52 protein-coding genes, 4 tRNA genes and 1 rRNA gene (1 of these 57 running past the window's edge) are annotated in these 57671 nt (G+C 37.2%); 42 read left to right on the forward strand and 15 right to left on the reverse strand.

The genetic code is table 11. The features are described from left to right. From Q1B07_RS06480 to dnaA, 9 genes are all read right to left on the reverse strand, one after another. A 16S ribosomal RNA gene (locus Q1B07_RS06480) occupies nucleotides 1–1048 on the reverse strand; the annotation flags it as partial. Between the two features lie 334 nt (nucleotides 1049–1382). Beyond that, nucleotides 1383–2405: an HD-GYP domain-containing protein gene (locus tag Q1B07_RS06485; protein ID WP_299095184.1), complete on the reverse strand. Its 1023-nt coding sequence runs from the start codon at nucleotides 2403–2405 to the stop codon at nucleotides 1383–1385. A gap of 158 nt (nucleotides 2406–2563) precedes the next feature. Next, nucleotides 2564–5050 carry a DNA gyrase subunit A gene (gyrA, locus tag Q1B07_RS06490; protein WP_299095186.1) on the reverse strand — a complete coding sequence of 829 codons (2487 nt, stop codon included), beginning with the start codon at nucleotides 5048–5050 and terminating at the stop codon, nucleotides 2564–2566. Between the two features lie 220 nt (nucleotides 5051–5270). Beyond that, nucleotides 5271–7193 carry a DNA topoisomerase (ATP-hydrolyzing) subunit B gene (gyrB, locus tag Q1B07_RS06495; protein WP_299095203.1) on the reverse strand — a complete coding sequence of 641 codons (1923 nt, stop codon included), beginning with the start codon at nucleotides 7191–7193 and terminating at the stop codon, nucleotides 5271–5273. Between the two features lie 56 nt (nucleotides 7194–7249). Further along, entirely contained in the window at nucleotides 7250–7498 is a 249-nt protein-coding gene (remB, locus tag Q1B07_RS06500; RefSeq protein ID WP_299095189.1) for an extracellular matrix regulator RemB, read from the reverse strand. A gap of 13 nt (nucleotides 7499–7511) precedes the next feature. Then, complete coding sequence (gene recF / locus Q1B07_RS06505; protein ID WP_299095192.1) at nucleotides 7512–8627, reverse strand: DNA replication/repair protein RecF; 1116 nt, start codon at nucleotides 8625–8627, stop codon at nucleotides 7512–7514. Nucleotides 8628–8642: 15 nt separating this feature from the next. Beyond that, nucleotides 8643–8858 (reverse strand): S4 domain-containing protein YaaA, encoded by a 216-nt coding sequence (gene yaaA, locus Q1B07_RS06510; RefSeq protein WP_299095197.1) that lies wholly within the window; start codon nucleotides 8856–8858, stop codon nucleotides 8643–8645. Between the two features lie 222 nt (nucleotides 8859–9080). Further along, nucleotides 9081–10217 (reverse strand): DNA polymerase III subunit beta, encoded by a 1137-nt coding sequence (dnaN, locus tag Q1B07_RS06515; protein ID WP_299095200.1) that lies wholly within the window; start codon nucleotides 10215–10217, stop codon nucleotides 9081–9083. Nucleotides 10218–10656: 439 nt separating this feature from the next. Next, on the reverse strand, nucleotides 10657–12009 hold the full coding sequence (gene dnaA, locus Q1B07_RS06520) for a chromosomal replication initiator protein DnaA (protein ID WP_299089848.1): 1353 nt from the start codon (nucleotides 12007–12009) through the stop codon (nucleotides 10657–10659). Between the two features lie 537 nt (nucleotides 12010–12546). On the opposite strand from dnaA, the gene rpmH reads away from it, so the two are divergent. The 11 genes from rpmH (at nucleotide 12547) to Q1B07_RS06575 (ending at nucleotide 23255) form a co-directional block, all read left to right on the forward strand. After that, complete coding sequence (gene rpmH / locus Q1B07_RS06525) at nucleotides 12547–12681, forward strand: 50S ribosomal protein L34 (RefSeq protein WP_026561635.1); 135 nt, start codon at nucleotides 12547–12549, stop codon at nucleotides 12679–12681. Nucleotides 12682–12900: 219 nt separating this feature from the next. Further along, entirely contained in the window at nucleotides 12901–13245 is a 345-nt protein-coding gene (gene rnpA / locus Q1B07_RS06530; protein WP_299089843.1) for a ribonuclease P protein component, read from the forward strand. Nucleotides 13246–13440: 195 nt separating this feature from the next. Then, nucleotides 13441–14208, forward strand: a complete 768-nt coding sequence (spoIIIJ, locus tag Q1B07_RS06535; RefSeq protein WP_299089842.1) for a YidC family membrane integrase SpoIIIJ — start codon at nucleotides 13441–13443, stop codon at nucleotides 14206–14208. Continuing rightward, nucleotides 14205–14840 carry an RNA-binding cell elongation regulator Jag/EloR gene (gene jag / locus Q1B07_RS06540; RefSeq protein WP_299089840.1) on the forward strand — a complete coding sequence of 212 codons (636 nt, stop codon included), beginning with the start codon at nucleotides 14205–14207 and terminating at the stop codon, nucleotides 14838–14840. Before spoIIIJ ends, jag begins: the two co-directional genes overlap by 4 nt. Nucleotides 14841–15177: 337 nt before the next feature. After that, entirely contained in the window at nucleotides 15178–16563 is a 1386-nt protein-coding gene (mnmE, locus tag Q1B07_RS06545; RefSeq protein ID WP_299089837.1) for a tRNA uridine-5-carboxymethylaminomethyl(34) synthesis GTPase MnmE, read from the forward strand. A 43-nt stretch (nucleotides 16564–16606) separates the two neighbouring features. After that, nucleotides 16607–18496 (forward strand): tRNA uridine-5-carboxymethylaminomethyl(34) synthesis enzyme MnmG, encoded by a 1890-nt coding sequence (gene mnmG, locus Q1B07_RS06550; RefSeq protein ID WP_299089836.1) that lies wholly within the window; start codon nucleotides 16607–16609, stop codon nucleotides 18494–18496. A 314-nt stretch (nucleotides 18497–18810) separates the two neighbouring features. Continuing rightward, nucleotides 18811–19527, forward strand: a complete 717-nt coding sequence (gene rsmG, locus Q1B07_RS06555) for a 16S rRNA (guanine(527)-N(7))-methyltransferase RsmG (protein WP_299089835.1) — start codon at nucleotides 18811–18813, stop codon at nucleotides 19525–19527. A gap of 105 nt (nucleotides 19528–19632) precedes the next feature. After that, entirely contained in the window at nucleotides 19633–20514 is an 882-nt protein-coding gene (gene noc, locus Q1B07_RS06560) for a nucleoid occlusion protein (RefSeq protein WP_299089834.1), read from the forward strand. Nucleotides 20515–20795: 281 nt separating this feature from the next. Continuing rightward, complete coding sequence (locus tag Q1B07_RS06565; RefSeq protein ID WP_299089833.1) at nucleotides 20796–21557, forward strand: AAA family ATPase; 762 nt, start codon at nucleotides 20796–20798, stop codon at nucleotides 21555–21557. After that, the gene (locus Q1B07_RS06570; protein ID WP_299089832.1) at nucleotides 21550–22401 is read left to right on the forward strand and encodes a ParB/RepB/Spo0J family partition protein; all 852 of its coding nucleotides are present in this window, start codon (nucleotides 21550–21552) and stop codon (nucleotides 22399–22401) included. Before Q1B07_RS06565 ends, Q1B07_RS06570 begins: the two co-directional genes overlap by 8 nt. A gap of 152 nt (nucleotides 22402–22553) precedes the next feature. Then, a complete protein-coding gene (locus Q1B07_RS06575; protein ID WP_299089831.1) occupies nucleotides 22554–23255 on the forward strand; it encodes a DUF554 domain-containing protein in 702 nt (233 codons plus the stop codon). A gap of 345 nt (nucleotides 23256–23600) precedes the next feature. Here the strand turns inward: Q1B07_RS06575 and yyaC are convergent, their stop codons facing one another. After that, entirely contained in the window at nucleotides 23601–24224 is a 624-nt protein-coding gene (yyaC, locus tag Q1B07_RS06580) for a spore protease YyaC (protein ID WP_299089830.1), read from the reverse strand. A gap of 99 nt (nucleotides 24225–24323) precedes the next feature. Between yyaC and Q1B07_RS06585 the strand changes: the two genes are divergently transcribed. From Q1B07_RS06585 to rlmH, 26 genes are all read left to right on the forward strand, one after another. Then, nucleotides 24324–25337, forward strand: coding sequence for a hypothetical protein (locus tag Q1B07_RS06585; protein ID WP_299089827.1), 1014 nt, complete (start codon nucleotides 24324–24326; stop codon nucleotides 25335–25337). Nucleotides 25338–25587: 250 nt separating this feature from the next. Beyond that, the gene (locus tag Q1B07_RS06590; RefSeq protein ID WP_299832269.1) at nucleotides 25588–26457 is read left to right on the forward strand and encodes a mechanosensitive ion channel family protein; all 870 of its coding nucleotides are present in this window, start codon (nucleotides 25588–25590) and stop codon (nucleotides 26455–26457) included. 16 nt (nucleotides 26458–26473) lie between these two features. Next, a complete protein-coding gene (locus tag Q1B07_RS06595; protein ID WP_299089825.1) occupies nucleotides 26474–26680 on the forward strand; it encodes a DUF951 domain-containing protein in 207 nt (68 codons plus the stop codon). 18 nt (nucleotides 26681–26698) lie between these two features. Then, entirely contained in the window at nucleotides 26699–28708 is a 2010-nt protein-coding gene (locus Q1B07_RS06600; protein ID WP_299089824.1) for a molybdopterin-dependent oxidoreductase, read from the forward strand. A gap of 146 nt (nucleotides 28709–28854) precedes the next feature. After that, a complete protein-coding gene (gene ychF, locus Q1B07_RS06605) occupies nucleotides 28855–29955 on the forward strand; it encodes a redox-regulated ATPase YchF (protein WP_299089823.1) in 1101 nt (366 codons plus the stop codon). A gap of 275 nt (nucleotides 29956–30230) precedes the next feature. Next, nucleotides 30231–30518, forward strand: coding sequence for a 30S ribosomal protein S6 (gene rpsF, locus Q1B07_RS06610; protein WP_299089822.1), 288 nt, complete (start codon nucleotides 30231–30233; stop codon nucleotides 30516–30518). 42 nt (nucleotides 30519–30560) lie between these two features. Continuing rightward, nucleotides 30561–31079, forward strand: a complete 519-nt coding sequence (gene ssb / locus Q1B07_RS06615) for a single-stranded DNA-binding protein (protein ID WP_299089821.1) — start codon at nucleotides 30561–30563, stop codon at nucleotides 31077–31079. Nucleotides 31080–31125: 46 nt separating this feature from the next. Beyond that, complete coding sequence (rpsR, locus tag Q1B07_RS06620; protein WP_046588211.1) at nucleotides 31126–31365, forward strand: 30S ribosomal protein S18; 240 nt, start codon at nucleotides 31126–31128, stop codon at nucleotides 31363–31365. 230 nt (nucleotides 31366–31595) lie between these two features. Next, nucleotides 31596–32540 carry a YybS family protein gene (locus Q1B07_RS06625; RefSeq protein ID WP_299832275.1) on the forward strand — a complete coding sequence of 315 codons (945 nt, stop codon included), beginning with the start codon at nucleotides 31596–31598 and terminating at the stop codon, nucleotides 32538–32540. Between the two features lie 34 nt (nucleotides 32541–32574). Beyond that, a complete protein-coding gene (locus tag Q1B07_RS06630) occupies nucleotides 32575–34548 on the forward strand; it encodes a DHH family phosphoesterase (RefSeq protein WP_299089817.1) in 1974 nt (657 codons plus the stop codon). Next, a complete protein-coding gene (gene rplI / locus Q1B07_RS06635; protein ID WP_299089815.1) occupies nucleotides 34545–34991 on the forward strand; it encodes a 50S ribosomal protein L9 in 447 nt (148 codons plus the stop codon). The genes Q1B07_RS06630 and rplI overlap by 4 nt, the downstream gene beginning before the upstream one ends. Before the next feature lie 135 nt (nucleotides 34992–35126). Further along, entirely contained in the window at nucleotides 35127–36488 is a 1362-nt protein-coding gene (dnaB, locus tag Q1B07_RS06640) for a replicative DNA helicase (RefSeq protein WP_299089853.1), read from the forward strand. Nucleotides 36489–36873: 385 nt separating this feature from the next. After that, the gene (locus Q1B07_RS06645; protein WP_299089814.1) at nucleotides 36874–38160 is read left to right on the forward strand and encodes an adenylosuccinate synthase; all 1287 of its coding nucleotides are present in this window, start codon (nucleotides 36874–36876) and stop codon (nucleotides 38158–38160) included. 318 nt (nucleotides 38161–38478) lie between these two features. Further along, nucleotides 38479–38554 (forward strand) — tRNA-Lys (locus Q1B07_RS06650). 22 nt (nucleotides 38555–38576) lie between these two features. Next, a tRNA-Glu gene (locus tag Q1B07_RS06655) sits at nucleotides 38577–38648 on the forward strand. Nucleotides 38649–38678: 30 nt separating this feature from the next. Continuing rightward, nucleotides 38679–38755 (forward strand) — tRNA-Asp (locus Q1B07_RS06660). A gap of 69 nt (nucleotides 38756–38824) precedes the next feature. Beyond that, a tRNA-Phe gene (locus tag Q1B07_RS06665) sits at nucleotides 38825–38897 on the forward strand. Between the two features lie 286 nt (nucleotides 38898–39183). Continuing rightward, nucleotides 39184–40632 (forward strand): peptidoglycan DD-metalloendopeptidase family protein, encoded by a 1449-nt coding sequence (locus Q1B07_RS06670; protein WP_299089813.1) that lies wholly within the window; start codon nucleotides 39184–39186, stop codon nucleotides 40630–40632. Nucleotides 40633–40961: 329 nt separating this feature from the next. Continuing rightward, a complete protein-coding gene (gene yycF, locus Q1B07_RS06675) occupies nucleotides 40962–41669 on the forward strand; it encodes a response regulator YycF (protein ID WP_299089812.1) in 708 nt (235 codons plus the stop codon). Nucleotides 41670–41673: 4 nt separating this feature from the next. Then, the gene (walK, locus tag Q1B07_RS06680; RefSeq protein WP_299089809.1) at nucleotides 41674–43521 is read left to right on the forward strand and encodes a cell wall metabolism sensor histidine kinase WalK; all 1848 of its coding nucleotides are present in this window, start codon (nucleotides 41674–41676) and stop codon (nucleotides 43519–43521) included. Beyond that, nucleotides 43514–44851 (forward strand): two-component system activity regulator YycH, encoded by a 1338-nt coding sequence (gene yycH, locus Q1B07_RS06685; RefSeq protein WP_299089806.1) that lies wholly within the window; start codon nucleotides 43514–43516, stop codon nucleotides 44849–44851. Before walK ends, yycH begins: the two co-directional genes overlap by 8 nt. Next, entirely contained in the window at nucleotides 44838–45653 is an 816-nt protein-coding gene (gene yycI / locus Q1B07_RS06690) for a two-component system regulatory protein YycI (protein ID WP_299089804.1), read from the forward strand. Before yycH ends, yycI begins: the two co-directional genes overlap by 14 nt. 22 nt (nucleotides 45654–45675) lie before the next feature. Next, nucleotides 45676–46470, forward strand: coding sequence for an MBL fold metallo-hydrolase (locus tag Q1B07_RS06695; RefSeq protein WP_299089802.1), 795 nt, complete (start codon nucleotides 45676–45678; stop codon nucleotides 46468–46470). A 181-nt stretch (nucleotides 46471–46651) separates the two neighbouring features. Next, nucleotides 46652–47884 (forward strand): S1C family serine protease, encoded by a 1233-nt coding sequence (locus tag Q1B07_RS06700; protein ID WP_299089800.1) that lies wholly within the window; start codon nucleotides 46652–46654, stop codon nucleotides 47882–47884. Nucleotides 47885–48022: 138 nt separating this feature from the next. Further along, complete coding sequence (locus tag Q1B07_RS06705) at nucleotides 48023–48178, forward strand: CxxH/CxxC protein (RefSeq protein ID WP_299089798.1); 156 nt, start codon at nucleotides 48023–48025, stop codon at nucleotides 48176–48178. Nucleotides 48179–48247: 69 nt separating this feature from the next. Beyond that, complete coding sequence (rlmH, locus tag Q1B07_RS06710) at nucleotides 48248–48727, forward strand: 23S rRNA (pseudouridine(1915)-N(3))-methyltransferase RlmH (RefSeq protein ID WP_299089797.1); 480 nt, start codon at nucleotides 48248–48250, stop codon at nucleotides 48725–48727. On the opposite strand, the gene Q1B07_RS06715 is transcribed toward rlmH, so the two are convergent. The 3 genes from Q1B07_RS06715 to Q1B07_RS06725 are packed head-to-tail and all read right to left on the reverse strand — an operon-like array spanning nucleotide 48668 to nucleotide 51141. Beyond that, nucleotides 48668–50383 carry a recombinase family protein gene (locus tag Q1B07_RS06715; protein ID WP_299089795.1) on the reverse strand — a complete coding sequence of 572 codons (1716 nt, stop codon included), beginning with the start codon at nucleotides 50381–50383 and terminating at the stop codon, nucleotides 48668–48670. The genes rlmH and Q1B07_RS06715 overlap by 60 nt on opposite strands. Then, a complete protein-coding gene (locus tag Q1B07_RS06720; RefSeq protein WP_299089793.1) occupies nucleotides 50380–50553 on the reverse strand; it encodes a hypothetical protein in 174 nt (57 codons plus the stop codon). The genes Q1B07_RS06715 and Q1B07_RS06720 overlap by 4 nt, the downstream gene beginning before the upstream one ends. 30 nt (nucleotides 50554–50583) lie before the next feature. After that, nucleotides 50584–51141 carry a helix-turn-helix transcriptional regulator gene (locus Q1B07_RS06725; RefSeq protein ID WP_299089792.1) on the reverse strand — a complete coding sequence of 186 codons (558 nt, stop codon included), beginning with the start codon at nucleotides 51139–51141 and terminating at the stop codon, nucleotides 50584–50586. A 336-nt stretch (nucleotides 51142–51477) separates the two neighbouring features. Here Q1B07_RS06725 and Q1B07_RS06730 point away from each other — a divergent pair, with 336 nt between their 5' ends. From Q1B07_RS06730 to Q1B07_RS06740, 3 genes are all read left to right on the forward strand, one after another. Next, entirely contained in the window at nucleotides 51478–51924 is a 447-nt protein-coding gene (locus tag Q1B07_RS06730) for a hypothetical protein (RefSeq protein WP_299089789.1), read from the forward strand. Between the two features lie 174 nt (nucleotides 51925–52098). Continuing rightward, nucleotides 52099–52389 carry a hypothetical protein gene (locus Q1B07_RS06735; RefSeq protein WP_299089787.1) on the forward strand — a complete coding sequence of 97 codons (291 nt, stop codon included), beginning with the start codon at nucleotides 52099–52101 and terminating at the stop codon, nucleotides 52387–52389. Between the two features lie 264 nt (nucleotides 52390–52653). Beyond that, on the forward strand, nucleotides 52654–52875 hold the full coding sequence (locus Q1B07_RS06740) for a hypothetical protein (protein WP_299089785.1): 222 nt from the start codon (nucleotides 52654–52656) through the stop codon (nucleotides 52873–52875). Nucleotides 52876–52947: 72 nt separating this feature from the next. On the opposite strand, the gene radC is transcribed toward Q1B07_RS06740, so the two are convergent. Continuing rightward, complete coding sequence (gene radC, locus Q1B07_RS06745; protein WP_299089782.1) at nucleotides 52948–53553, reverse strand: DNA repair protein RadC; 606 nt, start codon at nucleotides 53551–53553, stop codon at nucleotides 52948–52950. Nucleotides 53554–53774: 221 nt separating this feature from the next. Continuing rightward, nucleotides 53775–54500: a hypothetical protein gene (locus Q1B07_RS06750; RefSeq protein WP_299089781.1), complete on the reverse strand. Its 726-nt coding sequence runs from the start codon at nucleotides 54498–54500 to the stop codon at nucleotides 53775–53777. Between the two features lie 643 nt (nucleotides 54501–55143). Between Q1B07_RS06750 and Q1B07_RS06755 the strand changes: the two genes are divergently transcribed. Then, the gene (locus tag Q1B07_RS06755; RefSeq protein ID WP_299089779.1) at nucleotides 55144–57072 is read left to right on the forward strand and encodes an AAA family ATPase; all 1929 of its coding nucleotides are present in this window, start codon (nucleotides 55144–55146) and stop codon (nucleotides 57070–57072) included. Further along, nucleotides 57065–57671, forward strand: partial view of an ATP-dependent helicase gene (locus Q1B07_RS06760; protein WP_299089778.1) — the start only. The gene runs 1313 nt beyond the window's last position; the window shows 607 of its 1920 coding nt (coding positions 1–607); it begins with the start codon at nucleotides 57065–57067; the stop codon falls past the right edge of the window. Before Q1B07_RS06755 ends, Q1B07_RS06760 begins: the two co-directional genes overlap by 8 nt.

Raw genomic sequence — 57671 nt, forward strand, 5'->3', positions numbered from 1 at the left:
CGTCCCCCGAAGGGGAACCTTCTATCTCTAGAAGTAGCGAAGGATGTCAAGACCTGGTAAGGTTCTTCGCGTTGCTTCGAATTAAACCACATGCTCCACCGCTTGTGCGGGCCCCCGTCAATTCCTTTGAGTTTCAGTCTTGCGACCGTACTCCCCAGGCGGAGTGCTTAATGCGTTTGCTGCAGCACTAAAGGGCGGAAACCCTCTAACACTTAGCACTCATCGTTTACGGCGTGGACTACCAGGGTATCTAATCCTGTTCGCTCCCCACGCTTTCGCGCCTCAGCGTCAGTTACAGACCAGAGAGTCGCCTTCGCCACTGGTGTTCCTCCACATCTCTACGCATTTCACCGCTACACGTGGAATTCCACTCTCCTCTTCTGCACTCAAGTTCCCCAGTTTCCAATGACCCTCCACGGTTGAGCCGTGGGCTTTCACATCAGACTTAAGAAACCGCCTGCGCGCGCTTTACGCCCAATAATTCCGGACAACGCTTGCCACCTACGTATTACCGCGGCTGCTGGCACGTAGTTAGCCGTGGCTTTCTGGTTAGGTACCGTCAAGGTACCGCCCTATTTGAACGGTACTTGTTCTTCCCTAACAACAGAGCTTTACGACCCGAAGGCCTTCTTCGCTCACGCGGCGTTGCTCCGTCAGACTTTCGTCCATTGCGGAAGATTCCCTACTGCTGCCTCCCGTAGGAGTCTGGGCCGTGTCTCAGTCCCAGTGTGGCCGATCACCCTCTCAGGTCGGCTACGCATCGTTGCCTTGGTGAGCCGTTACCTCACCAACTAGCTAATGCGCCGCGGGTCCATCTGTAAGTGGTAGCAAAAGCCACCTTTCAACTTCGAACCATGCGGTTCGAAATGTTATCCGGTATTAGCTCCGGTTTCCCGGAGTTATCCCAATCTTACAGGCAGGTTACCCACGTGTTACTCACCCGTCCGCCGCTAATCATCGGGAGCAAGCTCCCTCAGATTCGCTCGACTTGCATGTATTAGGCACGCCGCCAGCGTTCGTCCTGAGCCAGGATCAAACTCTCCAATAAAGAGTTGATATAGCTCATAATAAATGTACTATTTTAGTACGTTGTTTGTTAATCGAAATTAACGTTGGCACGCTTGGTTTTGTTTAGTTTTCAAAGAACTTTTATCACTTTCTTCTAAAAGCGACTTCTTTAATATAACACATCGTGAATATTAAAGTCAACAAAAATTTTTAAAATCTTTCTTAAAGCATTCGCTCTGTTTTGCTGACTTAAAGAATTATACCAGCAACATTGTCACTAGTCAACATAATTAAAGCATTCTTTTAAAAAATTTCTTGTATATAAAGCTCCTTTTTATCCTTTAAAGAGGTAATATCCCCGTTTTTTTCAATTTTCACAATTGGTTTGTTGGAAATTGTTCATCTACAAAAACAATTTCAGCCTTTAATCCATTAGAAAGTTTGACCTTTGTACCTGCAGAGAATTTAATGACCGCTTTTTTTAACTCATTAACAGCATTAAGCTCGAATCTTCCAAAGTCATGTTGCATAATTTGCTCTAAAACTTTAAAAGGGGATTGTTTACTGCGATATGGACGTTCTGACACCATTGCTTGGTATGTATCAGCTAAAGCGACAATTTTACTGTACGGATGAGCCTGGTCTCCTTTTACACCTAAGGGATAACCGCTGCCATCCATTCTTTCGTGATGCTGAAGCACTCCCATTTTAACTCCTTCTTTTAATGACATGATCGATTTCAATAAATTATAGCTATGTACTGGGTGTTGTTTTAAATCTAGATATTCCCGCTCAGTTAATGTCACTTTTTTTGTTAAAATTACCGGGCTTATTCTCGCCATTCCACAATCACATAATAATCCCGTTATAGCAATCTGGTTGATCTCTCCTTGGTCATAGCCTAATCTTTTCGCTAAAAATGCACTTAACAAAGCAACAGAAACAGAATGATGGGATAGATAGTCTTCTTTTTTACAGTATTGATAAAGCTTTAAAATTTCCCCTTCTTGATGTTTCAACTCGGAAATTAACGGAAGAATAATTTGTCTAACTTTAGCTATTTCGATCTGTGTGCCGGATTGCCAGCCTGTAAATAATTGCTTCAGTTCCATAACAGCATGAATATAAAGTTGATGAAACGTTTTTACAGGGGTTAATTCTATCTTTTCTTTCTCCTCATTTGAAGCTTCTTTCTGAATACCTCCTGATGGCAGAAACCCCCTTCCATCTTCTAAGAGGTTTTCTACATGTACCTCATTAACTAAAAAAGCTTTTAACGCATGTTTTATATGCTCGGTAACAATTGTTTTTTTGTATGCTAATACTTTATTTGATGCAGATAAAATATCCTTAGCTAAAATACATCCTTCTTCTAACTGATCAATATGAATTTTCAACGGTATCCCCCCTCTTTCTATTATATATAAAAATAGGATAAAATGCTTATTTTTCCCTCTGAGAGTGAGGGTATTTTTCACTACCATAATCTTTTTTTGGTATTTACTCATATAAAAAAGACTAACTCACATAAAATGAGCTAGTCTATAGAAAATTTTTATTCTTCTACTTGAGCTTCTGTTATTTCTCCTTCTTCAACTGTTTCTGTTTCAGATTCCTCTTTTTCAACAAGTGCTACTGTAGATACTACTACATTTTCATCTAATTTAATTAATTTAACACCTTGTGTGTTTCTTCCCATAGTAGAAATGGTTCCGACGTCCATACGAATAATGACACCGCTCGCGGTTATAAGCATTAAATCTTCTTCTCCGGTAGCAGCTTTAACAGAAACCACACGACCATTTTTCTCAGTAATATTACATGTTTTTAAGCCTTTACCGCCACGACTTTGAATTCTGTATTCCTCAGATGGGGTCCGTTTTCCATATCCATTGCTAGTAACAATTAATACGTCAACACCTTCATCAAGGATTTCCATTCCTACTACCTCGTCGTCCTCATCTAATGAGATCCCTTTTACACCAGTGGCAGTACGTCCCATAGAACGAACATCTGACTCTGGGAAACGGATCAGCATTCCATTTTTTGTTCCAATAATAATATCCTTCGAACCATCTGTTAGTTTAACAGAAATAAGCTCATCTGCTTCACGTAAGCTAACAGCAATTAAACCATTATTTCGAATGTTGGCAAATTGTGATAATGGTGAACGTTTAGAGACCCCTTCTTTTGTTGTAAAGAATAGGAACCAATCATCTACAAATTCAGAAACAGGGATAATTGCATTGACCCATTCATCCTTTTCAACACTTAAAAGATTAATAATCGGGAGTCCTTTTGCTGTTCTGCTGAATTCAGGAATTTCGTAGCCTTTTGCGCGATATACTTTTCCCTTATTTGTAAAGAACAGAATCGTATCATGAGTCGAAGTCGTTAATAGTTGTTCAACGAAATCATCTTCATTGGTACCCATTCCTTGGATACCTCTACCACCGCGCTTTTGCGTGCGATAGGTTGATACTGGAAGACGTTTAATATATCCATTATGAGTTAATGTGATAACAATATTCTCTACTGGAATTAAATCCTCATCTTCGATATTTTCAAGCCCTCCAGCGACAATTTCAGTACGGCGTTCATCGTTGAATCGCTCTTTTAATTCAAGAAGCTCTTCACGAATAATGGCTAGTACTTTTTCTTCATCTGCTAGAATTGCTTTTAATTCTGCAATAAGTTTAATAAGTGATTGATATTCTTCTTCAATTTTTTCTCTTTCTAATCCAGTTAATCTTTGAAGCCTCATATCTAGTATCGCTTGCGCTTGTTTTTCACTTAATGAAAATTGCTCCATTAATCCATTCCGGGCAATATCAGTTGTTTGTGAATTACGAATAAGAGTTATCACTTCATCTAAGTGATCCAATGCTATTCTTAAGCCTTCAAGAATATGAGCACGTGCCTCAGCCTTTCTTAATTCAAAAGCTGTTCTGCGCTTAATAACAACCTTTTGATGCTCTAAATAATGATGGAGCATTTGCTTAATGTTTAGTACCTTTGGATGGCCGTTAACTAACGCGAGCATATTAATTCCAAAGCTTGTTTGTAATGCCGTTTGTTTATAAAGGTTGTTTAAGAGAACATTTGCGTTTGCATCCTTACGAACCTCGATCACAACCCGCATACCGGTTCGGTCAGATTCATCGCGTAAATCTGTTATTCCATCAATTTTTTTATCCCGGACAAGCTCGGCTATTTTCTCAACCAGCTTTGCTTTATTAACTTGATAAGGGATTTCTTTTACAATAATGACTTGTTTACCTGACGGCTTTTCCTCAATTTCCACCTTCGCGCGCAGTGTAATCGATCCGCGTCCAGTTTCATAAGCCTTGCGGATTCCGCTTCTTCCGATAATTTGTCCAGCAGTAGGAAAGTCTGGGCCAGGGATAATTTCCATCAATTCGGGAATGGTAATATCAGGATCTTTACTAATGGCAAGTACACCATCAATGATTTCACCTAACTGATGCGGAGGTATATTTGTAGCCATACCAACAGCAATTCCAGTAGCACCATTGACTAAAAGGTTAGGGAATCTTGCCGGAAGCACAACAGGTTCTCTTTCAGAACCATCATAGTTATCCTGATAGTCAATCGTATCCTTGTTAATATCACGGATGAGTTCCATTGAAATTTTAGACATCCGTGCCTCTGTATAACGCATTGCCGCTGCCGAATCACCATCAACAGAGCCGAAGTTTCCATGTCCGTCTACTAACATGTATCGAAAGTTGAAATCTTGAGCCATACGGACCATTGTTTCATAAACAGCAGAGTCGCCATGAGGGTGGTATTTACCTATTACTTCACCAACGATACGTGCTGATTTTTTAAATGGCTTATCCGAGGTCATCCCTAAATCATTCATCGCATATAAAATACGGCGATGTACAGGTTTCAACCCATCTCGAACATCTGGTAAAGCACGTGAAACAATAACACTCATTGCATAGCCTAAAAAGGACTCACGCATTTCATTACTAATATTTCTTTCAATTACTTGCGAATTTTGATTTTCCGACATCCTAAAATAACCTCCCTTTGTTCTTTTCATATTTTAAATTGGGAGAGCCAAATAAATGTTTTAAAAAAATAATCTATACCGCCCAATTAATTGCCTATTCTCCATTATATCAATGTTAGTGAAAGATTACACATTAATTTCGTAGAATAATATTCGTTTATACAATTCTTGGGGATTTATTATCAAAAAACACCTCACCGAAAATGAGGAGTTTTTTGATTTAAATATCTAAATTCTTAACATATTGTGCATTTTCTTCAATGAAATTTCGGCGCGGCTCTACTTTATCACCCATTAACGTATCGAATGTTTCATCCGCATCAATTGCATCCTCAAGCGTTACCTGTAGCAGTGTACGTGTTTCTGGTGCCATTGTTGTTTCCCATAATTGATCAGGATTCATTTCCCCTAAACCTTTGTATCTTTGAATCCCAGGCTTAGGCTGCTGCGGCAGTTCCGCAAGAATTTTATCAAGCTGGCTATCGTTATAAGCATATTCAATTCGTTTTCCCTGTTGAATTTTATATAACGGCGGCTGTGCAATGTAAACAAACCCTTTTTCAATGATTCCCCTCATATAACGGTAGAAGAAGGTTAATAGAAGCGTACGAATATGGGCTCCATCCACATCTGCATCCGTCATAATCACAACCTTATGGTAACGTGCCTTGGACGTATCAAAATCCTCTCCAATTCCTGTTCCTAAGGCTGTAATTATGGCTCTGATTTCATTATTTGACAAAATCTTATCCAATCTGGCCTTTTCGACATTGAGAATTTTCCCTCTCAAAGGCAGAATTGCTTGGAAATGGCGGTCTCTTCCTTGTTTTGCAGATCCTCCTGCAGAGTCACCCTCAACGATATAAAGCTCGCTAATGGATGGGTCCTTTGAAGAGCAATCCGCTAGTTTCCCTGGAAGGTTTGAAATTTCAAGGGCGCTTTTTCTTCTTGTTAATTCACGAGCCTTTTTGGCTGCAAGTCGTGCTCTAGCTGCCATTAATCCTTTATCAACGATTTTCCTTGCTACAGAAGGATTTTCCAGTAAAAACTTATCAAATGCTTCTGAAAAAATAGAATCTGTTACTGTTCGCACCTCTGAATTTCCCAGCTTCGTTTTTGTTTGTCCTTCGAACTGTGGATCAGGATGTTTTATAGAGATGATTGCAGTAATCCCTTCACGAACATCTTCACCTGAAAGATTATCATCATTCTCTTTAAAGATTTTGTTTTTCCTTGCATAATCATTAATGACACGGGTTAAGGCTGTTTTGAAGCCTGCCTCATGTGTACCACCTTCATAGGTATGAATATTATTCGCAAAAGAATAGATATTACTTGTATAGCTGTCATTATACTGAATGGCAATTTCGGTTGTGATCCCGTCTTTTTCGCCCTCAATATATACAGGCTCATCATGGATTACTTCACGAGTACGGTTTAAATGCTCAACATATGATTTAATTCCACCCTCGTAGTGGTATTCATTGCTTCGTTTATTTTCACGCTTATCCTCAATGGTAATTTTCAACCCGCGATTAAGGAACGCTAATTCCCGTATACGATTAGCAAGAATTTCATAATCATAAACCGTTGTTTCTGTGAAGATTTCCGGATCAGGTTTAAAATGTGTTGTCGTTCCTGTCACATCTGTTTCGCCTATTACCTCTAAATCCGCAACCGGAACACCTTTTTGGAATTTTTGGAAATGTATTTTCCCTTCACGATGTACAGTGACGGTTAGTTCTGTTGAAAGAGCATTAACTACTGAAGCCCCTACACCATGGAGTCCGCCGGAAACTTTATAGCCTCCGCCGCCAAATTTCCCCCCTGCATGTAGAACGGTCATAATGACCTCTACGGCTGGACGCCCCATTTTTTCATGGATTCCAACTGGAATACCACGCCCATTATCCTTCACAGTAATACTATTATCTTCCTCAATGGTTACATTGATCTCATCGCAAAATCCGGCTAATGCCTCATCTATACTATTATCAACAATTTCCCATACAAGGTGATGCAGTCCCTTTCCGCTTGTGGAACCAATATACATACCAGGGCGTTTTCGTACCGCTTCTAAGCCTTCTAAAACCTGAATCTGATCTGCGTCGTATGATTGTTGTTGAACTTTATTTTCTTCCATCGTCACACTGATTCACCTACACTTTTCCTAAAGCATTCTTTGAATGAATATCTCTATTAATGATCTATGTCAAAAGCGATTTGCGCTCGTTTTTTTAATGTGCTTGACGACAACGGGGAAAAATAAATATTATCCAGCGTTATAATAATTGATTTTGCTTCACCATTTGCAAGCTGAACCATTTTATCTTTTTGTTTTTCCAAAAATTCAGCAACGATCGTAGAAGCCTTTGATGATTGACGATCTAATATCATAACAACTTCTTTGGAAGGGACAACAAAATTGTCACCTAGATGAATATACATGGTAATCACCTCGTTAATCGTCTGAAAGCTTTCCTGCATGTACATGGAAAGTAGCTGCTTCTTTTAATGTTTGGTGGTCAATGCCTTCAACACTGGTCGTTGTTACAAAAGTTTGCACCTTTCCTTGAATCGTATTTAATAAATGGGATTGCCTATAATCATCAAGCTCAGACAATACGTCATCAAGTAAAAGGATTGGATATTCTCCAATCTCATTATGAATCAAATCTATTTCTGCAAGTTTTAAGGATAGAGCAGTTGTTCGTTGTTGACCTTGAGATCCGTACGTTTGAACATCATGTCCATTCACATTAAAAATCATATCATCGCGATGAGGTCCGGCAAGTGTTGTCCCTCGTTCAATTTCTTTCTCTCTTATTTTAGCAAATTTTTGTTCATACGCATCTATCATTTTCGTCAATTCATTGTCTTCTGATACCTCTACAGACGGTTTATATTTAATATCTAACGTTTCTAACCCTCTGCTAATTCCCGAATGAATCGGCTGTGCCCATTTTTGCAACTCATTGATAAATTGCAATCGCTTATGAATAATCTTCGCAGCTGCTTCACATAATTGAGCAGTTAACACATCCAGCATGGTTTGATCTGTTTGTTTTTTTATTTGCAGCAGCTTTAAATAATGATTTCTTTGTTGCATGATTTTCTGATAACGGCTCAAATCATGAAGATAGACGGCTGACACTTGACCAATTTCCATATCTATAAATCTTCTTCTCACAGCAGGGCTGCCTTTCACTAAATTTAAATCTTCCGGTGCAAACATTATGACATTCATTGCCCCGACATATTGGCTCAATTTTTCTTGCTCAAGATGATTTAATTTAGCCTTTTTCCCTTTTTTTGAAATGATTAACTGAAGTTCTGTTGAACGATTATATTTTTCTACGCTACCTTCTATTTTAGCATACTCTTTATCCCAACGAATTAATTCTTTATCATTTGACGTTCGATGTGATTTCGCCATGGCAAGAACAAAAATAGATTCCATTACATTTGTTTTCCCTTGAGCATTTTCTCCAAGGATCACATTGACTCTATTTTCAAACTGGATTAGTAAATCTTCGTAATTTCGGTAATTTTTTAGTTTTAACTCTTTTATATACAAATTTTGTACACCAACTTAATTTTTTACAATATATGTGCCAAAATTAGGAATATAAACTACATCGCCATCTCTTAATTTTTTTCCTCGGCGATTTTCCGGTTCATTATTTACAAATATTTCATATTCCCCTAAAAACCATTTTGCCATCCCGCCCGATTGAATGACATCAGCCAGTTTTAAAAATTGTCCTAGTGTAATAAACTCTGTTTCAATATTTACTTGTTTTGCCATGTGAACCACCATCCTTCAGGAGTCTCTAACTTTATATTTTACTAAATATATAAAGAAAAATACAACCTCACTAGTACTTTCGTTCCTCGTGTCCATTCCAGATAAACAAATCAAAGGATTAAATAAAGAGGTTGGTTCTAAATACCTATACCTCTCCATTTTCAAAAAATAGAAAAGAGGCTGACACTTGAGCCAGTCCCCTTTTTTTCGTGAAATTTTCTCTTAATAAGTTCTTACCGGTAGAATTAATTGCAGCATTGAGTCATCATCTGTTGTTTTTATAACAAATGGTCTCATTGCACCAGTAAAATTAACATTTATTTCTGTGCCTTCAAGTGCTTTTAAGGCATCCATGACATATTTCGCACTAAATGAAATTTTTAATTCTTCACCTTGAATCTCGGATGTCTGAATTTCTTCACTTACTTTACCGATCTCTGGTGAATTTGAAGAGATTTCAATCATTCCATCTGTCAGTGTTGAAAGCTTAACAACATTATTTCTCGCTTCCTTTGCAAGTAATGATGCACGATCGATAGCTTGTAAAAATTCCTTTGAGTGAATTGTCATGTTTGTTTTGCTATCAGAAGGAATTAAGCGTGATGTGTCTGGGTAGTTTCCATCTAGCAATCTAGAGAAAAATAATAGGTTTTTTGCTTTAAATAAAACTTGGTTTTCTGTAATAACAATTTCGATTAAGTCACTTGTATCATCTAAAATTTTACTAAGCTCACTTAAGCTTTTACCAGGAATAACAACATTGTAGGAGCTTTGGTTTTCATTAGCGATTGCTGCTTTTCTTAAAGCAAGACGATGACTATCTGTTGCAATACAGATAAGTTCTCCATTTTCCAGCTTCCAGTTTACCCCTGTCAAAATAGGTCTGGTTTCAGATGTAGAAACAGCAAATACGGTTTGACGGATCATTGCTTTTAACAAATCAGTAGGAATTTTGAAGATATTTTCTTCTTCAACCTGTGGTAACTGAGGATATTCTTCGGCATCTAAACCATTTAAACTAAATTCTGCTTTTCCTGAACGAATAACTGTTGAATGGTGATTTCCTACTTCAATTTCGACAATATCCATTGGTAGTTTTTTAACAATTTCACTAAAAAATCTGGCTTGTAAAACAATGCTTCCGCTTTGAATAATTTCGACAATTTCCTGTCCATTTTCCTCAACAGGAATAAATGATTCTATTGAGATGTCAGAGTCGCTTCCTGTTAAAGTGACTCCTTCAGAATTTGCGACAATTTTTATACCTGTCAAAATGGGTATGGTTGTTCTTGAAGATACAGCCTTCATGACATCCTGAACACTTTGCACCAAATGGTCTCGTTGGATAATGAATTTCATGAAATAACTCCTCCTTTTTTGGGCGAAATTTAGAATTTAGGTATATATTTATTATTTAAAAATATAGTAGAAGTACTAGTAGGGACTGTGGAAATGTGGATAACTAAGGTGAACGAAAGGAAACACAGCCTATCCACATGTGGAAAGACTGTGTATATATCCGTATTAGTTATTCACAATGTTCAGATTGATTTTTTCTTTTTAATCAAGAATAATCACTTTTTTACTTAGCTTTTAATGCCAGGAAGTAAAAGGCGCTTGCGCTTTTCTTATAATATCAGAATTTATATATTTTCTTAACATAGCTTGCGTTTCTGAATCTAGCTCCAGGCGCCATCGGCTCGAGGTCATAAGTCAAACAGGAATTGAAGGTAAAGTACACCTTCTATTCCTGTTCGCCTTATGCTTGTCGCCGATAGGCAGGCGCCTTGCGCTTTTTTTATAAGCCCTTAAGAAGCCCCGTAATTTCCTTCAATTGTTTTTGGAGCTGCTCGTCATTTTGGAGCATTTTTGAAATTTTTTCGTGAGCATGGATGACGGTTGTATGGTCACGCCCTCCGAATTCTTCACCTATTTTAGGAAGAGAAGAATCTGTTAATTCCCTTGATAAATACATCGCAATTTGTCGTGGAAATGCGACAGATTTCGTTCGTTTTTTTGCTTTAAAATCCTCTAATTTAACCTGGAATTCTTGACCTACTATACGTTGAATATCACTGATCGAAATGATTTTCGGCTTGGAATTTGGAATGATATCTTTTAATGCTTCTGCTGCTAAATCAGCATTGATATCTTTATTTATAAGGGATGAATAGGCAACAACTCGAATCAGTGCCCCTTCTAATTCGCGAATGTTTGAGTCAATTTGGTTGGCAATATAAAGCATGACCTCATTCGGAATATCGAGGCCTTCTGCTTTTGCCTTTTTTCGTAAAATAGCTATTCTTGTTTCCAGATCCGGCGGGGTAATATCTGTGATTAAGCCCCATTCAAAACGCGAACGCAGCCTGTCCTCAAGAGTTGGGATCTCCTTAGGCGGACGGTCACTTGAGATAACAATTTGCTTGCTTTCTTCATGCAATGTGTTAAATGTATGGAAAAATTCCTCTTGGGTTTGTTCTTTTCCAGCAAGGAATTGAATATCATCAATTAATAAAACATCAACACTTCTGTATTTATTTCTAAAATCAACAGCTTTGTTGTCACGGATTGAATTGATAAATTCATTAGTAAATTTTTCAGAGGACAAATAAACGACCTTTGCTGAAGGTTTGTGATCAATAACATAATGTCCGATGGCATGCATCAAGTGAGTTTTACCTAATCCTACGCCTCCATAGATAAATAAAGGATTATAGGCTTTGGCGGGTGCTTCAGCAACTGCTAATGATGCGGCATGTGCAAATCGGTTACCAGATCCAATAACAAACGTATCAAAAGTATATTTCGGATTCAGCATATTTTGAGGCAGCTCAGTATGTTCTGCTTCCGCTTTATTTACTTGTTTTATAGGTGAATTAGGTAAAAATTCATCATCCATTTGGTTTTGAGGAATAATAAATTTAATAGCAAATTCTTCACCTGTTAATTGGTAGATTGTATCGGCAATTAAATGTAAGTACCTAGATTCCAGCCAATCTCTCGCAAACTCATTCGGAGCGGTTATGGTTAGCGTATCACCCTGAATCTCATGGGCCTTCGTCGATTTTAGCCATGTTTCAAAGCTAGGCTTACTTATCTTCTTTTCGATCTCACCTAAAGCTTTACTCCAAAGTTCGGATATATTCTCCAAAGTGGTTTGTCCCTCCTTTACCCAAGTATCATCTTTGTACAACCTTTGTACAATATGCGAATAGTCATGTATAAACATACAAATAAGGAAAATGTGAATAAATATATAATATAGTAGAAAAACGACTTTTCGACAAAACGACAAATTTGTGGACAACATTTTACACAAGGTGTTTAAATTTTTCCACATTTTATCCACAGACTGTGGATAAAGATAAATATAGCATTCTATATTAAGAGTGAAAACACAAATATAATATCAGAATAAAACTAGAGATGCAATGGTTTTTACAAACTTATCCACATAACTATCCGATTGTTGAGGGAATTTGTCCACATGGGTGCAAGTTGTGAAAAACTTGTCGATAACTGATGTGGATAGTGAAGAATTATGTCGGATTATTATCCACAAGAGGTGAGCGTGTCGAAGAAGATATTTCCTGATGAAATATTTGAGGGAAGGTTGACAATTTATAGGATCGGTCACTATAATTAATAAGACTGTCTTTAACTGTTATTCCTCAGGGAGGTGTCATATATGAAACGTACTTATCAACCAAATAAACGTAAACGTAGTAAAGTTCATGGTTTCCGTAGCCGCATGAGCACAGCTAATGGACGTAAAGTTCTTGCTCGCCGTCGTCGCAGAGGAAGAAAAGTATTATCAGCATAGGCCACTGAAGAATCAGTGGTCTTTTTTTGCAAGTAAGATGAGTATCAATCATTACGGATCTTTATAATGGAAATGGATCGTTGTGTAAAGAGGAAGAAGAAACGATTTTTTCGCCTGGCAAAAGATTGGTTTGTTTAAATCGTTTCTATTTCAGCTATAATGATGGTGAGAATTCTGCCTTAAGAGGATTGCAAGCAGAACATACCGGAGTGAAACAAAATGAGAAGAAAATATCGAATAAAAAAAAATGAAGATTTTCAAGCTGTTTTTAAACATGGAAAATCGATTGCAAATCGACAATTTGTTATTTACATAATGCAAAATCCTGAAGAAAAAGAGTTTCGAATTGGGTTATCTGTGAGTAAGAAAATTGGCAATGCAGTGACAAGAAATAGAATAAAGCGCTTAATTCGACAAGTTTTTTTAGAAGATAAGCATAAAATAGCAAATGGTAAGGAATACATTGTCATTGCCAGAAAGCCAGCAGCTGACATGGGGTATCATGAGGTAAAAAGCAGTTTAAACCACTTGTTTCGCAAGGCAAAAATCTATCAGTCTAAATGATTGTCGGAAAAGAAGAAAGCGGCAGTGCTCTTTGGCGCCCTAGCTTGTTAGCTAAATAGATGGAAAAATTATTTTTCTTTACTTTTTAAAAAGGAAAAATCATGATAAAAATGATAAGATATGAATGATGTGAAACTTTTTCATTTCATTAACGTACGGATAGGTATCTATTTTTTGATTAGGAGGAAATAAGGTTTGAAGAGGCGCATACTTTTAATAACTGGCTTTTTAAGTGTATTAACCCTTTTAACTGGATGTACGGAGGTAAATCAACCAATTACATCTGAAAGTGAAGGATTTTGGAATTCGTATATTGTGTATCCCTTATCACAACTTATTACATATTTTGCAGAATTAAGTGGCGATAATTATGGAATATCAATTGTTTTAGTTACCATTATCATTCGCTTAGCTATATTACCATTAATGATGAAACAGATGAAAAGCTCGAAGGCAATGCAAGCCATACAACCAGAAATGCAGAAATTAAGAGAAAAATATAGCTCAAAAGATCAACAAACACAACAAAAGCTTCAGCAGGAAACGATGGCGTTATTTCAAAAGCATGGTGTAAATCCACTTGCCGGCTGTTTCCCATTAATCATTCAAATGCCAATCTTAATTGGTTTCTATCATGCGATTATGAGAACAGAAGCAATTGCAGAACATACATTCCTATGGTTTGATCTTGGGGAAAAGGATCCGTACTTTATTCTGCCGCTAATTGCCGGGGTAACAACATTTGTTCAGCAGAAAATGATGATGGCTGGAACAGCAAATCAAAATCCGCAAATGGCGATGATGTTATGGCTGATGCCGATTATGATTGTGATCTTTGCCATCAGCTTCCCTGCAGCACTTTCCTTGTACTGGGTAGTAGGTAACTTATTTATGATTGTACAAACGTATTTTGTAAAAGGACCTGAACTTAAGGCAAGCAAAGATGGAGGAACTAAAAAGTGAAAGAGATAACTGCTAATGGACAGACCGTCAATGAAGCAGTGGAAGAAGCATTAAGCCAATTAAAAGCAACTAGAGATGAAGTCGAGATTACGATTTTAGATGAAGGTAAAAAAGGTATCTTCGGAATCTTCGGGAAAAAGCCCGCAAATGTCAGAGTAAAATTGATACAAGACCCGGTAAAAGAAGCACATGCGTTTCTTTCAAACGTGATAAAGAAAATGGGAATAGATGCCGAGATTGAAATAAAACAGTCTGGCAAGGTAGTTAATTTTCAGCTTACCGGAGATAAGATGGCTCTTTTAATTGGTAAACGGGGACAAACGTTGAATTCTCTCCAGTATTTAACACAATTAGTAGCGAATCGATATTCAACCTACTATATTCAGATTATTATTGACGCTGAGAATTATCGAGAACGCAGAAAAGAGACGTTAATTCAATTGGCGTCCCGTTTAGCGCAGCAGGTTATTCGAACATCAAAAACTGTTTCATTAGAACCGATGCCTTCATATGAACGAAAAATTATTCATGCTGCTTTATCTGAATTTCATGAAATAAAAACATATTCTGTTGGTGAAGAACCCAATCGTCATTTGGTTATTTCACTAAAAGCAAAAGCCGGCTCAAAATAGAGCCGGTTTTTGTTTTGCTAAAAGTTTAAGATTAAGAATATCAAATTTTCTATACAAATATAGAATTAGAAAAGTCGAATTTTGACGATTAAGAGAAAAGAAAGATTCTGTTGATAATGGATAAAGTATTCTGTGGTGAAGAGCAAATATTGTTATTAACATGTGGATAAGTTAAAATAAGTAGAGGAATAGTTAGAAAAGGGATAACTGTGGATAAAATAAAGAAGTATTTAGCTTTTGTATAAATGTGAAATATGCTATCTTTAAATTTTGGTCAATGCATATAAAAGGATGTCATGATATAGATGAAAGAAACTAAAGAGAGGTGATCGTAGAAATGGAGTTAGATACAATCGCTGCGATATCAACGCCTTTAGGAGAAGGGGCTATTGCCATTGTGAGATTGAGCGGTGAGGAAGCAATCGCTATTGCTGACAAACTATTCAAATCCCCGACAAATAAAAGGCTAAAAGAGGTAGACTCCCATACGATCCATTACGGGCATTTAATTGACCCGGCAACTGGCAATGTTGTTGAAGAGGTTATGGTTTCCATAATGAAGGGTCCAAAAACATTTACAAGGGAAGATGTTGTTGAAATAAATTGTCATGGCGGATTAGTGACAGTTAATCGGGTACTGCAATTGGTCGTTCAACATGGTGCACGAATAGCAGAACCAGGTGAATTTACAAAACGTGCCTTCCTAAATGGCCGAATTGATTTATCTCAGGCTGAAGCAGTAATGGATTTAATTCGAGCGAAAACAGACAGGGCAATGAATGTAGCCTTAGGTCAAATGGAAGGAAGATTATCAAGGCTGATTCAAAAGCTAAGACAAGAGATTTTAGAAACGTTGGCACATGTTGAGGTAAATATTGATTATCCTGAGTATGATGATGTAGAAGAAATGACTCATAACATGCTGGTTGAAAAAGCGACATATGTCAAAAATGAAATTAGCAAGCTTTTGCAAACATCCAGCCAAGGGAAAATATTAAGAGAGGGCTTATCAACAGTTATAATTGGAAGACCGAATGTTGGAAAGTCATCTTTGCTAAATAGTCTTGTTCATGAAAATAAAGCAATTGTCACCGATATCCCCGGAACGACGAGAGATGTCATCGAAGAATATGTAAATGTAAGAGGTGTTCCACTTCGCTTAGTGGATACAGCAGGAATTCGCGAAACGGAAGATATTGTTGAACGGATTGGTGTAGAGAAATCGAGAAAGGTCTTAAAAGAGGCAGATCTCATTCTGCTTGTCTTAAATTATCATGAAGAACTGTCACATGAAGATATCCAGCTTTTTGAAGCCGTTAAAGGGATGGATGTAATCGTAATTGTAAATAAAACAGATTTAGAACAACGGATTGACCTTCAAAAAGTAAAGGAACTGGCAGCTGGGCGCCCTGTTGTTACGACCTCTTTATTAGAGGAAAAGGGGATAGATGAATTAGAAGAAGCCATCGGTGCTTTATTCTTTCAAGGAAATGTACAGAGCCAGGATTTGACCTATGTTTCAAATTCCCGCCATATTGCCTTATTAACTGCCGCACAAACATCAATAAATGAGGCATTAAATGGGATTGAGGAAGGGATACCGATTGACATGATACAGATCGACTTAACACGGTGCTGGGAGCAGCTCGGCGAAATTATTGGTGATGCAGTCCACGAAAGTTTAATTGATCAACTCTTTTCTCAATTTTGTTTAGGAAAATAGAAAAGCGGAAATAAATTTAGATTTTAAATAAGGAGGATATTCTATGTCCTATCATGCCGGAGATTTTGATGTGATTGTCGTTGGTGCCGGTCATGCAGGTGTTGAAGCTGCACTTGCTTCAGCAAGAATCGGTGCCAAAACGCTTGTTATCACAATTAACTTAGACATGGTTGCATTTATGCCATGTAACCCATCTGTTGGCGGACCTGCAAAAGGCATTGTAGTTCGGGAAATCGATGCTTTAGGCGGAGAAATGGGTAGAAATATTGATAAAACACATATACAAATGAGAATGTTGAACACAGGTAAAGGTCCTGCTGTTAGAGCGCTACGTGCACAAGCAGATAAATTTGCTTATCAGCATGAAATGAAAAAAACATTGGAAAATGAAAAGAATATTACTTTGCTTCAAGGTATGGTTGACCGTTTAATCGTTGAAGATGGTGTTTGTAAGGGAATTGTCACCCAAACAGGTGCAGAGTATTCGGCAAAGTCTGTTGTTTTAACAACAGGTACGTTCCTAAGAGGAGAAATCATTTTAGGGGAATTAAAATACTCTAGCGGCCCGAATAATCAGCAGCCATCGATTAAGCTTTCAGAGCACTTACAGGAGCTGGGCTTTGATTTGGTACGCTTTAAAACAGGAACACCGCCACGTGTAAACAGTCATTCTATTGATTACAGCAAAACGGAAATCCAGCCAGGTGATGAAGTTCCGCGTGCCTTTTCATATGAAACAACAAAATACATTACAGATCAGCTTCCATGCTGGTTAACCTATACAAGTGAAGAGACACATAAAATCATCGATAATAACCTACATCGTTCACCTATGTATTCAGGAATGATCAAAGGAACTGGTCCTCGCTATTGTCCTTCAATTGAAGACAAGGTGGTTCGTTTTAATGACAAACCTCGCCATCAGATTTTCCTAGAACCGGAAGGGCGAAATACGCAAGAGGTATATGTACAAGGACTATCAACAAGCCTGCCAGAGGACGTTCAGCAGCAAATGTTAAAAACAATCCCTGGCCTTGAAAAGGTACAAATGATGCGTGCAGGCTATGCAATCGAATACGATGCGATTGTTCCAACTCAGCTTTGGCCGACATTAGAAACGAAAAAGATTTCTTCATTATTTACTGCCGGACAAATAAATGGTACCTCAGGCTATGAAGAAGCCGCTGGACAAGGGATTATGGCAGGAATTAATGCTGCCCAAAAAGCGTTAGGTAGAGAAGAAGTCATTTTAAGCAGATCTGAAGCTTATATTGGTGTCCTTATTGACGATTTAGTCACTAAAGGAACAAATGAGCCATATCGTTTACTTACTTCAAGAGCAGAATACCGCTTGCTGCTTCGTCATGATAATGCTGATTTGCGCTTGACAGAAATCGGGAAAAAGCTTGGACTGATTTCCGATGAACGCTTTGAAAGATTCTTAAATAAAAAGCAAGCCATCGAAGAAGAAAAGAAACGCTTAGTTTCCACTATTATTAAACCTAACGAAAAAACACAGAAACTAATTCTTTCTGTTGGAGGAAGCGAACTGAAAGATGGCATTAGAGCTTCGGATTTATTAAAACGTCCAGAAATGACGTATGACCATATTAAGCAACTTGTTCCGTCTGAAATAGATCTGGATCCAGAAGTAGAAGAACAGGTTGAAATTCAAATAAAATATGAAGGCTATATTGAGAAATCGTTGCAGCAGGTAGAAAGACTGAAAAAGATGGAAAACAAAAAAATCCCTGAAAATATTGATTATGATGCCATTAATGGCTTAGCAACCGAAGCTCGTCAAAAGCTAAAACAAGTTCGACCATTATCCGTTGCTCAGGCATCACGTATATCAGGAGTAAATCCAGCAGATATTTCCATTCTATTGATATACCTTGAACAAGGCCGTATTGCAAGAGTTTCAAATCAATAAAGCGAGACTACCATCAGTTGGAGGTTTTTCCAACTGATGGTTAGCGAGACTTATCGGATCTTTACGGACAGTTTCCCTAGCTATCTAAATTACATGCAAAGTACGGTAGTGGGAATTACTGACCGTTAAGATGGGATAAAGCGAGACTACCATCAGTTGGAGGTTTTTCCAACTGATGGTTAGCGAGACTTATCGGATCTTTACGGACAGTTTCCCTAGCTATCTAAATTACATGCAAAGTACGGTAGTGGGAATTACTGACCGTTAAGATGGGATAAAGCGAGACTTATGGGATAAACAGAAAGGGTTTGGGTATGGATACAGAATTATTTCAGTCAAGTCTAGCGGAGAAGGGAATTGTCCTTTCTCCGCAGCAATTAGAACAATTTGAGTTATACTTCAACTTATTGGTTGAGTGGAACGAGAAGATGAACTTGACATCAATCACAGACAAAAAAGAGGTCTATTTAAAGCATTTTTATGATTCAATATCGGCTGCATTTTACTTTGATTTCTCAAAGCCGCTTTCTATTTGTGACGTTGGTGCAGGTGCGGGCTTTCCGAGTTTACCGATTAAGATTTGTTTTCCTGATCTTCAAGTTTCGATTGTGGATTCCTTGCAAAAAAGAATTAATTTCTTAACACACCTGACAAATGAATTGGGCTTAAAAAATGTTCAATTGTTCCATGATCGTGCGGAAACATTTGGTCAAGATAAAAGCAAAAGAGAATCGTTTGACGTTGTGACAGCCAGGGCTGTTGCAAGACTTTCGGTTCTAAGTGAACTATGTCTGCCCTTAGTAAAAAAGAACGGTAACTTTATTGCAATGAAGGCGGCAGCCGCAAAAGAAGAACTTGATGCTGGTAAAAAAGCACTAAATGTACTAGGCGGTAAGGTAAAAGACATTCACTCATTTGATCTCCCTTTAGAAAAAAGTGAGAGAACAATCTTATTGATTGAAAAAATAAAAGAAACACCTAAAAAATATCCTAGAAAACCTGGAACGCCAAATAAGCTTCCAATTGAGTAAGTGTTTCATTTGAAACACTTACTGGAACTTTTAAATATTTTGCAGGAAATAATTAAAGAAAAAGAGAATATTAAAAATGGTAGTTTTTAAAGGTGGTGTAGGTTCATGAAGCATCCATTTTCTCGTTTTTTCGGTTTGGGAGAAAAAGAGGCAGAACAAGTCGTCGTTGATGAAATAGAACAAGAACAAGAACAAGAAGCAACAGAGGAAGAACAACACAAGGAAGAGGTTAAGAAAATCCTTATTCAGGATATTGTTCCTAATCGCTTCCAGCCACGTACCGTTTTTTCAGATGAAAAGATTGAAGAATTAGCGTTAACCATTCGTACACATGGAATTATACAGCCAATCGTTGTTCGTGAAATAGATGGGAAATATGAAATTATTGCTGGTGAGAGACGCTGGCGTGCTGTGCAAACCCTTGGTTGGGAAGAGATTCCCGCAATTGTAAAAGATTTTAATGATACCGAAACAGCAAGCGTAGCCTTAATTGAAAACCTGCAAAGGGAAGAATTATCTTCAATTGAGGAAGCAGTTGCTTATGCAAAGCTGCTTGAATTGCATAATCTTACCCAAGAGGCATTAGCGCAACGTCTTGGAAAAGGCCAATCGACAATTGCGAATAAGCTTCGCTTGTTAAAGCTACCGCAGGATGTACAGGATGCCCTTTTACAAAAGCTTATCACTGAGCGGCATGCACGAGCGCTTATTCCTTTAAAAGATCCGGAAGCGCAAACGAAGCTATTAACGGAAATCATCGATAAGCAGCTAAATGTAAAACAAACAGAAGATCGAGTAGTTAGGCTACTAGAAAAAAAGAATGTAAAACCAAAACCGAAACGAAAAGCATTTAGTAGAGATACTAGAATTGCCATGAATACAATACGCCAGTCGCTAACAATGGTAGCTGATAGTGGTGTAAAGCTGAATACGGAAGAAGAAGAGTTTGATGAGTATATTCAGTTTACGATAAAAATTCCTAAATAACCTTTTGTTATTTTTATAGATAAATAGAAACGAAAAATTTCAATATAACACACGAGGACTGGTTGCCTGACCAGCCCTTTTTTCTCGTGTAGGAAACAATCTTTTTAATAAGGAAAATCATCAAAAAGTAGTGTTGAAAACGTGATTTTCTCTATGTAGAAAATACTATTATCGAAGAAATCCAAAAAAAGACAGACCTTTCGATAAATTTCATGATAAAATAATAAAATGGTAACTAAAAGCTATTCTATTGTTTATTCGTGATGAAAGCAGGTGACATCGTGGGAAAAATTATTGCCATTGCAAACCAAAAAGGGGGAGTCGGAAAGACAACGACTTCTGTAAATTTAGGTGCTTGCTTAGCATACATCGGTAAACGAGTGCTTCTCGTCGATGTTGACCCACAAGGTAATGCAACAAGCGGTATAGGGATTGAAAAAGCCGATGTTGAACATTGCATTTATGATATTTTAGTAGATGACGTAGATGTAAAAGATGTTATTAAACAAACAGCAGTAGAAAACTTAGATATTATTCCAGCTACTATACAATTAGCAGGAGCAGAAATAGAGCTTGTGCCAACTATTTCCCGAGAAGTGAGATTAAAGAGGGCAATTGAATCAGTTAAACACCATTATGATTATATGATCATTGATTGCCCACCTTCATTAGGATTGCTAACAATTAATGCACTGACCGCATCAGATGCCGTTTTAATACCGGTTCAATGTGAATATTACGCATTAGAAGGATTAAGCCAGTTATTGAATACTGTTCGACTCGTCCAGAAGCATTTAAATACAGAGTTAATGATTGAAGGTGTTCTATTAACCATGCTTGACGCAAGAACGAATTTAGGTATTCAGGTCATCGAAGAAGTGAAAAAGTATTTCCAAGATAAGGTTTACAAGACGATTATTCCTAGAAATATTCGTTTAAGTGAAGCACCAAGTCATGGTCAACCAATTATCATTTATGACCCAAGATCCAGAGGAGCAGAAGTTTACTTAGATTTGGCAAAGGAAGTGGTTGTTAGTGGCTAAAGGCTTAGGTAAAGGGATAAATGCTTTATTTACTCATATTGAGGCTGGACAAGATGAAACAGTGCAAGATTTAAAGTTAAAAGAAATTCGCCCAAATCCTTATCAACCACGTAAGGTTTTTGATCAGGAAGCAATCAACGAGTTAAAAGAATCAATTTTGCAGCATGGCATCTTACAGCCGATTGTTGTTCGCAGGAGCATTAAAGGGTTTGAAATTGTCGTTGGAGAAAGACGCTTTCGTGCAGCAAAAGAAGCTAAGCTGACGGTCATACCAGCTGTAATTAGAGACTTTTCAGAACAGCAAATGATGGAATTGGCTCTATTAGAGAACTTGCAGCGTGAAGACTTAACACCAATTGAAGAAGCTCAGGCTTACCAAGCGTTAATGGAAAAGCTTAATCTTACACAAGAGGTGCTCGCAAAACGTCTAGGGAAAAGTAGACCTCATATTGCCAACCATATTCGCTTACTATCCTTGCCTGAGAAGATTCAACAGCTTATTTCAGAAGGAAAACTGTCAATGGGACATGGTCGTACACTTCTTGGTTTGAAGAATAAAGAAAAGCTGAATCTATTAGTAGAAAAAATAATTCGAGAACAGTTAAATGTTCGTCAAGTGGAATTGCTTGTCCAACAGTTAAATAATGTTCCACGTGAAACTAAGAAGAAAAAGCCTGAAAAGGATGTTTTTATTAGAGAGCGTGAAACGTACTTACAGGAGTATTTTGGGACATCTGTTACAATTAAAAAGCAAAAGAAAAAAGGGAAAATAGAAATTGAGTTCTTTTCTCAAGATGATTTAGAACGTATCTTAGAATTATTGCAATCACAACAATCATCCTAAGCTTAATAACTAGTTCAGAAACTGCTGGCTCTTCGTCGAGTCAGTATTTTTTATGCAAGAAATGTTTAATAAGCAAAGTATGATACTTTTTCTGCCAATTTTAGAAAGACAATCACAAAATATATAGCAGTCATCAGAAAGGTGGAAAATAATTGGTTTTATTTGGAAGTATTATGAACGCAATAGGCATAATCGCTGGAACCATGCTTGGTTTATTCCTTAGAAGAATACCAGAGCAAATGAAACAAACGGTCATGATAGCAATTGGCCTTTCGGTTGTTATTCTTGGAATTGATATGGCATTAAAAAGTGATAATTTTTTTATAGTCATTGTTAGTTTAGTAGTAGGTACAGTAATCGGCGAATGGCTGCGAATAGAAGATCATTTGCACCATGTTGGAAATGTCCTTGAACGTAAATTAGGGAAATCAGAAAGCGGTAATATTGCTCAAGGGTTTGTAACGGCAACCTTAATTTTTGTTGTTGGAGCAATGGCAATAGTTGGAGCACTTGATAGTGGTCTTAGACAGGACCATGCCGTGCTTTTAACAAAATCAATGATCGACAGCTTTACAAGTATTGTATTAGCAAGCACTCTTGGGATAGGAGTCTTATTTTCAGCGATTCCAGTCTTTATTTATCAGGGTGGCATTTCATTATTTGCAAATGTGATTCATCAGTTTCTATCAGATTCACTCTTAAATATTTTAATAGCTGAGCTAACAGCAACTGGAGGAGTACTTATCTTTGCAATTGGCATTAATATGCTTGGAATTAAACAAATCAGAGTTGCAAATCTTCTGCCGAGTATTTTAATTGTCACGATAATAGTTTTATTACAATATTATTATTGACATCTACACTGTATATAAAATGCAGTGTTTTTTTATACGTTAAGAAAGCATAAATTTGCAGCGCAGGAGAAAATTCGACGCAGTGGCAAATTTTAAGAATTAAGTATAAGTGCAACTAGGCAGTCGCACTGCGCCAAAGGCTTGGCGCCAGCAAAGTTTTCTTTATAATATCAGAATATATATTTTCTTAACATAGCTTGCGTTTCTGAATCTAGCTCCAGGCGCCATCGGCTCGAGGTCATAAGTCAAACAGGAATTGAAGGTAAAGTACACCTTCTATTCCTGTTCGCCTTATGCTTGTCGCCGATAGGCAGGCGCCTTGCGCTTTTTTTATGTTGGTTTGAATTAGTTAATAATAGAATTTTGTTCAGTAAACAGGCTGTCCTGGATTGTACGCCGTTTTTCTACATATCTTTTTTCAGCTTCAATTAAGCCTTTAGAAATGACCTTAGCCATGCTCATAACAAGATGTAATCGTGTGTTTTGTAAGACGAAAAATTCCATAAATCCGCTGACATTTACAATGCCTGTGATATGCATATTTCCAACAGCTGGAAGATCTTTATTTACTCCAGCACCAGGTTTAATTGAGCCTTCAGCAACTTGAACGAAGCCAACACTGCTTAAGCGACCCAAACATGCATCAATTGCAATGATAAATGGATTTTTATGTTTATCTTTAATAAATTCCAATGTTTCTTTTAAATTAACAGCATGTACAGGATCCTTCAGGGTACCGTAGACATGGAAATGTGATAATGCTTGTTGAATGTTATAGCCTATTAACGGACCTAAACAATCTCCAGTTGACCGATCTGTTCCAATACAGACGATCACTATGGGCTTTATTGTGAGCTTTGGCAAATGCTCATTAATATGATTTGATATGAGTTCGATCGCGTGCTGATCTTCATAATAAATTCGATCTTGTTTTTTTTCAGATTGAAAAAGTCCGGTTTTTAGATTCATAGAATTCACTCCCACATCATAGTAGTAACAGTATACGGAAGAATGTTCATTTCTATACATCTTCGTTTCAATTTGGACAGCCTTAAGAGGTGAGAGAAAATGAAGTCAGGGTTTAAATGGATGTTTTTAATTTTAGGAACGATTATTGGCGCAGGGTATGCCTCTGGCCGGGAAATATGGCAGTTTTTTGGGTTTGAAAGCGGACTTGCCATTTGTATTTTTACTGTTATTTTCATCATCGCTGTGTATGTCATTATGAAAATAAGTTATGAAGAGAGATCCAATCACTTTTTTCCGGTATTAGAAAGATTAGTAGGTAGAAAGCTTTCCTATGTTTATGATGTCTTGATTGTGGTGTATCTTTTTAGTACGACCATTGTTATGATCGCTGGAGGCGGTGCTACACTTGAAGCCTTTTTTGTTCCCTATTGGGGGGGAATCCTGTTTTTTTCAGTCTTATTAGTCCTTCTCTTCCTAAGTAATATAAATGGGATTATTCGACTCAATGTTTTCATTATTCCAATGCTGGTACTGGGATTGATTTATGCATTACTAACATTCAATTTTTCAAACCACCATTCTTGGATGCTGGATTTAACAAAACAATATAATTGGCCTTCAGCCTTTACGTTTACCTCACTTAACATATTGCCATTAATTGCCGTATTATCTGCAATCGGCAAGGAAATGAAAGACCTTAAGGAAGCGAAAATAGCGAGTATCGGGAGCGGTATTGTCTTAGGTGTGATTTCATTTATTTACAATGAAACATTGGTGCAAATGGCGGATTATTTAGCAGAATATGAAATTCCTTTATTTGCTATTTTAAATGGTTCGCCATTTGCTGTGTTTCTCTTTATGTCGATTATGCTTTGGCTTGCCATTTATACAACAGCAGTTTCAGGTATTTTTGGACTTGCTTCGAGATTTAAGGAGATCTCTAATTTGCCATATTGGGTAATGGCTTTTGTCTTTGTCTTGCTGATGATTCCATTTACCAGCTTTGGATTTTCCAATCTTGTTGCTATTTTATACCCGTTATACGGGTTAATTAATCTTTATCTCCTTGTATCCATCTTACTATATCCAATCATGGGCCGCTATCGTACGTGAAGAAGTTTAAAAAATAGGAAAGACTGACTCATAGATTATCAATTTTGGATGGATAATCTTTGCCTGAGTCAGTCTTTTTTTGGTATAAAATAAGCAAGTACATGAATGTAATGGTAATATTTTTCGTGCTGCTTTATGAAAGTTCCTTTTTTAAACGAGTGTTATGATAGAGTATAATAAGCTATGAAAATAATGTTTATTCCAGCATGGCAGCCATTTTAAAAATAGATTAGTGAAAAGGGTGATAAGGTTGAATATCATTGAGGATTTGTGGAAGGACTTTTATCAATACATTACAGATGCACAACTATGGGTGAACATAGGACAAGGGTTATTAAAGATTGTTTTGGTTCTAGTCATTTCATCTGTTTTTATTCGAATCGGAAAACTTGCCATTGGCAAGATCTTTTTATTCCGCGGGAAATCACCAATCCGTATTTCTGAACGAAGAGAAAATACACTTACAAAACAATTGGAAAACATTTTGACATATGTTGTTTATTTCGTTGCCATCATTATGGTGCTGGAGACATTAACGATAAATGTTGGGGCTTTGCTTGCTGGAGCAGGTATTGTTGGACTTGCTGTAGGTTTTGGCGCACAAAGTCTTGTAAAGGATATTATTACAGGTTTCTTTATTATTTTTGAGGATCAATTTTCTGTTGGCGACCATATTCGTGTTGCAAACTTTGAGGGAACTGTAGAAGAAATTGGACTAAGAACAACAAAAATTAAAAATTGGACTGGAGAACTCCATATTTTACCAAATGGGAGTATTGTAGAGGTTACAAATTTTTCTATTCATAATAGTATGGCTGTTGTTGATGTCAGCATAGCATATGAAACGGACATACCTATGGCTGAACGTGTAATCCAGGAATTATTAGATGAAGTTCCAGAGAAATATGAAGGGGTTGTGAAACCGCCTGAACTGCTTGGTATCCAAACTTTAGGAGCTTCAGAGGTGATTATGCGCGTTGTCTGTGAAGTGGAGCCAATGCGTCATTTTGCCATCGCGAGAATGCTGCGCAAAGATATTAAATTGCGTTTAGATGAACACGGAATTGAAATTCCATATCCTAAAATGGTTATGTATAACAAAAAAGAACAAGTTGGTTAAGAGCGGAGGGGAAAATATGATGGAAAAGGAATTTGGACTAAATGATATTGTCGAAATGAAGAAGCAGCACCCATGTGGGACAAATCGCTGGAAAGTGATCCGGTTAGGGATGGATATTCGCATTAAATGCGAAGGCTGCGGCCATAGTGTCCTCATTCCTCGAAAAGAGTTCACACGAAAGATGAAAAAGGTACTTGTCAAACACGAAGAAACGAATGGGTAGGGTGAAGGGATAGAGGCAATGAAACAAGTATTTAAGTCATCCTGTCCGTTAAACTGCTGGGATAGCTGCGGCTTTGAAGTAACAGTTGAGGATGGAAAAGTAACAAAGGTTGAAGGAGATAAGGAGCATCCGATTACCCAAGGGAAAATTTGCGGCAGAGGAAGAATGCTGGAGGCGAAGACAAATTCCTCGGAACGATTAACAACCCCATTAAAAAAGGTGAATGGGAGATTTATTGAGATCTCTTGGGAACAAGCGTTGGACGAAGTTGCTGGAAAAATGAGAGAAATTAAAAAGATCCATGGTCCAACAGCGATTTTGCATAGCCATGATTATGCTAATAATGGGCTGTTAATTAACCTTGATAAGCGCTTCTTTCATTGCTTTGGCGGTGTAACGGAGTTAGTCGGCAGCATCTGCTGGGGATCGGGTATTGAAGCTCAAACATGGGATTTCGGCAGTTCATTTAGCCATGCTCCGGATGACATTTTTCATAGCAAGCATGTTGTGATTTGGGGTAGAAATGTAGCAAGAACGAATATGCATTTATTTCACTATTTACAGGAAGCGAAAAAGCGGGGAGCAAGCATTACCGTTATAGACCCGATTTTTAATGCAACGGCGAAAATCGCCGATCGTTATCTATCCATCAAACCTGGAATGGATGGATTAGCTGCAATCGGTGTTATGAAATATTTGATTGCAGAAAATAAGCAGGATCAAACATTTATTGATCACCATACCATAGGCTATCATGACCTTTTAGCATTATTAGATAGCATAAAGATGGATGACATTTTAGCTCAGGCTGAGATGACCTTTGATGATATAAAATATTTAGCCTCCTTATATGCGGATGGACCGACCTCGACATATATAGGGTTAGGTATGCAAAGATACGCAAATGGCGGCAATACAATCAGATTAATTGATGCATTAGTTGCAGTTAGCGGGAATATTGGAATTCCTGGGGGTGGTGCTAATTTTGGCAACCTGCAGGTAGGCAGAAGCTTTCAAATGGACGGGCTTACATTGCCACATAAAAAAGCAGCTTCAAGACAATTTCCTATGATGAACCAGGCAGAAGCAATTTTATCAGCCAAAAATCCAGAAATTAAAATGATCTTTGTAACATGTGGTAATCCGCTTGCCCAGGTTCCTAATTCCACTAAGGTTAAACAGGCATTTGAATCTGTTGAGACTCTTGTAGTTGTCGATCATTTTTTAACAGATACAGCCGAACTTGCTGATTATGTATTGCCAACAACAACTGTTTTTGAGGAAGAAGATATCTATTATTCTTCTATGTATCATCATTTTGTCAATTATGGGGAGAAGCTTGTGGAACCGCCTGGAGAGGCCAAATCAGATTTGTGGATTTGGACACAATTAGCGGAGCGTTTAGGGTTTGGAGAGGCGTTTCATATGTCGCGGACAGAGTTTTTAGAAATAGGACTTTTCGATTTAAACAAGCATGGCATCACATTGGAAAGGTTAAAAAAAGAAAAACGGCTGCCGCTCCCTGTTCAACACGTTCCATGGGAAACAAAAGAATTTTTAACGCCTACTGGAAAATTTGAATTCACCTCTTCCCTTGCAGAAGTAAAGGGTTATGAAGGGAAACCGGTTTATCTCCCGCCAAAGGAGTCAAGTATAACCAATTCTGCATTGGCTAGGAAGTACCCGTATCAGCTTTTATCGATCCACCCTTCACGGTCAAACCATTCACAGCACTATATCTTAATTAAGGCATTACAGATGGTTAAAATTGAAATCTCAGAGGATATTGCTAGTGAAAAGCAAATAGAAGATGGTGATTCTGTCACCATCTATAATGATCGAGGAAGGCTATCAGGGATCGCCAAGATCATGAAGCAGGCTCATCCTCGAACGATTAATGTCGATGAAGGACAATGGCATAAATTTGGCGGCTCTGTCAATTTACTTACGTCAGACGGTCTTTCAGATAATGGCTTAGGCAGTGTGTTATATGATTGTTTAGTTAATATCAAAAAATCAATTGGATAAAGAATGCTGTTTAAATAGGGTCAGTTCCCAAAACGGGGGACTGTCCCCTTTATTTGCTTGTTTTTTATCCATTTACTATCTATAATTGTTGAAGATTGATTAGAATTCGGACAAATTTTTTTGTTTCATAATAGAGGAGTGGGAATATGGCATTAACTGCTGGTATTGTAGGTCTTCCTAATGTTGGAAAATCAACATTATTTAACGCGATTACACAAGCTGGTGCTGAATCAGCAAACTATCCATTTTGTACAATAGATCCTAATGTTGGGATTGTAGAAGTGCCTGATGAGCGTCTGCAAAAGCTAACAGAGCTTGTAAACCCTAAAAAGACGGTGCCTACTGCGTTTGAATTTACTGATATTGCTGGGATTGTTAAAGGTGCCAGCAAAGGAGAAGGATTAGGGAATAAATTCCTTTCCCATATTCGCCAAGTGGATGCAATTTGTCATGTTGTACGTTGTTTTGCCGATGAAAATATCACCCATGTTTCTGGTAAGGTTGATCCAATTTCTGATATCGAAACGATTAATCTTGAGCTGATTTTAGCTGATTTAGAAACGGTTGATAAGAGAATTGACCGCGTAGCAAAACTTGCAAAGCAAAAAGAAAAAACAGCTGTTTTTGAGCATGAGATTTTAGTAAAGCTTAAAGAAGCGTTTGAAAATGAAAAGCCTGCTCGTTCTGTAGAGTTTAACGAAGAGCAATTGAAATATGTAAAGCAATTGCATTTATTAACCATTAAACCTGTATTATATGTAGCAAATGTTAGTGAGGATGAAGTAGCGGATGCTTCAGAAAATCCATATGTCAAACAGGTTCGTGAGTTTGCTGCTGGTGAAAATGCAGAAGTAATTGTTGTCTGTGCAAAAATTGAATCTGAGATTGCTGAGCTTGAAGGGGAAGAAAAGGAAATGTTCCTTGAAGAGCTTGGAATTGAAGAGTCTGGGCTTGACCAGCTAATTAAAGCTTCCTACCATCTTCTTGGATTGGCAACATACTTTACAGCAGGCGAACAAGAGGTTCGTGCTTGGACGTTTAAAAAAGGCATGAAAGCCCCGCAATGTGCAGGAATTATTCATACAGACTTTGAAAGAGGATTTATCCGTGCTGAAACAGTTTCATATAATGACCTGTTAGCTGCAAAGTCAATGGGTGCTGCGCGTGAGGCAGGTAAAGTCCGTTTAGAAGGAAAAGAATATATTGTCCAAGATGGAGATGTTATTCACTTCCGATTTAATGTGTAAGATCGGGTAAATAAGGCGCTTACGCTTGTAATGTTTGAGAATAAAACCATTCTACTTAGTTTTGGTGTCCAGCTCCAGCTCCAGCGCCTAGCCCCTCGAGGTCATAAGCCAATTTAGAATTGAAGGCAAAGAGCGCCTTCTATTATTTGCCCAAGGCTGAACGAGGCGCTTGCGCTTTTGTTCTTTTTTTGTTAAAATACCTAATTGTGAGTAATTTATTTTAATTGCTCCTTGCCCATAATTGGGCCGTTTAGTCCAGAAGGAGGTGTAAGATGATGAAAAAGTATGAAGTTATGTACATCATCCGTCCAAATATTGAAGATGAAGCTAAGAAAGCTTTAGTTGAGCGTTTCAACAACGTTTTATCTGAAAATGGTGCGGAAGTAGCTGAAGCAAAAGAGTGGGGAAAACGTCGCCTAGCATACGAAATCAATGATTTCCGTGATGGCTACTATATGCTTCTTCAAGTTAACTCTGAAGCTGCTGCGGTTCAAGAATTTGACCGTTTAGCGAAAATTAACGAAGATATCATTCGTCACATCGTTGTTAAAAAAGAAGACTAATTTATAAATAATAGAAAAGATATTCAAAAAAGGATGGTTCTGATGTTGAATCGAGTCGTACTAGTCGGAAGACTAACAAAAGATCCAGATCTGCGTTACACACCAAGCGGAGTAGCTGTTGCGACATTTACTTTAGCGGTAAACCGTACGTTTACGAACCAACAAGGTGAAAGAGAAGCTGACTTTCTTAACTGTGTGATTTGGCGCAAGCAAGCCGAAAATGTTGCAAACTTCCTTAAAAAAGGTAGTTTAGCAGGTGTTGACGGCCGGCTGCAATCACGTAGTTATGAAGATCAAACAGGCAAACGCGTTTATGTAACAGAGGTTGTTGCAGAAAGTGTCCAATTCTTGGAGCCTAGAAGTGCAAGCGGCGGAGGCGGCAACAATAACTACAACAATAATAATAATAATTTTGGTGGGTATCCTGGCAATTCTGGAAATCAAAATCCGTTCGGTTCAGATCAAAATCAACGTAATCAAGGGCGTACAAGCTTTGATGACGATCCATTTGCAAACGATGGAAAACCTATTGATATATCTGATGACGACTTACCGTTTTAAGTTTAAACATATATTCTAATCATAGTCAGAAGGGAGGAAAAAGACAATGGCAGGCGGACGTAAAGGTGGACGTGCAAAACGTCGTAAAGTGTGCTTTTTCACATCTAACGGAATCACACACATCGATTACAAAGATGTAGATTTACTAAAAAAATTCGTATCTGAGCGTGGTAAAATCTTACCTCGTCGTGTAACAGGTACAAGTGCAAAATACCAACGCAAATTGACTGTAGCTATTAAGAGAGCTCGTCAAATGGCTTTATTACCATACGTTTCTGGTGAATAAGTATAAAGCACAGATTGGACTTTTTCCGATCTGTGCTTTTTTATACATTTGTAGATACATATTCCACGGTTTATAATTAGACATAATATTTCTCTTTTTACGATATACTAACACTATTTTAAGAGTAAATATGTAAGAAGGTATGTTGCTATTGTTTGTTGTGCCAGATGTTTGATTACAAGTGGAAGGTAGTCTAAAATAAAGCTTGATCCCCTTAAAGAAGAGGTGAAATGATGAGGCGGATTCATGTGATTACAGAAGGCGCCATTTTATTGGCTCTTTTCCTGGTTTTAATGCTCTTTTCGCTTTATGCACCATTTATAGGTACTGTCCTGCTGTTTGTCCTTCCTTTGCCATTTATTATCTTTACGATAAGACATGGTTTAGGTGTTTCATTGATGATGTTATTTGCTGGAAGTCTGCTGTCTATCCTATTTGGTTCCATGACAAACATTCTGTTAGCATTCATGTTTGGATTAAGTGGATTAACAATGGGTATCTTTTATAAAAGAAAGCAATCAATAGGTGCTCTAATTGGAGGAAGCTTAGCTTATACAATCGGCTTGGTTGTGATCTATATAGGAACCATTCTTATTCTTCAAATTGATATGATTAAAGACTCCATCTCTTTATTAGAGCAGTCAATCGAGCAATCAAAATCGATGTATTCATCACTAAATCCAGATGCTAATGTTGAGGAGCAATTTGAACAGCTTAAACAGGGATTAGATCTTATACATATTTTAACTCCTACAATATTCGCGGCAACAGGAATGATGTTCGCTGTCATTAGCCATATCATCGCCGTACCTGTTCTTAAACGGTTGAAGGTTGGAGTTGCTCCATTAAAGCCATTCAGGTATTTGCGGCTCCCTCAAAGTTTATTCTGGTATTATTTAATTGTCTCCCTGCTAATTATGGTAAACATAGATCCAGACAGCTTCTATTATATGGCGCTGATGAATTTATATTTTATTCTGCAATTTTTCGTCCTGATTCAAGGATTCTCATTTGTATTTTACTATTCCTATCTGAAAGGCCTATCCAAGGCTGTGCCGATTATCGTTTTGACTGCATCATTACTTATACCAATCCTGCTTTATCTTGTTAGAATCTTAGGTATAATTGATTTATGCTTCCCTCTCCGTGGTAAAATAACAAAAAAAGTAAGATAGGATTCAGTGCCTAAAGAGGAGTTGATGAGAGCGGATGCCGAGTTTGTATGAAAAACCATTAGTCCGATACCCGATTTATGTGTTAATTGCCGTAACAGTCATTTCTGTGCTGTTTCTCTATTTTTTTAATTGGATGATTGGTCTCCTTGTAACGGTTCTTCTAGGTGCTGCCCTTCTTTATTTGAGAAAAGCTGTGGTTGACTTTCAAACTGAAATCGAAGGGTATATCACAACGCTTTCTTATCGATTGAAAAAAGTCGGCGAAGAGGCCTTAATGGAAATGCCGATTGGAATTATGTTATATAATGATCAGTATGTTATTGAGTGGACTAATCCTTTTTTAACATCTTGTTTTGATGAAGATACATTAGTGGGACGATCATTATATGATGTTGCAGATTCTTTAGTGCCGTTAATTAAACAAGAAATCAATTCTGAAACCATTACCTTGCATGATCGAAAATTTAAAGTGATTATAAAACGCGATGATCGTTTATTATATTTCTTTGATGTAACAGAGCAAATAGAAATTGAGCAGCAATATGAGAATGAACGGACTGCATTGGCCTTAATCTTTTTAGATAATTATGATGAAGTAACACAAGGAATGGACGATCAGACAAGAAGTGCGATTAATAGTGAGGTTACAGCTTTATTAAACAAGTGGGCGAAGGATTATGGAATCTTTTTAAAAAGAATTTCGTCTGAACGTTTTTTAGGTGTGCTAAATGAAAATATTTTAATAAAACTGGAAAAAACAAAATTCTCGATTTTAGATGAAGTAAGAGAAAAAACGACGGTCCATAATGTATCGTTAACATTAAGTATCGGAATTGGTACAGGTGTCTCATCATTACAAGAGCTTGGCGATTTGGCCCAATCGAGTCTTGATTTAGCTCTAGGCCGTGGTGGAGATCAGGTTGCTATAAAGCAAACGAGCGGCAAGGTCAAATTCTATGGCGGAAAAACAAATCCAATGGAAAAACGGACACGAGTACGCGCCCGTGTCATCTCACATGCTTTAAAAGAAATTGTATTAGAAAGTGATAAAGTAGTGATTATGGGACATAAGTTCCCGGATATGGATGCAATTGGTTCGGCGATTGGGATATTAAAAGTGGCTCAAGTCAATGAAAAAGAGGGGTTTATTGTTTTAGATCCAAATGCCCTTGATTCAGGTGTTGAACAATTACTTGCTGAAGTGAAACAAAATCCAGAGCTATGGTCAAGATTTATTAAACCAGAGGAAGCGCTTGAAATTATGACAGATGAAACATTGCTAATTGTTGTCGATACTCACCGGCCATCCTTAGTCATTGATGAAAGGCTGCTTGCAAAAAGTGAGCATGTGATTGTCATTGACCATCATAGACGTGGTGAGGAGTTTATTAAAGACCCAATCCTCGTTTACATGGAGCCATATGCCTCATCAACAGCTGAACTTGTGACAGAGCTGTTAGAGTATCAACCTAAGAGTCAGAAAATGAATATGATAGAGGCTACTGCCTTATTAGCAGGCATTATCGTTGATACGAAAAGCTTTACTCTTCGTACGGGATCCCGTACATTTGATGCTGCTTCTTATTTGAGAGCGAAAGGCGCTGATACCGTTTTAGTTCAGAAATTCATGAAGGAAGATATCGAAAATTATGTAAAGCGGGCAAAACTGATCCAAAATGCCTCTATTTATCGAGAAGGGATTGCGATTACCAGTGCTGAGGAAAATCAGTATTTTGAACAGGTCATTATAGCGCAAACAGCTGATACGCTTTTAACAATGAATGGAGTTGTGGCTTCATTTGTCATAGCGAAACGCAGCGAGGGGTGTATAAGCATAAGTGCCCGCTCATTAGGTGATATCAATGTCCAGGTGATCATGGAAGCTCTTGATGGCGGAGGTCATTTAACAAATGCGGCTGCCCAGATGTATGATGACACGCTTCAGGAAGCAGAAGAAAGACTAAAAGCAATCATAGATGATTATCTAGAAGGAGGAGAAGAATCATGAAGGTTATATTTTTAAAAGATGTAAAAGGAAAAGGGAAAAAAGGCGAAATCAAAAATGTTGCTGATGGTTATGCCCACAACTTTTTGATTAAGCAGGGCCTTGCAATTGAAGCAACAAATGCAAATGTAAGTTCTTTAAATGCACAAAAGAAAAAGCAAGAAAAAGAAGCGATTGAAGAATTAGAGCAAATGCAGCATCTTAAAAAGGTATTAGATGAATTAACAGTTGAATTAAAAGCAAAATCTGGTGAGGGCGGACGTCTATTTGGTTCCATTACAAGTAAGCAAATAGCAGATGAGCTTAAAAAGAGCCATAATATCAAGCTTGATAAACGTAAAATAGACCTTCCAGATGCAATTCGTGCATTAGGTTATACAAATGTACCAGTTAAGCTGCATCCTGAAGTAACAGCAACAGTAAAGGTGCATGTAACGGAACAGTAATTATTGGAAGCAGATGTGGTTTTGTGGAAAGAGTGAAATTGTTCTTGAAGCGAAGCCACATTTTTTTTATCCTTAATACTTAGGGAGATTTACATTTTCATAGCTTACTAATTAACATAAAGGACGGTGATCATCATAAACGAGTTAATTGGTGATCGTATTCCACCACAAAATATAGAAGCGGAACAGGCAGTATTAGGTGCAATCTTTTTGCAGCCGGCATCGTTAACTTTAGCATCAGAGCTATTAATTCCTGATGATTTTTATCGGGCATCACATCAACGAATATATAATGCGATGCTTGAATTGTCCGATAAAGGGGAACCAGTCGATCTTGTAACCGTAACTTCTGAGCTGGCGGATGCAAATCTTTTAGAAGATGTAGGAGGAGTTTCTTACTTAAGTGATTTAGCAAACTCTGTTCCTACTGCAGCGAATATTGAATATTATGCAAAAATTGTCGAAGAGAAATCGATCTTACGACGCTTAATCCGCACGGCAACGACCATTGCACAAGACGGCTATAGTCGTGAAGATGAGGTGGAAGTGCTTCTCAATGAAGCTGAAAAGACCATCATGGAGGTTGCTCAACGGAAAAATGCAGGGGCTTTCCAGAACATTAAAGATGTTCTTGTTCAAACATACGATAATATTGAATTGCTTCATGACCGCAAAGGTGACATAACTGGAATCCCGACAGGCTTTACAGAGCTTGATAAAATGACAGCCGGTTTTCAGCGAAACGACTTAATTATCGTTGCAGCCCGTCCATCTGTTGGTAAAACAGCTTTTGCCTTAAATATTGCACAAAACGTAGCAACAAAAACAGATGAAAATGTAGCAATCTTCAGTCTGGAGATGGGTGCAGACCAGCTTGTTATGAGGATGCTTTGTGCAGAAGGAAATATTGATGCCCAAAGGCTCAGAACAGGTACATTAACCCCTGAGGATTGGGGAAAGCTGACAATGGCAATGGGAAGTCTATCAAATTCAGGAATATATATTGATGACACACCAGGTATTCGTGTTAGTGAAATTCGGGCAAAATGCCGAAGATTAAAGCAGGAAAGCGGCTTAGGGATGGTCTTGATCGATTACCTGCAGCTGATCCAAGGCAGCGGACGAACCGATAACCGTCAGCAAGAGGTATCAGAAATCTCCCGTACCCTTAAGGAATTAGCCCGTGAATTGAAGGTACCTGTCATTGCCTTATCACAGCTGTCCCGTGGTGTTGAACAGCGTCAAGATAAGCGTCCAATGATGTCAGATATCCGTGAATCTGGAAGTATTGAGCAGGACGCAGATATCGTTGCCTTCTTATATCGTGATGATTATTATGATAAAGAATCAGAGAATAAAAATATCATCGAAATCATTATTGCAAAACAGCGTAATGGTCCTGTTGGGACGGTTTCACTAGCATTTGTTAAAGAATATAATAAATTCGTCAATTTGGAACGGCGTTTTGATGATTCCGGTGTTCCACAAGGCGCTTAAGGAGGTCGCAGATGCGGTCTTCTTTTTTATACGTTAAGAAAGCATAAATTGGCAGCGGAGAAGTAAATCGACGTAGAGGCCAATTTTAAATGTGAAGTATCAATGCAACTACTCCTCTGTCTTCACCTTTCAGGCTCGCCAGTTGGTGAGTTTTCTTTGTTTTTTAGAGAGTGATCTGTTTATATTAGGATAAAATAATAACGTATGTGGTTTTTTAATTAAGAAGGGTTAAGAAAGATAACGTTATTATTTTAAGGAATAATGATGAATTTACGAACGAATAATCCATTATTATTTATAAATGTTCGTGCTTTCATTGACTTTCCTATTCCTCACTGATAAAATAAACATGTTTGATTAGTGCGAAATTACGGAGGTGCACGGAATGTCTTCAGTAGTAGTTGTTGGAACTCAATGGGGAGATGAAGGGAAAGGGAAGATCACTGATTTCCTTTCTGAAAATGCAGAGGTTATTGCTCGTTATCAAGGTGGAAACAACGCAGGTCATACAATTAAATTTGATGGAGAAACGTACAAGCTTCACTTAATTCCATCTGGTATTTTTTATAAAGATAAAATTTGTGTGATCGGTAACGGAATGGTTGTTGATCCTAAAGCACTTGTAAAAGAACTTGCTTACTTACATGAGCGCGGCGTTACAACAGATAATTTACGAATCAGTAATCGTGCGCATGTCATTTTGCCTTACCATTTAAAATTAGACGAGGTAGAAGAGGAACGTAAAGGCGCAAATAAAATTGGAACAACGAAAAAAGGAATTGGACCAGCTTATATGGATAAAGCAGCTCGTGTCGGCATCCGTATTTCTGATTTGCTTGAACGAGATACTTTTGAAGAAAAGCTAGTTCGTGCATTACAGGAAAAAAACCGTCTATTAGAGAAATTTTATGAAGTAGAAGGCTTTACTGTTGAGGAAATTTTAGACGAGTATTATGAATATGGCCAACAATTTAAACAATATGTTTGTGATACATCAGTTGTGCTTAACGATGCGTTGGATGAGGGACGCCGTGTTCTATTTGAAGGTGCACAAGGGGTTATGCTTGATATTGACCAAGGTACATATCCGTTTGTCACTTCATCAAACCCTGTTGCGGGTGGAGTTACAATTGGCTCCGGTGTTGGACCTACTAAGATTAACCACGTTGTCGGAGTATCAAAAGCATACACAACTCGTGTAGGTGATGGCCCATTCCCTACAGAATTAAATAATGCAATCGGCGATCAAATTCGTGAGGTAGGCCGTGAATATGGGACAACAACAGGTCGTCCTCGCCGTGTAGGCTGGTTTGACAGTGTTGTCGTTCGCCATGCAAGAAGAGTAAGCGGATTGACAGACCTGTCACTTAACTCAATTGATGTGTTAACAGGCATCGAAACATTAAAAATTTGTGTAGCATACAAATACAAAGGGGAAACCATCAGCGAGTACCCAGCAAGCCTAAAAGTACTTGCAGAATGTGAACCTGTATATGAGGAACTTCCAGGCTGGACAGAAGACATCACAAACGTACGTAATTTAAGTGAGCTTCCAGCAAACGCAAGACACTATATTGAGCGAATTTCACAGCTTACAGGAATTCCTTTATCGATCTTCTCTGTAGGACCAGACAGATCACAAACAAACGTTATTCGCAGTGTATACAGCTAATCACTTTTAGGGAATCGGCAGCGATCTGATTCCCTTTTTATATGCTTTTAAAAAAAATAAAAAAATGTATTGTTTTATGATGATAGTGTGTGATATTATAGAAAACGTCCTGTTAAAAGGATAAACAATAGATAGCTATTAAACATAATAGTATTACTCATTAAAAAATTAGCCATTAGCTCAGTTGGTAGAGCACGATCGAATAAGCTGCGAAGCATTGACATCAGCGCACAAATCGAATTGCTTCTTGAATAATCCTTCTGAGATTTGGGCGTCAGAAACAAGTGGTAAACAGAATAGTACTACTCATTTAAAAATGAGCCATTAGCTCAGTTGGTAGAGCATCTGACTTTTAATCAGAGGGTCGAAGGTTCGAGTCCTTCATGGCTCACCATTTTACTTTTTTGTGTTGCAATGGCCCGTTGGTCAAGCGGTTAAGACACCGCCCTTTCACGGCGGTAACACGGGTTCGAATCCCGTACGGGTCACTTGTTTTATAGCTTATAGATTTCTATTTTGGTCCGGTAGTTCAGTTGGTTAGAATGCCTGCCTGTCACGCAGGAGGTCGCGGGTTCGAGTCCCGTCCGGACCGCCATTTACATATTTGATAAATACTTCTTCTCCAAGAAGAACAATATTTCAAATCAAACTACATACTAATTATGGCTCGGTAGCTCAGTCGGTAGAGCAATGGACTGAAAATCCATGTGTCGGCGGTTCGATTCCGTCCCGAGCCACTTAAAAAGCATGATCCAAATGGATTCATGCTTTTTTTCTATTTAAGAAAAAAAATACCCCTTTGGCAACGTTTTCCTCTTAAATCAACAATATATGACAAAGTTAACCAAAATCTGTATGTAATGATACAATCCTATTACAATTTATCGATATTTAAGGCAGTTGCAAGATTCTATGATAAATTAGTAGGGTGTAGAATAACGGGAATTTTGTCGACTAAGATTATATCCCTATGGAAGAAGCTTCCTGAGTTTCTTGTACTATTAATTTAGGAGGAAAATGTCAGTGTGTAAGCGTTTTAATTGTTTGATAGAAAAGAATATTCAAGGAAAATACTCCTTTTTTAAAAAGTTAATATTGCTTGCTGCTTTAACAGCTTCCTTTACATTAGGAGCAGTTAGTGTCTCGGCAGAAACATCCTTATCAACGGTCTACCACGTATACATAGGTGATCAATATATTGGTACAGTTGATAATAAAGAGCTGATTGATCAGGTGTCAGCGTCAAAAATAGAGAAGCAAAAAGCGAGCTATTCAGATTTACCTTTAACGATTGAAGATATGGAAGTCATTCCAGAAGAAATGTTCCGACCTATTTTTAATAACGATGAGACTTTATTAAAGCTGGATCAGGAGCTTGATGTTGTTGTTGAAGCAACTGAACTAATAATTGACGGTAAAGCAGTTGCTCATTTTAAAAGTAAAGAGGATGCAGAAGCAGCTTTAAAGGCATATAAGCTTCAATATGTATCTGAATCCGCTTTGAATGACCTGGAAGCGAGTAAAACAGCTGACCAGCCTTTAGAAACATTAAAGGAAGGACAGTCTCGTCTATTAGACGTGGCTTTTTCTAAAAAGGTTTCACTAGAAGCAAAAAAAATTTCACCAGACAAAGTCATTAGCATCGATCAAGGGATCAATCTATTAAAGAAGGGGACATTAGAAGAATCAACATATATTGTCCAGGCGCAAGATGTTTTAAGTGAGATTGCCTCCAAGCATCAATTATCTCTTGAGCAATTACTAGAATTAAATCCTGGTCTTGAAGAAGACTCATTAATAAAGCCTGGTGATGAACTGAACGTAACGGTTTTAAAGCCATTTGTTAAAGTGAATGTAAAGCAGGAAATGCTAAAAAAAGAAAGCATTCCGTTTGAAACAGAAGTAAAAGAAGATTCTTCACTGCCAAAAGGCGAAGAAAAAACGCTTCAAGAAGGACAAGTTGGTGAAAGACTTGTAAACTATGTCATCCAGCTTGAAAATGGCTCTGAAATTAAGCGTGAAGATGTAAAAGAAGAGATCATCAATGAACCAGTCAAAGAAATTATTGTTAAAGGGACGAAGGTTATCCCATCTAGAGGGACAGGAAATTTTGCATGGCCGGCAGTAGGCGGTTATATTTCTAGTAAACAAGGGCAGAGATGGGGGAAACTGCACAAAGGAATTGATATTGCAAGACCAAGTGCACGGACTATTAAGGCTGCTGATAACGGTACAGTGGTTTCAGCAGGTTACAGTGGCGGTTACGGAAATAAAGTGGTGATTAACCATAATAACGGATTAAAAACTGTTTATGCGCATCTGGAGTCCATTTCAGTGTCTGTAGGACAGGTGGTATCACAAGGGCAAAAGCTTGGAATCATGGGTTCAACGGGTAATTCAACAGGAGTACATCTTCATTTTGAAGTTTACGAAAATGGCAGCTTAAAAAATCCAATGGATTATTTACAATAAGTTTGTTTAAGGTCTGACACTGAATTATGTGTCAGACCTTATTTTATTGTATAGTAAATTTTAGAACTTCCTACAGGGGTATGCATCTATTTTTTTGAGGTTATTTAAGACGTTTACGTTAAAATTTTAGTTATTTCCTACCATGTAAAAATAGTTCATTTTTACGTATTTATTTATAATGAAACATTTTTTCTTGAATTTTGTTTGATCCTATCATTAGAATAAATAACTCTCTATTTATTGGTAATCACTTAAAAAAGGTGAATCTCATCTGTGAAAATGTTACATTTAATAATAGGGTTTATACGTAAATAAAAGGGGCGAGAGCTTTGGAGAAGAAGATTTTAGTTGTGGATGATGAAAAACCAATTGCAGATATATTACAATTTAATTTAAAAAAAGAAGGTTATACCGTTTATTGTGCCTATGATGGAAATCAGGCTTTAGAAATGGTGGAGGACATTACTCCTGACCTGATTTTATTAGATATTATGCTTCCAAATCGTGATGGTATGGAGGTATGCAGAGAGGTTCGAAAGAAATATGACATGCCAATCATTATGCTGACAGCTAAGGATTCAGAAATCGATAAGGTTCTGGGCCTTGAGCTTGGTGCGGATGATTATGTAACAAAGCCGTTCAGCACACGGGAGCTGCTAGCCCGCGTAAAAGCAAACCTGCGCCGTCAGCAAACGATTGATAATAATGAACCAAAGGCAGCAACAAATGAAATTAAAATTGGCTCACTTGTGATTCATCCTGATGCATATGTCGTGTCTAAACGTGGAGAAACGATTGAATTAACCCACCGTGAATTTGAACTTCTACATTATTTATCACAGCATATTGGACAAGTCATGACGCGGGAGCATTTGCTGCAAACTGTATGGGGGTATGATTATTTCGGAGATGTTCGAACAGTAGACGTAACAGTTAGACGTTTACGAGAGAAAATAGAAGATAATCCAAGTCACCCAACATGGATCGTAACAAGACGTGGGGTGGGATATTATTTAAGGAACTCCGAACAGGAGTAATGTGATGAATAAGGTAAGTTTTTTTCGTTCAATTCATTTTAAATTTGTCATGGTTTACGTGCTCCTCATTATGCTTGCGATGCAGATTATTGGCATTTATTTTGTTAAGGAGCTTGAGACGTCATTAAAAGAAAACTTTAATGCCTCCTTATCTAAACGAGTCAGTTTGCTTGTTTATAATATTGAACAAGAAATGACCCGTAATACGAACGAAGATGAGGATGAGGATGGAGAAAAAGCAAACGATGAAATAACGACGATTATTAGTGACTTTGAGACAGATGAAATTCTTGAAGTCCGAGTTATTGATTCCAATAAAACGGTTATTGCAACCTCAAGCATCGACCAGGATATTGTTGGTAAAAAAACGACTGAGGCAATGGTCCTTCGAACATTAGTTGGTCTTGAGGACAGTAACAGCAATTATTTCATCCATCAAGAGACTGGTCAACGTGTAATGGTGATGACCCAACCAATAAAAGAAAACAATTTCAGTGATAAAACAGTTGGTGCCGTTTATATCATAGCCTCAGTAGAGGAAGTATTTTCTCAAATGCAAATCATCAATCGAATTTTTGCTACCGGTACAGGATTATCACTCTGTATAACAGCAGCACTAGGTATTTTCCTTGCTAGAACGATTACAAGACCCATGTCAGATATGAGAAAGCAGGCCATTGAGCTAGCCAAAGGAAACTATTCTCGCAAGGTTAAAGTATATGGAGAAGATGAAATCGGCCAATTAGCTGTGACCTTCAATGATTTAACAGAAAAACTTGAAGAAGCTCAGGCAATGACAGAGGGAGAAAAGAAAAAGCTTGCATCGGTTATTGCTCACATGACTGATGGAGTTATCGCAACCAACCGCAATGGGAAAGTCATTCTTATCAACAACCCTGCCTTAGATATGTTGAATGTTTCACGTGGAACGTTAAAAGATGTTCATATTACTGAATTATTGGGGATTGAAGATGGTAATACCTTTGAAAGCCTTATTGATGAACAGGAATCACTTATTTTAGATTTCAGTACGAAAGAAGAACCATTAATTATAAGGGTAAGCTTTTCTGCGATTCAAAAGGAATCAGGTAAAATTGATGGGTTAATTGCTGTTTTATATGATATTACCGAGCAAGAAAGAATTGAACAGGAAAGAAGGGAATTTGTTGCGAATGTATCACACGAGCTGCGGACGCCTTTAACAACAATGCGGAGCTATCTGGAAGCTTTGGCAGATGGTGCATGGAGGGATAATGAGATTGCGCCGCAGTTTTTAAACGTTACTCAGACTGAAACAGAACGAATGATTCGCTTAGTAAATGACCTGCTGCAATTATCAAAGCTTGATCGAACTGAATATAAGTTGAATAAGGATTTTATCAATTTTACCGATTACTTTAACAAAATTATTGATCGTTTTGAAATGACGAAATCAGAGCATGTGTCGTTTGTAAGAAATATTCCTAAAGATCCCCTTTATGTTGACATGGATACAGATAAAATTACACAGGTTTTGGATAATATCATTTCGAATGCACTAAAGTATTCACCTGAAGGAGGAAAGGTTACCTTCAGCATTGATGTCTTGCCTGCAGAGATTCAAATACGTGTTCAGGATGAGGGTGTAGGAATTCCAAAGGGAAGTGTAAATAAGATCTTTGATCGATTTTATCGGGTAGATAAAGCGAGGACTCGCAAGCTTGGAGGTACTGGTTTAGGATTGGCTATTGCTAAGGAAATGGTCCTTGCTCATGGCGGGGATATTTGGGCGCAAAGCCAAGAAGGTAAAGGAACGACGGTTTACTTTACGTTGCCATATAACCCGGAACAAGAGGATGAATGGGATGAATAAAGAATCCATCAAAAGCGCCATTTTAGTCATATTAGTCGTTATCAGCTTATTTTTTACATGGAACATGTGGAGTCTTGAGCCAACCTATGAGAAGTTTGAAGGGGAAATGCTTTTTGAAAGTGTTCCAATTGATGAAGATGCCCAAAGAAAGATGTATGAAGTGATCACACCACAGCAGATATTTATTCATTCGGGTGATAAACACTATAGTTCAATAAAAGATAGTTATGCAAAAAGTTTATGGAAGGAAATGCAAAATTGGGAGTATAGCAATCAACAGGGCTTATCGAAACAGGACTTTGAAGAGATAGTTAGTGGAACAAATATTGCAAGACTCGAACTGCGGTTTTTTGATGAAATCCCAATAGAAACCTTTCAATCTATGATAAAATGGAAGGATGAGACAAGCAGTCTTTTTGCTTTTGATCGAATTTATTTGCGAGTGGTAAAGCAGAATGAAATTCAAAAGGTTTACTTTGTTTCAGCTTCTGAAAAGGAAATTGTTGAAGCCTCTGTAAATAATTTAGATGCAAATGTTTTTGTTTCAGACCTGTTTAGCAAGCGGGAACAGTTTCAGCCTTACTTTGCTTTTCAAGCCGGAGAAGATCAGGAAATTTTGCTTCCTGAAAATCAATTGGAAGTTGATAATTTTCAATATTTTACGGAAGTTATCGACGATGAGAAGTTTAAAAATGCTTTGTTTAGTAGGCCGAGAATTGTAAAACAGGATGTAAATTCAACTAGAAATAGGTACACAGATGCAACAAGGGAATTAAATATTTATCAAGCTCAGCATTTGGTGAAGTTTGCTAATCCAACGTTAAGGATTAGTAATTCGGTAGATGCATACACCTTGTTTGAACAAAGCTACAATTATTTAAATGATCATGGCGGATGGACAGATAAGTATGTATTATTTGATATTGCAGAAAGTGAACAGGAAGTATCGATGATTATGTCTATTGAATCTATTCCAGTGATTAATTCAATGGAATCTCCGTATGGTCCGACAAAGATCACGCAAACATGGGGACAAAATGAAATCGCGATTTATCAACGTCCTTCCTATCAGCTTATGCATCCTCCGCTTACTAATAACTCTACTACACTCATGTCAGGCAGGAAGGTAGTAGAAATCATTCAAAATAATCAGCTGATTGATGCATCGCAAATTTATAATATTTTTATTGCATATGAGCTTGGAAGCTCTGATAAAGAGCAAATTGTAACGGTTTCTCCAGTTTGGTGTATCAAAATGAAGAATGGAGAGCTAATGAAGGTGAGAGAGATACTCGAACAGACTGTGGGGGATGAAAATGGAGTGGAGTAAAACAAAAACCATTTTTATACTCGCATTTCTTATCTTAGATATCTTTTTGGCGATTGAATTTTTTGAATTACGAGGAGAAAGTGATTTTGCTATTATTCAGGAAGCACAAATAGAGGAGCAATTAGCGACTGAAGGCATTGATTATGGTAACTTGCCTAATGATATTGGGAAAAGTTCTTATATCACGTCTAAAAGCCGAGATTTCACCCTGGAAGATATTAGCAAGCTAAAAAATCAATCTTTGGTTGTAACAAGTACTGACAATATTGAAAAATCATTTCGAAAATTAAACATGCAGCTTAATGAACCATTTCCATTACCAGAGGTGAATACAAAAAGTAAAATCAATCAGTTTTTAAAGGATAATATCATATCTGGGGAGCTTTATCACTTCTGGTATCGAGATGAGCAATTAAATGCGATTATTTGTGTTCAAAAATACAATAATCGATATATCTTTCAAAACAAAGAAGAACATATCGGAATGGTTATTTTATATTTGAATGATGATAATGAAATTTTCGCTTATGAGCAGTCAATGCTGGAAGATATAAAAGAGGTAGAGGACAAAGAGCAGGCAGTTTCTGCTTTAAAGGCAATTGAGGCGCTATATAACAAACGATATTTGAAAACGAATAGTGAAATAAAGCAAATTCAATTTGGGTATTACACACATATTCCGCTTTCAAATCAGCAAATTTTAGCACCAACTTGGCATATTGTTGTGGAAACGGAAGAAGAAGTGAGAGAAGAGTATTACGTTCATGCCTTAGAGGGAGACGTTTTACAATCGCCGCAATAGGGAAAAAGAGGAGTGAATACTTATGGGCTTGCAGTTTAGTGTGCTTGCAAGCGGAAGTACGGGGAATGCCATCTATGTTGAATCAGAAAACCAATCATTTTTAGTCGATGCCGGCTTAAGCGGAAAGCAAATGCAGCATTTATTTGAGCAGATCGGAAGAGATATCAAATCGCTTTCAGGTATTTTAGTTACACATGAGCATAGTGATCATATAAAAGGGCTCGGTGTCCTTGCTAGAAAATATAAGCTGCCGATTTATGCAAATGAAAAAACATGGCAGGCGATGGAAGGCTTAATCGGAGATGTTGCAACAGAGCAAAAATTTGTTTTTCAGACAGGTACTGTGAAAACTTTTGGTTCATTGGATATTGAATCCTTTGGCGTATCACATGACGCTGCGGAACCAATGTTTTTTGCTTTTCACCATGAAGGGAAAAAGCTTGCATTAATCACGGATACTGGCTATGTAAGTGATAAAATGAAGGGAACCATCCGAAATGCTGATGCGTTTGTTTTTGAAAGCAATCATGATGTCTCCATGCTGCAAATGGGGCATTATCCGTGGAGCATTAAACGACGCATTTTAAGTGATGTCGGCCATGTTTCGAATGAAGATGCGGCCATTGCGATGATGGATGTCATCGGAGATGCAACAAAACGTATTTATTTAGCTCATTTAAGTAAAGATAACAACATGAAGGATTTGGCTAGAATGTCTGTACAGCAAACATTAGCAAGCAAAGGCTTTATCACAGGCGAGCAATTTGATTTATATGACACAGACCCAGTTACCCCAACACCGCTCGTAGCGATTTAGAAAGACTTTTTAGCGTCTATTATAAAAGATAGACGTACATAGGATTTTTTTTAGTGTTCTCTGTCTTAATTTTCAGCATCAATGATAAACAAGCATGGTTAATATTAAGCAGACTAGAGAATAATGTTGATTAGATATAACACTATTCATACTTGAGTTTAGAAAGGGATGGTGACAAGTAGTGGGCTATTATGATCAAGATTATGAAAACTATGATGCGAGAAAGCAAAAAGGAAACCGCGGAGGCTGGTTTTTAGCAGGTTTGGTTGGAGCTGTTATCGGCGTGCTCATTATGTTATTTGCATTTCCTGCTATATCAAATTTTTTACCTTATAATATGGATTTAGGTGGAGAGGCTACGGAACAGGATGAGACAGGAGAATCAACCGGCCCGGTAAAAAACGTTTCTGTCAATGTGAATACCGCAATAACAGACATTGTCAATGAGGTATCAGATGCTGTTGTCGGAGTTGTCAATCTTCAGGAGGCCGGTTTTTGGAATGAGTCCGGACAAACAGAAGAAGCGGAGGCAGGAACAGGTTCAGGCGTTATTTATAAAAAAGAGGGTAAAAACGCCTTTATTGTTACAAATCACCATGTTATTGCCGGGGCCACACAGATAGAAATCAGTTTAAGCGACGGAACGAGAATCCCTGCTGAAATTCTGGGCAGTGATGAGTTAACTGATTTAGCGGTTCTTCGTGTAGAAAGTGATAAAATTAAAAAGGTCGCGCAATTTGGCGACTCTGATCAAGTAAAGCCTGGTGAGCCTGTCATTGCGATTGGTAACCCATTAGGCTTGCAATTTTCAGGATCTGTAACACAAGGGATCATCTCAGGGACAGAAAGGGCTGTTCCAATTGATGAAAACGGTGATGGACAGGTAGATTGGAATGCAGAGGTTTTACAAACAGATGCAGCCATTAACCCTGGAAATAGCGGTGGAGCACTGATTAATATGGATGGGAAAGTAATCGGCATTAATTCCATGAAAATTGCTCAAGAAGCTGTCGAAGGAATTGGTTTAGCGATCCCAGCTAACCACGCAATCCCGATTATTGAGGATCTTGAAAAATACAGTGAGGTTAGACGCCCTTATATGGGAATTTCAATGCAATCATTGAATGAGGTATCTTCTTATCATAAACAGCAAACTTTAAAGCTATCTGATGACATTACAACAGGAATTGTTGTTATGAGCGTTGCTCCAATGTCACCTGCTGCTCAAGCAGGGCTTCAAGAGCTCGATGTCATTACTGAATTTGCTGGCGAAGAACTAAAAGACGTTATCGAATTAAGGAAAATCCTATATAAGCAAGAAATTGGTGAGACCGTCGAGTTCACGTATTATCGTGGAGGAGAAAAGAAAACAGGAAAAATGAGATTAGGCGAACAAGATATGTTAGGGGGCTGATGAATCAGCTCTCTTTTTTTGAATTAAAAAAGGTTGTGGATAAAACATCCAAGACAGTTAGAAGAAGGTTTGTGGATAAATAAAAAACATGGTAAAACTATAAAGGGACATCCACATGTGGATAAAGGAGGAAGTTAAATGTACTGCTGTGAAGAACATATAGAATTAGCGATTGATATGTACGTTGATGAAAAAGAATTAGCACCTGAGATCAAAAAATTGGATAAGGATAGCAACTTATCCACAAGTTGTGAATTATGCCAAAACCCTGCAATATACATAGTGGGAAGCTAATTTCCTGCTACTAAATGTGGATAAAATAAATGGTTTTGTGGATAACTTTGTTTGAAATGGGGAAGCAGTGTGAATATCTCAATTGTGACAATTGGCAAACTAAAAGAAAAATACTTAAAGCAAGGAATTGATGAATACTTAAAACGCCTTTCAACCTATGCAAAAGTCGATATCATCGAATTGCCTGACGAAAAGGCTCCAGAAAACTTAAGTGAAACAGAAATGGAGATCGTAAAGGAAAAAGAAGGAGAACGTATCCTAAATAAAATCAGCGATGACACCCATGTCATTGCCCTTGCGATCGAAGGAAAAATGAAATCCTCAGAACAGCTCGCAAAAGACCTCGACCAGCTAGCTACATATGGAAAAAGCAAAATAGCGTTTGTCATTGGCGGCTCACTAGGACTAAGCCCCGCTGTTATGAAACGAGCAAATGACACCCTTTCGTTTTCTAAGATGACTTTTCCTCATCAATTGATGAGGTTGATTTTATTGGAACAGGTTTATCGGGCGTTTCGGATTATTCGGGGGGAACCGTACCATAAATAAAGGTAAACTATTAAGGGACTCAAGCATGTCCCTTTTATATTTACCGTATGATATGGAGCTTGTTGACCAGGTATCTAGCTGCTGTTCAAGGTCTGGATAAATCTTTTGCAACAATTCATAGCTATCGGCCATAGCATCGATGGTGAAATCAAAGAAAAGGTTAATCTTTGTAATATGACGACCTATCCCACGCTTTGCGTCTAAGCTTATCTGAATATCTTTAATGATGGAGCGGAGCAGTATCTTTTGTTCTTCTGGTTCAACCCGTGAGAGTAAAACATGAAAATCCCCTAATAATCGTTGTACTGTATCATAATCAATAGGTGAAGTATCGGCTTCGGTTATTTCCGTATTTAACGCTTTCAGGCGTTCCTCTAGCTGCTTTTTTTGTTCCTGGGAGGAGACTAGCTTTGGTTTAACAATTTCTTGTGGCAGTTCCTCGTCAAGTAGAGCATTCATTAGTTTATCTATATGGCCTGTGATTTTATTAACCTTAGACTTTAACAGCCTTATTTCCTCTTGAATGGGCTCCACTGAATGACTTCTCTGCTTATTGGTTTCTGCAATGATTTTCTTTAATGCTGCTGGGTGTGAGGCAATACTTGATAACTCTTCAAATACATGTTGTTCGGCTTTGTCCGCACGTATTGAATTTGGTCTACATGCTTCTTTGCCTTTATTATGGTATTGACCACAAGTATAGTAACGATAAGTCTGACCTGCAGCTCCTTTTGAACGGCTCGGAACCATCCCGTGACCGCATACAGGGCATTTTAATAAGCCACTGAGAATATATGGCTCTTGAGAGCGGGATGGCTTGATAGACCTTTTTTGGCGGATACTCTGCACCTTATCCCATTGTTCTTGAGTAATAATTGGTTCATGCTCGCCATCTGCAAGAATAAAGTTCTCATTTTTACCTCTGCGGCGTTTTTCATTCCAATCCTCAACTTGATTGAAGCGTATTTTACCAATGTACATTGGATTATCTAATATTTGTTTAATTGCATTAGTAGAGAAAAGTTTATTCCTTTTTGATTTAAACCCTTTTTCATTTATACGATGTGTTATAGCCTTCAATCCTAATCCTTGTTCAGCAAGATTAAAAATCTCTTTCACGATAATAGCTTCAGTATCATTTATGACCAACTGTTTGTTGACACTATCGTATCCTAAGCAAAGTCCTCCGTTGAATTTCCCTTGCTTTGCTCGTTCTGTCATCCCCATTTTGACACGGACAACAATCGTGTTACGTTCTAATTCAGCAAACGAGCTTATCATTTGAAACACCATTTTACCCATAGGAGTCGTCGTATCAAAGTTTTCATTTAAACTCATCAATTGAACATTATTGCGTTCCAGTTCATCGCTAATTTCCAAAGCATCCTTCAGTTTTCTTGAAACACGGTCTAATTTATAAACCAGAACGATATCAAATTTTCTATGACGCGCATCAGCTAATAGTTTCTTCATTTCAGGACGTCCAGCGATGCTCTTACCACTTACGCCCTCATCAATGTACTCATTAATAACTTCCATGTTCAACAGTTCTGCTTGTCTGTATAGTTCGGATAACTGAGCTTTAATGCTGAATCCTTCGGTTGCTTGTTCCTCTGTACTTACACGAGCATATATTACTGCCTTTTTAGTGTTCATTCTTTTCCCTCCGTTTCTATGTGCGTTTTATAATCCTTGTATTTAACACGGTTAATTGCTTGGGAAACCGCGGCTATAAATATTTGTTTGTTATGCTTATCATTGTGTGATTCAATAGGTAAGCTTTTAAGTCCATTATAAAAAGGTTTTGTTTTCTGCCACATATTCATAATTTACACATCCTTTTAAAACTTACTTTCTTAAGAACTTAACTCTTTAATATATCTGTTTATATCTTCATTAACTTTAAGACTCCCTTTTAATTCACAAGCGATACTTATAGGTTCTAAGAGCCTTTGGAGGAAGGTATATACTGTTCCTTGATTTGAGGATGCTGAAATTGCTGTAAGTAGATTAATTTTTTCTTCAACAGAAAACTGATTTGAATCATTAAACAAAGCTGTAGCAATTTTAAAAGCAGCATCACTAATTTTACTTTCGTCTGTTCCAAGGGGTTGCATCGGTAAATTAGATTTGACCCACTCTTCATACGGAATCCGAATATTATTTTCATGACATGTTTTAACTAAGTCCATTAAAGACTGTCTTAACTGTGCCTGGTACGTTTCGATGATGATATCTTTAATATCCAATTCCAGTGCCTTAGCTAATTTTAATGATGCTTCAAATGAAGGAGGATGTTTTTCCTTCTCTATATCGGATATGTGTGCGTGCGAAATACCGGTTTTTTCTGATAGTTGACGGAGACTAAGTCCTAAATCTGAACGTTTTCTCTTAACTTTTTGCGAAAATGTCATTGTTAATCACCTCTATTCTATTATAAGTGTAAGATTTGTTATTTACAACTATAACACGATGTAATAATATATTATTTAGATATTGTAAGATATCTCATTAACAACATGTGTTGTTTGCTATAACATAAGGTATTAGCTGCAATTTAAAATAAGCTGTATACAAGATATCTAGTTTAATCAGGTTTGGAACAAGCTTGTAAGCCAGGAACTAGTTAAGGTCGGTGTGATAAGGTTGCCACTCCTCTAACCGCATACCAATAGAGACCTTGAGGAGTAAACTTATATCTTAAGTTAATATAATGCTCCTCTGGTTTTACCAGCTTAGGGGAATTAGCATTGAAATTATCAAAGGCTTGGAACACTAAGGTGCAACAATTGCCGCCGTCTGTTGCTATAACGCATTACTATTTGTTTGAACAACACAATGAGATAGGCGATTGCCCGATTGATGGAATCGAGGTATTGACAGATTCATCTTTAGCGGCAGGATTTTATGAAATTGAGTCTCTCTTTACAAAACAATATATTAAAGCAAACGAGAAGCAGCCATATAAGGTCAGTTATTCTTTAGGTTGTGTAACAGTTATGCTTGAACCAATATTTACGTGTGTCCCTCCAGTCAAAATAAAGATTAATCCGTCCAAAGGAGGGCTTTCTCCAAAACAGTTATATGAATGGTGTAAATTTTTAGTAACTGACGTGAAACGAATATTTGTAAAAAAGGTAGATACAAAGTTAGATTTCTTTGGTCTTGACCCATATGAGTGCATGAACATAATATAGTGGTGTTCGGATTTTAGAAAGATTGATGAAGAGTATTTTAATAAAGGTACCCTTTATCTAGGAAGTGCTCATAGCAAAGTAAGGATTCGTATATATGACAAAGGGAAAGAGCAGGGGCAAAGCATTGTTTGGACAAGGGTAGAGACTACACGGTCATATGATAAAGAAGAACAGATGACTTTAATTTCTTTTTTAAATGGAGTATCGGAAATTAAGCTATTTGAAGATGTTATCATTGTGAATGCTGCAACAAAAGATATAAATGATATCCTAAGACAGTATAATGTTCAAGTAATTAACAATGGTAAGTATTCAATGATAATGACATTAAAACAGTTAGATGTTCGTAAAAGAAACCGAGTAATACGTATTTTAGATAATTTAGGTTTCGTTAATTCCTTATTACCACAATATCAAGATGCCATATTAAAATGGAGAAGGCAGGACAACGAAACTTTTTTATAATAGGTGTTACAAAACCAACATTTTCATAGGATTATATATAGATGTAATGACTTTAATATAACAGTAAGTGAATAAAAAGTGGGCGAAATCAAGGATAAACGTAGATGTAAAGGGGAGCTATCAATAAATATTAACTATACAACCAATTAGATGAAATTGACAATTCTACTGTCTTTTACAAATCTACCAGATAGTGAGATGTAGTAATAGAATCCCTTTTAGTTCCATATAATGTATTATCATATGCTAGGAGGGGCTATTATTATGTTAAAGGTTGGACAAACTGTTAGGCATAGAATGGAAGGTTATAAGGGGAAAATCGATATTATCTATGATTCGAACGAATATGAAAGTAATAAGGTACATAAAGATATTTGCGTGGTTAGAGTTCCAGGAGAAATTCTTCCTAAGCATGTCCATTCTAGTGAATTGATGCACGATGGAAGGACTCCAAGATGTCATAGTAAGAAATGCAGAAAATTGTAAAAGGTACTTATAATTATAAAAGGATAGGGACCAACAATAAGTCAGTCCCCATTTTAACCCTTTCTTAAAATTTTATAGGTATCCTTTTTCTTTTAAACTAATATATTTTTCATGTCCAATTATTAGGTGGTCAAGAATTTCGATGCCCACAACCTTTCCAACTTCGGCAAGACGTTTGGTAACCTCTATATCTTCACGACTTGGTTCAGGTTGCCCACTTGGATGATTATGAGCCACTATGGCACTGGCACAACTGCGACGAATTAAACATTTGAACGTCTCGCGGGGATGCACAATCGAAGCATTTAAAGAACCGACAAAGACCGTTTCGCGAAACAGTACCTCATTTTTCGTATTAAGGCCTAAGCAAACGAATTCTTCCCTATTTAGGTATTGCATGTCTTTTAAATAGCGATAACCATCTTCAGGGCTTCTAATTGCAAAACGAGTCTCCATTGGAGTTGGATTCATACGAGCTAGTTTTAAGGCGGATATAATTTGTTGGGCTTTAACCTTGCCAATCCCTTTGATTTGCATGAGTTCTTCTTCTGTTACTTCAAGTAATTCCTGAATGGACGGAAAGCGGCTGAAAATCTCATTTACAACATATCCATCTTCTTTTTCTCTGATTGTAGCAGCCAGTAAAATTTTAAATGTGTATTTATCAAAAGTATTCATATAATATTCCTCCAGTTTTTTGAAATAAAAAAGGAGAGACAAATGTCCCTCCAATTGATTGAAATAGATTTTTTCTGTATGATGTTTATAAGGTGATTATTGGTGAGTTCGTAAATTGAGCTCATCTTTTTTTGTGCATTAAAAAAGCCCCTAGAATGCTGGTTGCACTCAAAGAGCTTCATGGGTTAGTTTTATAGCTAATGTTCATTTGATTCACCTCCTTAGGGCTGTTCCTTAAGTAGCAATAGGTCCTGGATAAAAGATGATGCTTGTTGTTTTGTTAGCATTGTACTATGCTCCACGTTGTATTGCATCCTCATTAGTTCCCTTGCAACCTCAGGAAGCATGTTGATTTCTTTAACTGTTCTAAAAATCATTTGTAGCTGCCTTTCAGTGACTGGTTCATCACCTCCTTTAATTGAGGCTGACTTTGGTAAGTCCTCAATATCCTGTGTAAATATCCCACTAGCTCTAGTTGCTGATAGTACTGCATCAATTAATGCACGTTTCTTTGCCATCTTTAGAAGTGTATTGATTACGCTGAATGGGTCTTGGTTAATATACGCTTTCTCTTTGTTGTTACATGTTCCGATTCCTTCAGCCTCCATTAGACCTGTTTGCTTACTAATAAGAGTGACCTTTACCTCATATGCAAATATCCCTTTCTCCCAGTTCTCAATACGATTTATGATGCTTACTTGTTTGGAGAAACCAAATATGTCACATAACTTTTCTGCCCCAGGTTTAAGTAATGTTGGCTTATCAAAGCCCTCAATCTGCCCATAGTCAATTCCTTCTGTCATGAATTCTTTTACAAATTGTTCTAGCATGTTGATTCTAACTTTCGCTTCTTGTAATGAGATTGCTAGACTAGGAACAATTGCGATTTGCTCATTTTTCCCTGACATTGGAATTACATTGCGAAGTTTTCCTATTGTATCCTTCACTATTGCTTCACTCCTTTTTAATTACGATTCTCGTAAGTTACTGCTTCTTTCAAAAAATGAGACTGGAATTTCCAGTTCATCATCACGACAGTAGTATTTAAACCTCTCAAGTTTTATTTCAAGCTCTTCTAAACTTCGAATTGTACATTTAATACCAAGGCACCATAGACCTTTGATATGGGTATCTTTTACCGGCATTGAGCCAAGAACCCTGACCATTCACCTCTTTCAGTAATGACATTTTCCACTGTGTCCTTGTGCAGTTGTCTCATTTTTTTCACCTCCTTTGTTTTTGGATGCCTCTCACCATCCTAGTCATCCCTGTAGTACAAAAAGACCTAATCCATATTGGAAGAGGTCAATTAAAAAGGGGTGGGGCACCGAACGGGAACAAAAACAATTATAGTTATGCCTAGCACCCCAAGAAATTTTATATCATTTTTTTCGAGTTTATAGGTTCATGACAATTACGCGAAGCGCGGATATGCTAATATTGAGAGGAAATATTTGGTCTTTCTAAAGGGATTTACAAGACAGTTGTCGAATTTTTGTTTAGGTATTTTGAAATCCAGACAAATAATTATGTTTTTAAATCAAATAAAAGGTAAAAAGCTCATGGCTATTTTTATATGGAGGTAATAAAATGTTTTTGAAAGAAGTAAGTATTAATAATTTTAGAAGCCTAAAAAAAGTTGTCCTACCGCTATCGAAAAATACAATATTAATCGGGGAAAATAACTCTGGAAAAACTGCATTTTTAGATGCAATCAAATTAGGCCTTGGACGTTCAAACCGTCGGATTTCTCCTTTTAATGAATACGACTATTTTGTAGATAATGAGAAAGATACACCACAAAATTCTGAAGGTATTACTATTGAGTTTAAGTTTATGGAAGATAAACCAAATCAATGGGGGGAAAAAATCCCACAAATATTAGGTGAAATAGTACAACCAATGATGTGGGAGGAAGACCCAGAGGAAGCAATTAATATGATTTGGTTAAGAGTATGCTCAAAATATAGTGAAGAACAAAATGATTATATAATTGAAACACAGTTTTTAAACATTAATGGGGAACCTCTTTCTGCAAGAGCTTCTAATAGTAAATATAATGATTTTTTACAATTAACACCGGTATTTTATTTGCAAGCCCTTCGTGATATACAGGACTCTTTTAGTGCAAACTCACCATTTTGGGGTAGATTTTTAAAAAAAATAAATATACCGAAGGAAAAACTGGAACAAATTCAAGAAAGTTTATCAAACATAAATGAAGAATTAATCAAAAGCGACTCTAATCTAGAAGGAATGATAAAGTCGCTTGAAAATATACATAATGTCCTATCCATGAACAGCAAGGAAGTTGTTTCAATTAATGCACTTCCAATGAAGACATGGGATATTCTTTCAAAAGCTCAGGTGGTTATGAAAGGAAAGGGAAGTAATGCAAATTTTCCTTTAGATAGACATGGGCAAGGAACTCAAAGCTTAGCCACTTTATTTTTGTTTCAAGCTTATATAGAGGTTTTATTAGAAACAACATTCTCTAAGGAGACAGAAGCAATATTAACTTTAGAAGAACCAGAAGCTCATTTACATCCCCAGGCTAGTCGGTCATTATTTAAAAAGATTAAAAATATTGATTGTCAAAAAATTATCTCTACACATTCTCCTTATTTTGTTCAAAATATGGATTTAATGGATTTAAGATTATTTCGGAAAAAAGGTGCAGAAACCACTGTTCACTTTTTAAGAGATTCCGTAACTGCTAGAGTGCTGGCAAATGGTAGTTTACAGAAATTTGTTGCTTCTAAAGGTGGGAAATTTAGTTATGATGAGTCTACAAGCAAGTTGGTGGCGTATGAGCCTATAAATGAAAATGAACAAAGAGGCCTTTTAGGAATGTACAGGGATTCGGACTTTAGTGAAATTATTGAAAAGTTTATTGAGGATTCTCAATTAATTATAACTGATAAAGAAAGAAAAGATTTAAATACATTTGTTCAAAGAACTCGTGGAGAATTGTTTTTTGCTAGGGGCTGGTTATTAGCTGAGGGACAAACAGAGTACATATTGATGCAGTATTTTGCAGAAGTAATAGGACTTCCTCTAGATGACTATGGTATAAGTATAATTGATTTTCAAAATAATGGTTCACCAGGTGCATTTATTAAATTGGCCAAGTTACTAGAGTTTCCTTGGTATTTAATCTCGGATAATGATGACCAAGGGAAAAGTACAATATCTCAAATAGAAAAGATAGGTTTTAGTAAGGAAAAAATTAATGAATTAGTGGCTTTGTTGCCTCGAGTTGATTTTGAAACATATCTAGCATATGAAGGGTTTTTAGAAGAGTATGAAATAATAGCAACTGAAAATGGATATAATATACCTAAAGACCAGTTAGGTATCATAGACAGGGACGAATTAGCAGAAATTATTAAGAAAGATAAAGTTGGAAATGCCTACAGGTTAGTTGAACTACTAAAAGAGAGGGATTTCAATAAGGAAAGAGTACCTGAACTAATCAAGGAGCTTATTGAAAGGTGTGTGAGTGTATCAAATGAATAATGAAATTCAAAGTGAGTTCAACCGATTAACATTAATACAGAAACAAGCCGTTGATTGGGATAAAGGACCTTTAGTAGTTATAGCAGGCCCTGGTTCAGGTAAAACTAAGGTATTAACTTTAAGGATTGCAAGACTATTAGAACAATCCATGGAAGAGAGTTATAGAATATTAGGATTAACTTTTACTAATAAAGCTGCTGATGAAATGAGAGCTCGGATAAAAGAATTAGTTACAGATGTGGACAATAGATTATTTTTAGGGACATTCCACAGTTTTTGTGCAGAAGTGCTTAGAAACCATGGTTCACACGTAGGTGTTAATCCAGATTTTACAATTTACTCTGATACAAAGGATTTAAATGAAATACTTACCGAAGTAAAATCCAGGCTTGAAAAAGATAATATTATTGAACCTATAGGGGTAACTAATCTTTTACCTATAATACAATATTTACAAAGGAATCTTCTTGAGCCAAACCAATCTCTTAATACACTCATTAAGAATACAAATTTAAGAAATGCGGTTGAACATATATATGTAGACTATTGGGAGAAGCTGAAGGAACTAAATGCCCTTGATTTTGATTCATTAATTTTTA

Origin of the sequence: uncultured Metabacillus sp. (assembly GCF_947503125.1) — a bacterium.
Classification (GTDB): domain Bacteria; phylum Bacillota; class Bacilli; order Bacillales; family Bacillaceae; genus Metabacillus.

Excerpts from the sequence above, each read along its gene's own strand:
- rnpA (WP_299089843.1), top strand. The coding sequence starts at position 12,901 with ATGAGAAGAAAATATCGAATAAAAAAAAATGAAGATTTTCAAGCTGTT.
- gyrA (WP_299095186.1), bottom strand. The coding sequence starts at position 5,050 with ATGTCGGAAAATCAAAATTCGCAAGTAATTGAAAGAAATATTAGTAAT.
- ssb (WP_299089821.1), top strand. The coding sequence starts at position 30,561 with ATGTTGAATCGAGTCGTACTAGTCGGAAGACTAACAAAAGATCCAGAT.
- Q1B07_RS06695 (WP_299089802.1), top strand. The coding sequence starts at position 45,676 with ATGGGCTTGCAGTTTAGTGTGCTTGCAAGCGGAAGTACGGGGAATGCC.
- Q1B07_RS06645 (WP_299089814.1), top strand. The coding sequence starts at position 36,874 with ATGTCTTCAGTAGTAGTTGTTGGAACTCAATGGGGAGATGAAGGGAAA.
- radC (WP_299089782.1), bottom strand. The coding sequence starts at position 53,553 with ATGAATACTTTTGATAAATACACATTTAAAATTTTACTGGCTGCTACA.
- Q1B07_RS06755 (WP_299089779.1), top strand. The coding sequence starts at position 55,144 with ATGTTTTTGAAAGAAGTAAGTATTAATAATTTTAGAAGCCTAAAAAAA.
- mnmE (WP_299089837.1), top strand. The coding sequence starts at position 15,178 with ATGGAGTTAGATACAATCGCTGCGATATCAACGCCTTTAGGAGAAGGG.
- gyrB (WP_299095203.1), bottom strand. The coding sequence starts at position 7,193 with ATGGAAGAAAATAAAGTTCAACAACAATCATACGACGCAGATCAGATT.
- Q1B07_RS06625 (WP_299832275.1), top strand. The coding sequence starts at position 31,596 with ATGATGAGGCGGATTCATGTGATTACAGAAGGCGCCATTTTATTGGCT.
- Q1B07_RS06715 (WP_299089795.1), bottom strand. The coding sequence starts at position 50,383 with ATGAACACTAAAAAGGCAGTAATATATGCTCGTGTAAGTACAGAGGAA.
- Q1B07_RS06705 (WP_299089798.1), top strand. The coding sequence starts at position 48,023 with ATGTACTGCTGTGAAGAACATATAGAATTAGCGATTGATATGTACGTT.
- Q1B07_RS06595 (WP_299089825.1), top strand. The coding sequence starts at position 26,474 with ATGATGGAAAAGGAATTTGGACTAAATGATATTGTCGAAATGAAGAAG.
- noc (WP_299089834.1), top strand. The coding sequence starts at position 19,633 with ATGAAGCATCCATTTTCTCGTTTTTTCGGTTTGGGAGAAAAAGAGGCA.
- Q1B07_RS06725 (WP_299089792.1), bottom strand. The coding sequence starts at position 51,141 with ATGACATTTTCGCAAAAAGTTAAGAGAAAACGTTCAGATTTAGGACTT.
- Q1B07_RS06720 (WP_299089793.1), bottom strand. The coding sequence starts at position 50,553 with ATGAATATGTGGCAGAAAACAAAACCTTTTTATAATGGACTTAAAAGC.
- yaaA (WP_299095197.1), bottom strand. The coding sequence starts at position 8,858 with ATGGCAAAACAAGTAAATATTGAAACAGAGTTTATTACACTAGGACAA.
- rpmH (WP_026561635.1), top strand. The coding sequence starts at position 12,547 with ATGAAACGTACTTATCAACCAAATAAACGTAAACGTAGTAAAGTTCAT.
- rpsF (WP_299089822.1), top strand. The coding sequence starts at position 30,231 with ATGAAAAAGTATGAAGTTATGTACATCATCCGTCCAAATATTGAAGAT.
- remB (WP_299095189.1), bottom strand. The coding sequence starts at position 7,498 with ATGTATATTCATCTAGGTGACAATTTTGTTGTCCCTTCCAAAGAAGTT.
- Q1B07_RS06585 (WP_299089827.1), top strand. The coding sequence starts at position 24,324 with ATGAAGTCAGGGTTTAAATGGATGTTTTTAATTTTAGGAACGATTATT.
- mnmG (WP_299089836.1), top strand. The coding sequence starts at position 16,607 with ATGTCCTATCATGCCGGAGATTTTGATGTGATTGTCGTTGGTGCCGGT.
- Q1B07_RS06630 (WP_299089817.1), top strand. The coding sequence starts at position 32,575 with ATGCCGAGTTTGTATGAAAAACCATTAGTCCGATACCCGATTTATGTG.
- Q1B07_RS06735 (WP_299089787.1), top strand. The coding sequence starts at position 52,099 with ATGACTTTAATTTCTTTTTTAAATGGAGTATCGGAAATTAAGCTATTT.
- Q1B07_RS06740 (WP_299089785.1), top strand. The coding sequence starts at position 52,654 with ATGTTAAAGGTTGGACAAACTGTTAGGCATAGAATGGAAGGTTATAAG.
- rsmG (WP_299089835.1), top strand. The coding sequence starts at position 18,811 with ATGGATACAGAATTATTTCAGTCAAGTCTAGCGGAGAAGGGAATTGTC.
- walK (WP_299089809.1), top strand. The coding sequence starts at position 41,674 with ATGAATAAGGTAAGTTTTTTTCGTTCAATTCATTTTAAATTTGTCATG.
- Q1B07_RS06600 (WP_299089824.1), top strand. The coding sequence starts at position 26,699 with ATGAAACAAGTATTTAAGTCATCCTGTCCGTTAAACTGCTGGGATAGC.
- yyaC (WP_299089830.1), bottom strand. The coding sequence starts at position 24,224 with ATGAATCTAAAAACCGGACTTTTTCAATCTGAAAAAAAACAAGATCGA.
- ychF (WP_299089823.1), top strand. The coding sequence starts at position 28,855 with ATGGCATTAACTGCTGGTATTGTAGGTCTTCCTAATGTTGGAAAATCA.
- rplI (WP_299089815.1), top strand. The coding sequence starts at position 34,545 with ATGAAGGTTATATTTTTAAAAGATGTAAAAGGAAAAGGGAAAAAAGGC.
- rpsR (WP_046588211.1), top strand. The coding sequence starts at position 31,126 with ATGGCAGGCGGACGTAAAGGTGGACGTGCAAAACGTCGTAAAGTGTGC.
- yycI (WP_299089804.1), top strand. The coding sequence starts at position 44,838 with ATGGAGTGGAGTAAAACAAAAACCATTTTTATACTCGCATTTCTTATC.
- yycH (WP_299089806.1), top strand. The coding sequence starts at position 43,514 with ATGAATAAAGAATCCATCAAAAGCGCCATTTTAGTCATATTAGTCGTT.
- dnaN (WP_299095200.1), bottom strand. The coding sequence starts at position 10,217 with ATGAAATTCATTATCCAACGAGACCATTTGGTGCAAAGTGTTCAGGAT.